We start from the raw sequence: 57,671 nt of genomic DNA on the forward strand, positions 1-57,671 counted from the left end.
AGGTGTTTGTAAAAATGTTTACCTACCCAGACGCAGTAGACTATTTGATCCCAACTCAAAAAATACCTGGACGAGCAGATGCTAACAAAAAATTCTCCTCAAACTGGGCACAAGATCTTCTTCCTGATAAAGCCATTAAAGTGATGCGTCAGTTCTTAGAAGAATCGCAAAGTGAAGACACAAACTTTTTCTTCCTTAATGCTGGAGGAGCACTGAATCAACCGTCTCCTAATGAAACGGCATTTTACTGGAGGAACGCGAAGTTCTATATGGAATGGAACGCGTCGTGAAAGGATCGATCTGACCAAGCAAGAAACCTCGCTTTGGTAGAAGAAACCCGTTTAAGACTAAAACCATTCGTAGAGGGTTCCTATGTCAACGTACCAGATCAGTTCATTCGAAATTTTGGACCAGCTTACTATGGAACGAACTTTGATCGACTCCAAAGAGTGAAAGCTAAATATGATCCACGAAACGTCTTTCAATTTCCGCAGAGTATTCCGCCGAAGTACAGATAGTGGTATTTTTTAAAAAATTGTATCTTAGCCAAATAAAAGCATCCCTCTGAGTAAAGTAGAGGGATGCTTTTTTATTTATTATGAGTAAAAAGTTTAATCATTTCCTCACCAAACTCTTCCGTTTTCTTCGGTCCAAACCCCTCGACTTTGAGAAGCTCTTTTACCGTTTTAGGCTGCTTAATAAGAAGCTCATCTAAACACTTGTTTGTGAAGATGTAATAGGGCTTTACATTTAATTCTTGAGATTTCATAGTACGGAATGCAGTTAGGGAGTTTTTCAAAATCTTATTGTTTATCACATTAGGGTCCTCATTTTGTGATAGAGAACCGGCATTGTTCGCTTTTTGTGCTGAATTACTCAGTTTTATGATAGCTAGTATACCCTCTCCGTAATCTTCAACTTTCTTAGGACCAAACCCTTCAACTTTAAGCAGTTGCTGAGCTGTCATTGGTTTCTTTTGTAGGAGATCATCTAGTGCTTTGTTTGTGAAAATGAAGTACGGTTTAATAGAGAGTTCTTTTGAGCGCTGCGATCAAAAATTGATCAGGGCTGCTTTAAGGTTTTCATTCGTAAGTACAGAAACTTTTTTAGGTAGAGGTTTACTTTGGCTCGGCTTTTTCGTAGTTTCTTTTTGCTTTTGGACAATGTACTGTTCGAAGGTGAATTTTTGCTCTACGTTATTTTGAAGGATGACTTGAGCAATGTCATGAAGAGACTGATCTAGCATCTTAACGGGTGATTTCTTACTTAATTCATCTTTAATAAAAGGCTTGATCTGATCATGTCTAATCACTCTAGATTGTATGGTTGATGGAGCGTTCGGAGACACATCTATAATCGTTTTAGGATTAGCAAATGTAACCGCACTTCGAATTGGGCACTTCGTGATGACGCCTTTTGAGATAAGAAACTTTTCTAGGATATTCATATGTCGTTCGACTTGGTTAATAGGGCTGTACATGCCTTCTTTGTTAACAACTCGATTGCTTTTAGTAATAATACGCTGAAACTCGCCCTTGTCAGTAATACGGATATTTCCAAACAACTTTTTAACTTCAAGGATTAAAATGAACTTGTGGGTAACGATGATAAAATCAAATTGAGCTTTATAGTTTTCAAACTCTAAGTGAATGTCATGGAGGACAAGGAGGGGCAGCATGGAATTTTGAAGTTCGAACATCACGTTTTTTTCTCCGGCGTGTCCGATTGAAAAGAGTTTTAGGTGATCGTCAATTTTCTTGATGTCCAGGTTTGGCTTATTGCTTTCTTTTAAATCTAATAATTGTTTTTGTTGATGAGAGATCTCTTCAATATCTTTATAGATGATAGGTTCATTCAATTCCCTATGATCTGTTAAGATATTGAATACATTTTTAATAAAAGACATTTCTCCTACCTCCAACGTTCTATTGAGTTTTAAATATGTAATAATTTGTAATTACTAGATTATTATAGCAAAATAATAGGTTTGAAAGAGAGAACTAAACAAAGTTTATAAGAGAAACAAAAACAAGCCCTTAATCAAACGTTTGATTAAGGGCTTGTTTTGTTATGTTCTATCGTTAATTAGAAGGCTCTCGTTACAACCCAACCGAAATATACTTAACCTCCAAATACTCCTCGATTCCATGATGCCCACCTTCGCGTCCAAGTCCGCTTTGCTTAAACCCTCCAAACGGAGCTTGTGGGGTGGAAGGTGCACCGTCATTTAACCCGACGATTCCGTATTCTAGCTGCTCACTGATCCGAATGCCTCTCGATAAGTTCTCTGTAAATAAGTAAGCGGCAAGTCCATAGATCGAGTTGTTTGCACGTTCGATCGCTTCTTCTTCTGTTTTAAACGTAGCGATGGGTGCGAGAGGGCCGAACGTTTCATCTCGCATGCAAAGCATGTCGTCGGTTGCGTCTCTTATTACCGTTGGTTCATAGAACAACCCTTCTTTCATTCCGCCGCCTGTCACAAGTGAGGCTCCTTTTGAAAGAGCGTCATCGATATGGCTCTGGACTTTTTCAACTGCATGCTCATCGATCAATGGGCCGATGGCAACGTCTTCTTCGAATCCATTCCCGGTTTTGAGCTCTTTCACTTTCTCTTTAAGAAGTTCAGTAAAAAGCCCTGCGATGGATTCTTGGACATACACTCTGTTCGTGCAGACGCACGTTTGGCCTGCGTTTCGAAATTTTGAAGCGATGACGCCTTCAACTGCTTTGTCGAGGTCACAGTCTTCCATGACGATCGCTGGAGCGTGGCCTCCTAATTCAAGCGAAACCTTCTTCACCGTTTCAGCAGAACCTTTCATGAGTAGCTTACCGACTTCCGTTGAACCGGTGAACGTTAATTTTCTTACTCGTTCATCAGATAACCAGGCTTCTCCGATGGATTTGGCGTCTCCTGTCACAACGTTGATCACACCTTTTGGAATACCTGCTTCTTCAGCTAGTGCGGCTAGTTTCAGTGCGGTGATCGGCGTTTGTTCCGCTGGCTTGATGACGACTGTACAACCTGTTGCGAGAGCTGGTGCGATTTTTCGTGTGATCATTGCGGCTGGAAAGTTCCACGGCGTAATGACTGCCACGACTCCAACCGGCTGCTTGTTTACAAAAAGTCGTTTGTTTTGTTGCATTGCGGGAAGCTGTTCTCCATATACTCGTTTTCCTTCTTCTGCATACCAGGAGATAAAGCCATTCGCATAATCGATTTCACCACGTGCTTCTTTCAGAGGCTTTCCTTGTTCTAACGTCATCGAGCGTGCGAGGTCTTCTTTATGATCGTTGATAAGCTGATGCCATTTTGTGAGATAAGCGCTTCTTTCAAAAGCGGACAGCTGAGACCAGGGGCGAAAGGCTTCAGATGCGGCGTCTACGGCCATCGAAGCTTCCGTTTTCCCTCCGTTCGGTATCGTTCCAATAATTTCTGAAGTAGCAGGATCGGTAATGTCGATCGTTGGTAAATCTGCACCTATTTCTTCGTCATTGATTCTCATATAGTAATGTTTCATGATAATCCTCCTGCTTACGAGATTTTCTTTTCGCTATCGTTTTCAAGGTCTTTCGTGAAGATTTCATCGTTCTCTCCTTTAAAGAAGTTCTTTCCATAGATCAAGAACGTAAGGAGGATACCGACTGCGAACGCCCATGTTGCGCCTTTCGTAGCGAGAACAGCTCCGATAATTCCGGCAATTCCTAGATCACGGTTACTGCGTGATTCGAGGATTCCAACTTTTACACTTACATAACCTTGTATTAAAAGTGTTAATGCCAATGCAATGCCGAGAATAGGCTGTACGAGACTTACGATCGGAAGGAGGAGTAGACCTGTGTTCGTCCCCCAGCGGAAAGAACCGGATCCTCCAAAGATCGAGTTCATCGCTTTCTTTCCTTCTTTAAATCGTTCGATGACGACAACCTGCATCGCCGCCCATAGTGGACCTGCCATCGTTACATCCGGTCCAAGAATACTCATGATCGAGTTACGACCGCCGAAGATCAAGTGAGCTCGGTTCGGGTTGTAATCGATTTTTTCATCTCGGCGATAATCTTCTGCTTCCTCAACCAGCGCTTTACTTTGCAGGACATCACCGAAGAGAACGATATACGCTGCAAGTACGGTTGGGATTGCAGTCACAAACAGCATAAGTGGCGGGAATCCTAACCCGAAGATCGTGTATTCACTCCAAAGTGTTCCGAAATCAGGGTTGATCAGCCCCCATTCGATGGTTGGCCATGGTGCTTCTCCGAAAAGTGGACCGATAATAACGGCTAAAATGATGATTGGAAAAATACCGAGCTTCCCGATTAAGCCCCATAGGGAACTTTGAGTTTTAAGGCGGTTAAAGTGTTTTGAAAAAATGATATAAAATGCGATCCCTACAGCAATTGAAATCGTCCAAGGGAACGATTCAAACCGACCGCCGACTTCGAATACTGAGATGACGGCTGCAAATCCAGCACCTAGTATGATGCCTGATTTAATCGCGGGCGGAACGAAGGTAACAACTTTTCTAGCAAGACCTGTAGACCCGAGAAGGATCGAGAACAAACCTAGCGTCAGCTGAAAGGCGACGAGTGCGTGAACACGTTCAGCTCCTTCAGGGAACGTTGAAACGTACGCCATGATCAGCGGGATGGCTGGAGTGATCCAGCCTGGCACAACAGGGTCTCCAAGGAGATGGTGCGTTAAATACAGTAGTCCGTTCAATAGAACAACTGCTAATGCAACTTCAAACGGCATTCCTAATAGCTCGATCATCAAAGGAATCGCAGCTAAATCGACCGCACACATGAGAAGCCCTTGTACATAATCGGGCCACTCGAATTTGTAGTGAATGAAAGGAAGCCTTAATTTAAAAGGCCCCATCGGGATGTATGGTGATTCTTCACCGTCTTTACGATTTTTCCACATGATAAATCCCCCTTATTTGGTATTGCATCAATAAGCAGAGCGATAAATTTCTTCAATGTCATCTTTGCTAAGCTGGCGAGGGTTATTTTTGAGTAAACGCTCCACTTTGCTTGCGTCTTCTGCCATCGCCATAATCGCATCTTCTGGAATATCGAATGAACGTAGTCCTGTCGGGATATTGACGGAAGAGCAGAGGCGTTTCATCGCATCGACTGCCTTCGTTGCAGCATCCGAATCAGATAGGTGTTCAACTTTTTCACCTAAAGCGGTCGCGATGTCTCTGAATCGCTCGACGCACGCAAGCTTGTTCCATTCCATCACGTACGGTAAAAGGAGAGCGTTACTCACACCGTGAGCAATGTGATAGCGGCCGCCTAGCGGATAAGCGAGCGCATGAACCGCTCCGACACCTGCATTTCCAAATGCCATTCCGGCCATCAAGCTCGCCGTTGCCATCTGTTCCCGTGCTTCCACGTTGTCTGCTTTTGCGTAAGCCTTTGGCAAGTTGGTCGAAATCATCTTCATCGCCTGTATCGCGAGAGCATCTGTGATCGGCGATGCGTGCACCGATAAATAGGCTTCAATCGCATGAACGAGGGCATCGATGCCGCTTGCGGCAGTAACGGACTTTGGCATGCTTACCGTCATCTCGGGCGCTACGATCGCGACATCAGGGAGTAGATGATCACTTACGATCCCTTTCTTCAGCTGTGCCTCCGAGTCAGAAAGGATGGAGATGTTCGTTACTTCTGAGCCTGTCCCAGCTGTAGTAGGTAGTGCGATAATCGGAGCCCCTTTCTCAGGAACGAGATCAGTCCCAAATAACTGGGACAATGGTCCATTGTAACCGGAATAAGCAGAAACACTTTTTGCGATATCGATCGCGCTGCCACCGCCGATCGCGATCAAGGCATCGTGGTTTCCTTCTGTAAATCGTTTCGTGCATTCTTCTACGATCGTGAGTTCAGGATCAGGTTTTACGCCTGTAAAAACTCCATACCGTACGTCTTCTAGGAGAGGAGTGATTTGATCCACCATTCCTATCTTTTGTAGGATCTCATCTGTAACGATAAGCGGGTTATATATGTGTAAGCGCTTAATTTCTTCCGTAAGTTTTTCTGTTGCCCCTTTTCCTGTAATTAGTTTGTTAGCGATTTTGAACGTTGAAATAGACAAACGACATTCTCCTTTCGAGCATTTGCCTATAACTGTTGCAATTCCCATGCCAACTTTCCTTCATCCTTATAAGAAAGCGTTTTACAGTGTTTCTGTTCGCAATATTGTTAAAAACTATATGTGATATGAGTGAAATGCTAATCAAAAAAGGAGCATTGATTTAAAAACTAATCAACGCTCCCATTTCTTCATTTTTTGAACGATGGTCGATTGACTCACCTCGAGTACTTCCGCTGCTTTCCTCGTCGTTTTGTATTTTTTCATCGCTCTTGTAATCAAATCACGTTCCACTCGTTCGAGTGCTTCTTTTAGTGGAATGATGTCATCTTGTTCGGTTTTTAAGGGATCGGTCTTAAAGTGTAGTAGCTCACCAGGTAAGTCTGCCAGCTGAATCTTAGGTTGAGGGCTCAAGATGACTAACCGCTCGATGACGTTTTTGAGTTCACGGATGTTTCCTGGCCACTCGTATTCGTGCAGCGCATCGAGTGCTTCGATGCTAAATGATCGCTCTGTGTCGTGTTCAGTATTAAACAGGTCGATGAAATGCTGAGCGAGCGGAATGATTTCTTCACGTCGAGCACGTAGGGGAGGGATCTCTAGTGGTACGACGCTCAAGCGATAGTAGAGGTCCTCGCGAAACTGCCCTATAGCGACTAACTTCTTTAAGTTCTTATGAGAAGCCGCAATGATGCGTACGTTCACCTGTTTTAATTTAGAAGAACCGATCGGAATGAATGCTTGATCCTCGATAACTTTCAATAGTTTTATTTGAACTTCGAGAGGAAGATCGCCGATTTCGTCTAAAAACAATGTGCCGTTGTCAGCGACTTCTAACAGCCCCTTTTTGCCTTTCGTTAGCGCACCAGTAAACGCTCCACCCTCGTAACCGAACAATTCAGCTTCAATAAGGTTCGAGGGAAATGCGCCACAGTTTAATTCTAAAAAGCTTCCGGTCGAGCGCTTCGAATGCTCATGTATGTATTTCGCGATCATCGTTTTTCCGACGCCAGTCTCTCCTTGTAGAAGGATTTTCGTATCCGTTTTCGCTGCACGATTGATGAGGGAAAACAGTTCGTTCATCGTTTCACCGAAGAAGAGAGAAGACTGATCAGGCTGCTTCAGCGTTTGTTTCGTGTTTTGTCTAAGGTTTTTCAAATCTTGAAGTTCATCAATTTGAAGTTTTAATTTTAGTAGCTCCGTGATATCTCTCACGCTATTGACGATGTATAAGATCTCCTCATCGGGCGTGAAGATCGGCGTGCCAGAGACGATGATCTTTCTACCGTTCGAGAGCGTTTGCATGAGCGTTATCGGCTTCTTATTTTTGAGAACCTGAAGGGAAGCTGATTTTGAAATGTATCCTGCTTTCACGAGGTCTTCCATATGGTAGCCGAGAACTTGTTCTTCCTCTAGACCTGTGATTCGTTCGTACGATTTGTTTACTTTCACAGGAATGCCGTCACCATTTGTGATGAAAACCCCATCGTATAGGGAGTTGATGATGTCTGTGAACACTGGATCTTCAAGGAGCGCACTGTACTCATTCTGACTGATGGTGTGTTCGTGCATAGGGAGGTGGCGATCTGCAATCGTTCGTAAAATCTGTCCGATCGACGTACTAACATCGTCTTCTTGCAGGGCGCGCACCAGCTCCTCAACTTCTATATGCCCAAGCGATGCGCCGTTTTCATCGACTACTTCCAACGCATGAACGTCTTCGTTCGAAAATAGCTCGATTGCTTTTTCTATTTTATCAGTTGCGTGGATTTGCATGGCTGTGACCTCCGGGAGAGTGTGGTTGATGATAGTTTATCATGAGTATGTGCGTTTTGAGCAAAATCAATAAAGGACCTCTATAGTAGAGGCCCTTAGTTCCTTATGAACGGAGGATATTTTGAACGTTCGTCAGCTGAATGTCGTTTGCTTGTAACGCATGTCGGATGCTTTTTGCTAATTGAACAGCTCCTGGTGTATCACCGTGAATACAAACCGTTTCAGCTGTGACATCTGCTTCTTTTCCGTCGTGAGTCTTTACTTTCCCGTCCCTTACCATACGCACGACGCGATTTGCCAACTCGTCGTAATTGCCAATTTCGGAACCTTTTCTCGTCATGATGATGGATCCCGTTTCGGTATGTTCGCGATCGGAAAACGTTTCTTTTGCGACGCGTACCCCTACCTTATCGGCGAGGTCCACGACGCTAGAGTTGTTAAGCGCGAACGTAATGATTTTTTCATCGACTTCTGCAATCGCTTCGAGGACAGCTCTTCCAATCTTTTCATCCTCCATCGCCATCATATAAAGGGCACCATGAGGTTTGCAGTGTGAAAGTGGTTGATCGAACCGACGCGCAAACTCTCGAAGCGCACCCATTTGATATGTGATGTAATCTTTAATTTCAGAAGACGTACAGGTCATTTTCCTCCGCCCAAATCCGAGCAGATCTGGAAGAGCGGGATGTGCACCGATCGCAACGTTATGTGCTTTTGCGAGCTCGATCGATCTTCGCATCGTACTCGGATCACCTGCATGATACCCACATGCGATGTTAGCGGAAGTGATGTACGGCATCATTTCTTCATCGTTTCCGAGTTCGTAGATGCCATAGCTTTCTCCCATATCGCAATTAAGATCAACTTTCATTCGCGTTTCATCCTTTCCAAACTATGAAGTTTATTCAAGTTCACCGATTACTTGCCCAGCTTCAACGATTTCTCCATCTTCTACGCTGAAGTTCTTGATGACGCCATCTTCTTCGGCTTGAACTTCTTGGTAGCTCTTCATCACTTCGATGAGGCCGATCACATCTCCTGATTTTATGCTTGAGCCTTCTTTAACGAATTCTTCTTTTTCTGGCGATGGTCTACGATAAAAAATACCTGGAAGGGGAGAAGAAATTGTTTTCATACTTAATAACTCCTTTGCACGTTTTGTTTTGTGATCGATTGTTCGATTTCTTCAAGCTGCTGCTTCGTATCTTTTCTTGCCTGCAATGACTCTTCTAATGAAACGGAGACAAACTTGATCGTTTCGTTTGTTTTGGCCTGAGCGATTCGATTGAGGTCGGTACTGATAATGGTAGCGACCGTTGCATAGCCACCACCTGTCACGGCATCGTTAAGAAGCGCGATGGGTTCAACTCCGTCAGGGATCTGAATCGAACCGATCGGATAACCGAGATCAACCACGTTCGAAGGATTGCTGCCGGCTCCAAAAGGCTGTTCACGTGGAACGAAATTAAGACGTTCTCCTTTCAATCGATACCCAACTCGATTTGCTTCTGGCGTGACCGTCCATTCTAAATCGAAAAACTTCCTTTTGCTTTCTTCAGTAAGGCGATAATCACAAAGTCCTGGGATCACTCGAATTTCATGATGTTTTGAGAAGATGGGGAGGTACTTTTCAGAAATCGTGGTTCCAGGCTGAACACTGTAGGCCACGTCTTTTCCAATCAATAACACATCCTCTTTTTGAAGCGCTCGCCCTTCATAGCCACCTATCCCGCATAGCGTATAGGTAGACTTTGAGCCCATCACTTCCTGAACATCGATTCCACCGGCGACAGCCATGTAGGCTCTCGCGCCTTCCTTAACAAAATCGAACGTTAGTTCATCACCTGCATTAAGCTCAAGCGTCTCCCACATTGGAACGGGTTCGCCATTTACTTTTGGAGGTAGGTTGGCGCCAGTTAAGGCGATTTTTGCAGAAGTATGAAATTCAAGATGTGGGCCCATATAAGTAATTTCCAGTGCAGCAGCACCTTTTTGATTTCCAACTAATAAGTTTGCTACAGCGTACGAGAATTGATCGACAGCTCCTGAAGGAGGCATACCCGTTTCATAAAAACCGATTCTACCTTCGTCCTGAACAGTTGTCTGCAATCCAGGTTTCAACACGTTAATCATTGTACAACCTCCCAATGACTTTTTTGGAAAATGCATGAGGGTCTTTCAGTACATCTTCTGGTGTAAACTGAAACTCTTTCTTGCGGTATTGAAAGGTGCCGTTTTCCACTTCTTCACGGATCGAATCGTATTCTTCACGCGTAACGTCCCTGTACCTAAAGATATCGCCTTGACGAGGGAAGACCATCGAGTCTTTAAAATCCGCGAGCTTTTGTTCTCTGTCGAATACAGGCGTTGCTGATACACCGAACATCTGATAGCCACCTGCCCCTTGAACCGGATAGATGACGGAAAATCCACCGCCGAATCCAAAGCAGCGTTCAGGAGTGAAGGTTCTCGGTCGAACGTATTTCGGTACTTCGATTTGTTCTTCTCTTGGTACGATCTGAAAGCAAAAGGGGAGTCCGGGAACAAAGCCAATCATTGAAACGAGAAAGGGAGAACCAGTAATGGCTTTTATAAAGTCATCTTTCGAATCAAACCCATTGATTCGAGCAGCGTATTCAATATCTGTGGAATTTGGATCTTGGTGGCGATCACGGAATTGCATGACAGCTTCATGCGTCCATGGATCTTCAAAGAGGATGGGGATGTCAACAAGACGAGAGTTGATTTCAATACTATTCATATCATCAGCGGTGTCTTCAAGCTTTTTTAGTTCGTCGATTAAATCGTCCGGATGAAGGAGGTCAGGATTAAATCGGACCATATAAGAAGCGTTAGATGGGCAAATATCAAGTATTCCAGGTATGTCTTGTTTCTTAAGCTTTTTCGTAATTGCCATCGCTTGAAAATTTACTTCAAGAGACATGTGTTCACTGAGTTCGACAAAGATAAATTCATCTCCGCCGTAGCTATAACGAGATTTCGTTTCCTGCACGAGCAGTCACCTCACTCTAGTATTTTTCAACCTGTCTAGTCATGGCAAATCGTATCGGCATGAACCGTAAGCGTTTCCAAACACTGTCATATACCCTCTTTAGAGCATAATTAAAACGCTTGTAATTCGGTTTGGGGACTCGATTGAATGGATAATTCTAGTAAATCACTATGCAAGCTAGCACTATTGTGTTCTGTAATTGTATACAATTCGTCTGACGTTAGTTGCCATTTTAACGTAAATAGCTTCTAATTTCCAGTAGTTATCAGAAAAAATAGAAAAATTAGTCGATTAGATGTATTGGTAAGACTATATTTATAGGTGGATTAAGGGGTTGTTTAGTTTATTTTAACAGAATTTGTAGTTTGAATTATTTGAAAACTTAAAAGAGATTGTATACAATTTTAATTAGCATAAATTGGTTTTGGAGCAGAAGCAATTAAATTTGAGGAGGCAAATGTATGACGTTTGATGTAAAAGAAGCAACGATCAATTCGATTCACGCAGCTATGAAGTCTGGTGACGTAACGTGCCGAGGTCTCGTTGAAAGTTATTTAGAACGTATTGACGCCTACGACAAAAATGGCCCTGAAATCAATTCTATTATCAATGTAAATGCAAAAGCCTTAGAAGAAGCTGATGAACTAGATCGTTATTTCAAGCAAACGGGAGAATTTAAAGGAACGCTACATGGCATTCCAATCCTCGTGAAAGATCAGGTCGAAACGAAGGAAATTACCACGACGTTTGGTTCGGAAGTCTTCAAAGACTATGTGCCAAAAGAGGATGCGACTGCGATCAAGCTGCTTCGTGAAGCAGGTGCAATTATCCTTGCAAAAACGCTTCTGCCTGACTTTGCAACATCATGGTTTGCTTTTTCGTCAGCAGGTGGCGAAACGAAAAATCCATATGATCTAACGCGAGACCCAGGTGGTTCGAGCAGTGGTAGTGCTGCTAGTGTGGCTTCAAATTTCGGCACGGTTGCGATCGGAGAAGACACTGGAGGATCGATCAGGCTACCGGCATCCTTCAATAATGTTTTTGGTATAAGAGTGACGACTGGCTTGATCAGTCGAAACGGAATGTCACCATTGGTCCATTTCCAGGATACAGCAGGTCCGATGACAAGAACGGTGAAAGACGCTGCTATTTTACTAGATACATTAGTCGGATACGATGAAACGGATGCTTTTACAGTCGCTTCCCTTTACGCAAAGGACAAAGGGAACTATGCTAAGAACCTTGATAGTAAGGCGATGCAAGGTGCTCGAATAGGCGTGCTTCGTGATGCCTTTGGATCTGATGATGACCCCGAATCGTCTCAAGTGAATGAAGTTGTTAACAAAGCCATCGATGCGATGAAGGAAGCTGGTGCGACTGTAATCGATTCTGTTACGATACCTAGACTTCAGGAATTTAATGAAGAAACGGCACTTTATTTAACGCAGTCAAAGCATGACATCGATCGATTTATCCAAGAAAGGTCGAAAGAGACGATCGATGGTATTTATGAAAATCAGCACTACCATCCTCTATTAGATCTCTTCGAAGGAATCGTAGGCGGACCGAAAAATCCTGAAGAAGATCCAAACTATTATAAACAGCTCAAAGCGCAGGGTTTATTTAAAAGGGAAATCGAGAATGTGATGGCAAAACATGAACTAGATGCGATCGTCTTCCCTGATGTTCAAATTATCCCTCCGACAAAAGAAGAGCTTCATAGCGAAAAATGGACGGTATTAACGTTTCCTACAAATACGTTGATCTCATCGCAAACAGGACTACCTTCTATCTCCATGCCAGGAGGCTTCACAAAAGATGGACTGCCTGTTGGTGTGCAGATCCTTGGTAAATCGTTTGATGAATCAACCTTATTGAACATCGCTTATTCTTATGAGCAGCATGCGAAGCCACGTAAAGCTCCTAATTTTGAAGAGAAAAAAGTTAAACAATAGAGTAGGAAAAAAGAGACTAGTGCTGCTAGTCTCTTTTTAATGGAAGTTAGAGGTGAATGTGAAAATATTCCTGAAGTTATATTTATGAAGGATATTGAAGAATTTGTAAGAAAAAACCCTGCTATATATAGGTAATAGTCTCTAAACAGAAACACTCCTTTCTCCCTAGTTCGGTTAAACTTATGAAAACATACTACATAATTGATTCAATATGAGGGGGATAATCGTATGAAAAAATTAATAGTGAACGCTTTTCTTGTAACAGGTTTGCTATTAGGAGGCTTCTTAATCGATTTCACTGGGGGCAGCAGTAGTGGAGAACCGATAGAGCTTAGCGGTACATCGCCTTTAAGCGATAAGGATCTTCCACCACAACATACGCCGGGTGGAGGTGATGGAAACTAAGATTGATAGAGCGGAATAATTGAGGGGATTCGTTCGGCGTGGTTTATACAATCCAGTAGAGAAAAGCGAGTTGCATGGGGGCGACTCGTTTTTTTTATTTTTCGTAAAGATGTTTACTGGAATATATATACAGTTGTTGGGTGTAAAAGTATACTTAAGAAGAATTAAGACTGCTGTAAAAATAGACGGGTAGAAAAGGTGACGATATGGCGAGGGTTGCAAAAAGGGAGACGATTCTTCAGCAGACGAGAGAAGAGTCACTCTTTATGAAGAGAAGGTTAGAAGGCGAGATTGATCGGATTAAGCGAGAGAATAAAAAGGACATCCTCTTTTTATCGATCCTATGGATGTTTGCACTTGGAATCGCATTGTTTTTTATTTTCCCGATAGGATTTATTCTAGGATGGTTCGTAGGTCGTGAACTGCTCTTGCGAAAGTTGTGTGGAGATAGAAGACATCAGCTTAAAGATTTGGGGAAACATATCAAGCTGCAGCCTGGTGAAGAAGGGGAAAGCAAGGTGTCTGACGTGATAGAGGGGTGGTTACCTGACTCATTTACATTGATGAATGATCTTGTCATACCGAATGGTCGAAATGGAACTCAAATCGATCACGTCTTAATCGGCCCAGAGAAAATCTATTGTATCGAAACCAAAGACATTACTGGTAGATTCTATCCTCATCGAGAAGGATGGCTCTGGTATCCATACAACAGTAGAGGGAAGGTCATAAAGAAAACGATCGTAAAAAGTCCACAGGGGCAATCGATCTATCATGCGAACCATCTCAGGAAGTATTTGAGACGTAATGGCTATTATTTTCAAGTCGAACCGGTCGTTATTATGACAAATTCACGGGGTGTTTGGATGGGGAAACAGGATGCTAAGTGTCCAATCTTTCGGATTCAAGACTTTGTTCATTACGTGAAGAAGGAGAACAAGGGGAAGATTACAAGGGAGAAGAGCGAGGAGCTTGCTTCACTACTGCTGGAGTGTGATCGGGATTATTCTGACGGGTTCTATGCGGCGATAAGGTGACGAGTGACAGGTACCACCCGGATTAGCTCACATAATGTCGAAGCAGGTATTCGTGCTTTGTTTAATAGTCTAAATAAACCCGAAAAGTAATACGCTCGTCTATGCTAATATGAATGGTGAGAGATTGATTATTACATATCACTACTAATAGTAAAAGGGGCGTTATGAATGCTAATCCAAAGCACGAAAAAGTTACTTGATGAACTGAAAGTTACGCCTTCAATACCACATGAAGAAAACCCGCTATTTTCATGGCATGCTAACATCATTAAGCTAGGACGAAAGAAGACACTTGTGTTAGTAAATGATGCGAATCGGTATGTGATTGTTCTGTACGGTGTGAAGGCAACTAATATGAAGAAAATTGATAGATTGATTCCAGAAGCTATCGAGAAAGTTTTTCGTGCAGAGGGCATTAAAGATGAAATCATCGCACGTTACGTGGAGAACTTGGGTGAGATGTCCATCACCAAAACGAAGGATAGAAAGTCTGTAGCAAGGTTAAATAAAGCCTGCGAGAATGTAACTTACTTCGAGGATAGTATTAGAGATGAAGAAATGATTCAAGAAAATTTGAGCATGAGGATTAGCAGTATGCTGGTAGGAGATGGAAAGAACAGTTATGTGATCCCAAACGAGGAATTATACAAAGATTTAGAGGAACTAACAGGCCAAACCATCTTCCATTCTGAGGCTGTTGAAATGAAAGTTACCTTACAACTAGATAATTATTCTGTATGGAGGAAGCTGACGGTTCCAGCAAACACTACTTTTCCTACATTTCACTCCATCCTCCAAGATGCTTTTGGTTGGCAGGATTGTCATCTTCACGAGTTTAATATTTATCCTCTCTATGATGACAACAAAGTCATTCCAATCAGTATGGACAAGCCTGTGTTGCAATTAGTGTGTGATGAAGAAGCATTTGAATATCAAGAAGACGTCCCGTTGAAGATGGAAACTGGTGTAAAGTTGTCAGATGTTCTTCCAGCAAAGATTGAATACAACTATGACTTTGGTGATGGCTGGGAGCATGTGATTGAAGTTGAAAGAGTTGTTGATGATTATAGATTCAACTATCCAATCTGCACTGATGGTGAAGGAAACGCTCCTCCTGAAGATGTTGGCGGTGAAGGTGGCTATGATGAGTTTCTTAAGATCATTCATGATAAAAATCATCCAGACCATGACTATATGGTTAACTGGGGTAAGATGCAGGGATATAAGAACTTTGATTTGAGAGAGATAAATTGGCGGTTGAAGGATGGTTGAAGTAGTGACGGAGTGACAGGTACCACTCGGTATTTGTCGAAGGAATCTTACGCTGTAGAAATGAAGAATAAAATAAAGAATGAGGCTGGGACAAAACTAAAATATATGAAGGGAATCGCAAATATTGAATGTGAAAGAGTAAGACCTTAGCGTAGCCAACATACGTAGACTCCTGCGGGAACAGCACGAGTCCGAAGGCCCCGCAGGAAAGCGTTTTTTGCTTTCTGAGGAGACTGAGGCCGTGCCCGCGGAAAGCGAAGTATGTTGGCGAAGCGGCGGTTTCCTATCTGTAAATTACAAAAGACCCGAACTGATTCAAATGAATTGTTCGGGTCTTTCTCGTGGTTATATGCTTATGTCCCAGCCTCATTCGACATGAAACGGGTGGTGACAGGCACCCTCACTAAAATGTTTTGTTTTGCTCTGTACTCACTTCTTTATAAACACCTTTCCTCATCCTCATAAAGAAATACAATCCGACGATGGCCCAGCCGGCAAACATGATCCATTCGTATGGCCAGATGAGAGACGCTGGCATACCTGGTAAGTAGAGTGTGATGAAACCGAAGCTAAGGATGAGTGCAAGGTAACCGTAAACCGGAGATTTTGCAGCCCGGAAAGGACGCTCCATGTTCGGCTCTCTTTTACGAAGGACAATGAATGATAGTGCGACAAGGAAATATGCAACAACGATTCCAAGACCGCCAGCATCGACGATCCAGACGAGCGCAGATCGTCCTAATAGCGGTGCTAGCATAGACAAGATTCCGATGAACAACACGGCGTTTGAAGGCGTATTGAACTTTGGATGCAGTCGTCCAAACCATGCTGGGAGCATACCGGACTTTGCCATCGCGTAAAGAACACGACTTCCTCCGATGACGAACGAGTTCCAGCTCGTGATGATCCCAGCTACACCACCAATGATTAAGATCTGAGCAAATAGATCTGATCCGAATAAGCTTGCGATTGCGTCTGCTGAGGCAAGTTCTGTGACGGCCAGCTGCTCTTGATTAAGACCGAGTCCAACCCCAAGCGCAATCGCGAGGTAGAACAAGATCGCACCTACTACGGAAACGACAAGGAACATACCGATCTGGCGTTGTGGCAAGTTCGCTTCTTCAGCAACCTGAGGAATGACATCGAATCCTACGAATAAAAATGGGACCATGACGAGCACGGTCATGATACCACCGGCTCCTCCAACGAAAGCGGGAGCGAGGTTCGATGGATCCCCGTGGATACCTGACCCGAATATTAAAAGAAGTCCGACGCCAATGATGACGATCGTGAAAAATGTCTGCATGGCAGCTGCTTGCTTAAGTCCTATGTAATTGATCGCGGTGATGATGAGCGCCCCGCCTGAGCCGATCAATACCCAGTTTAGATGAACATCCCATCCTGCAACGGTCCATAAGTAACCAGACTGGTAATCAGGGATGAGGTAGTCGATTACGGTCGGTAACGCAACGGCTTCAAACGTTGCGACTGACACGTACCCGAGTGTGATTGCCCATGACGCGATGAAAGACATATTTTCGCCGAGTGCTCTATGCACATATTCATGCTCTCCACCAGCCTTTGGCATGGCGGAGGCGAGTTCAGCGTAGTTCAGTCCCACACAGACGACTAGAAATCCCCCGATCACGAATGCTAAAACGGCCCCGAACGAGCCAGCGGATGTAATCCAAGTACCAGATAACACGACCCATCCCCAACCGAGCATCGCACCTAGTGCGAGGAAGAGGAGGTCGAACCTCGATAGAACTTTCTTTAACTGTTGTCCTTCTTGCATGCTTGAAACCTCCTATCCTTCTGAAGTGACTAACGTGCTATTCCAAACCGTTCGAACTGCGTCTGAAATGATGGACAAGCCTTCGTCAAGCTCCTCATCTGTAATAACGAGCGGCATGAGGAAGCGGATGACGTTGCCATAGACGCCTGCTCCAAGTACGAGAAGTCCTTGCTGTTGAGCGGTAGAAATCATTTGAGCGGCTAAGCTTTTAGCAGGTGTTTTCTTTTCTAAGTCGCTCACGATTTCAACTGCAACCATCGCTCCGATTCCGCGGATATCGCCGATACAATTTACTTCTTGAGACAATTGGTGGAAGGCATCTTTTACTTTTTGACCGACTTCGTTTGCGCGATCGTTCAGTTTCTCTTCTTCAATCACATCGATCGCAGCGAGAGCAGCGCGACATGCTAATGGGTTTCCGCTGTATGTTCCACCTAGCTCACCACCGTTCGCAGCATCCATCACGTCTTGTCGGCCGATCACGCCACTAATCGGCATGCCTGCACCAAGTGACTTCGATACGGTGATGAGATCAGGAGTAATATCAAAATGCTCAGATGCGAAGTAGGTACCTGTTCTTGCAAAGCCTGTTTGAATTTCGTCCGCTATAAAAAGAATGCCGTGCTCAGCGCATATTTCTCTAACAGCCTTAACAAAGGCTTTGTCAGGTACGATGAACCCGCCTTCCCCTTGAATAGGCTCCATCACAACTGCTGCGATCGTTTCTGGAGCGACGTCTCTTATTAGAAAGTCTTTGAACTGTTCAATCATATGTGCACTATATTCTTCTTCTGTCATAGTCGCAGGCCGGCGATATGTGTAAGGGAAAGGAGCTTTGTACACTTCTGGAGCAAATGGTCCGAAGCCGAATTTGTATGGTTTAACTTTGCTCGTCATCGACATCGTCATAAGCGTTCGACCATGGAAAGCGTTCGCAAATGTGACGATCGCCTGGCGACCAGTGTACTTTCTAGCGATTTTCACTGCGTTTTCTACAGCTTCAGCTCCGCTGTTTTGGAGAAGAACTTTTTTATCGTGCGCGCCAGGTGCGAGTTCAGCTAACTTTTCAGCTAGGGCGATGTATGGCTCGTACATCATGACGTTAAAACCAGTGTGGATGTACTTTTCTACTTGATCATGAAGCGCATCCTTCACTTTTGGATGGCAGTGGCCAACGTTGATCGTACCGATGGCCCCAGCAAAATCGATGAACGTATTGCCATCGACGTCCGTAACTTTTGCCCCATGTGCTTCTCTAGCAAAAGTTGGAACGCCGTAACTAACCGCGTCAGGAACGATTTTTTTCCTGCGTTCTAATAAGTCACTAGCTTTTGGCCCTGGAAGAGGGGTATTGATCGATGCATGTCTCATAGAAAATCTCTCCTTAGCTAAAAATAGATTTGCGTTCAGACAAGTCGTCGAGTGTTGAAAGTAAGTGAGTTTCAATCTCATCGCACATCTTGTCTACATCTCGGTTTCGAAAAGCTTCTAAGATCGCATGATGTTCAGGGATAGACTTCGCTTCTTCAGTTGGTATGGTATAAAATTCGTCTTTCAAGATCAGGTAGCAATCGGACCATTGGTTTAAACGCTCGATTTCCTGAAGTAGAAACGTGTTGTTTGAGAGTTTAGCAGGGAAGGCGTGAATGAGGGAGTTGATGGTTAGAAATGCCTCAAAATCCTTTGATTCATATGCCTCAAGCTCACGCTTCAATAACTTCTCCATCTCAACAACGTCTTCATCTGTCATGTTTTCGATTGCTAGCTCAGCAGCATACCGTTCGATGACGACGCGCAGGCGAAACACATCCTCGAGCTCTTTGTCAGAAGGGTTGCACACGAATGCCCCTCGATGAGGGATCAGCGTGAGAAGGCCTTCACTCTCGAGGCGTTTAAAGGCAGAGCGAATTGGAGTCCGACTCATTTTCAATTCCTGGCTTAGCCATTCCTCTGTTACGCGCTGGTCTGGGTTTAACTTCTTGAGCATGATTGCTCGCTTTACTTTCTCGTACGCAAGTTCTTCGTTTCGTTTTTTTTTCATTTTTATTGATTCCTCTCGATTGTGTTCATGTATTGTATACAATTTCTTCGCTGTTATTTGCCATGATAACCCAATTCATTCTAAATTTCTAGTATTTTCAGAAAATAAAGAATGCGGTGCCTGTGATTTAACCCCCTAAATATGGACACAGGCAAATTCCGAAATTTCAACTCGCATTTTTATAGCTTTTATAGAAATCTGATGGTGAAGCGAATCCAAGTTTTTGTTGGATTCGCTTTGTGTTGTAATAACGAATATAGGATAGGCTGTTTCTTCGAAACGTGCCACCATCAATACTGGGATAGAAGCACGGGAATTCCACCTTAAGCTGAGAGAAAAAGCTCTCTATAACGGCATTATCCCAACAGTTTGCTTTACGGGACATACTTGGTGTGAAGCCCATTGTTTTACTTAACTGATTGTAGCGTAGAGAGCGATAAACACTGCCTTGATCACTATGAAGAAGAACACCAGATAAGCTTTTGAGTTTTCGTTTCTTTTGTGCTTCTTTTAATGTTGCCTCAATTAGATCCTGGTTCGGACTATCACTTAATTGGAAAGCAATCACTTCGCGATTAAATAGGTCCATCATCGTTGAGATGTACCATTTCTTATTTTCTATGACCACTTCTGTCATATCCGTTACCCACTTTTGGTTGGGATGCAACGCTTCAAACTGGCGGTTTAATAGGTTCTCATAAACGTAGCCACCTGCCAATACCTTCACTTGTTTGGTCGCTTTCTTTTGACGGACTGTAGCCTTAAGATTTGCTTCACGCATTAAACGAGCTACTTTCTTGTGGTTTACGATTCTAGCCTTCTTTCCTGTTTTCATATGCTTGGCAATGCGCTTGGCCCCATACGTACCGCGCCGAATGGCATAAATCCGTCTAATACGAGTGAGAAGCGTTTTATCTGAATCGTTGGCGACCTTTTTCGGTCGCTTCAAAGAAGCATAGTAACCACTACGCGATACGTTTAGTACTTGGCAAAGCAATCGAACAGGATAATTGGCTGAATCCTTCCTCAAGTAGGAAATCGCTGCGTACTTATTGCTTACTCGTTCTCTTTGAGAAAGGCCTGGAACTTTTTTAGGATTTCATTCTCCAACTCTTTTTCTTTCAATTTCTTCTCTAGTTCTTTAATCCGTTTGGCGTCAGCTAAACTACCCTGACCTTCCACTTTAGATCGTATCGTTCTGGAGGAATCCTTAAGTCCTTCGTCTCCCCATTTTTTATAGCGATGGAGCCAGTTATAAATTGAATCTGGGTTGAAACCAATCTCTTCTGCCACAACTCTGACAGGTTTATTTTCTTTTAGAACTTGATCAACAGCTCTTTTTCTTAATTCGAATGTAGAATGTGGTTTTCTCGCCATCAATTCTTTCCCCCTTAAACTCACTTGTGTCGTATCTTTATGATACCTCATGTGTCCACAATAAGGGGGTCGATCACTGTCACCACCCGGTTTTTGTCGAACCATATTATGGTAGTATGTACCTAAATCATCGTTCGACAGTACCTTACATGGATTGTGGTGCTATTCACCTATATAATGAGTCTATGTTACATAATCTGGGAGAAGAGGCGGGGATGAGCGAGTGAAGAAAACACTATCATGGCTATTATTTGGGATTCTAGTATTCAGCGGATTTACCTGGACAGACGCGTCTGCAGCAAATGGCACGTCTGAGTTAAAAGAAGAGATATCCAAAGTAAAACAGGACAAAAGTACTTCTTTCTCTAAGGAAGAGAAAGAAAAGATTGAAGCTCATCTTAAACAAAAGCTTTCAAAAGATCCAACGAGTGTTAAAACGCTAGGTGACTATTTAGAGAATGAGCCGAATGATGAGTTTAATGAAGCGAACATCCTTCATATGGAAGACGTTGTATACGGTACATTTGATTGGGAAGACGTAGATTTCTATCAAATCCAAGTCAATAATCCTATAGAGCTCGTTGTAGTTGGCTCTTCACAACCGAGCGTAGACTTAGGATACCTCGTAGCTGATGCTTATGGAGATTGGCTCGAACCAGATCTGTATGAGGTTTACGACGACGGCACTCAGGTGCAGATTTATACGATTCCTGAAGGAACGTACTATATAGGAGCAATCGATCTAAACGGTGGAGGAACAGACGGTATGTATGCTCTTTCTGCCTTTAACACCGAGTATATCGAGCGACTTTCTGGTAAAGACCGCTATGAAACGGCGATTGAAATCGCTGAGTACGGCTGGCCATATGGAACAGATAACGTTGTTCTTGCCACTGGCTCAACGTTTCCAGACGCGCTAGCAGGTGCGCCTCTTGCATTTCAATTAGATGCACCAATTCTACTAACGCCGAAAGCAAAGCTTGATAGTCGAGTGCGAGAATTAATACGAGATTTCGATGTGAAGAAGGTTACGATTTTAGGAGGAACAGGTGCCGTTTCAGCGGATGTTGAAAACGACTTGCGAAATAAGATGGGGCTTGAGGTCGAGCGTTTAAAAGGCAAAGATCGCTATGAGACGGCAGCAGCGATCGCAGATGAGTTACTACCAACAAAACAAGCAGTCGTTGCCTACGGAGGCAACTTCCCAGATGCCCTTTCCATCGCGCCGTATGCGGCGATGTATGGTCTTCCAATATTCTTAACGGATAAAAACGAGCTTTCAAAAGCGACGAAGGATGCGATGGCCTCCTATACAAAAACGTACGTGATCGGCGGGACGGGTGCGATCAGTGAGAAGGTGAAAAACCAATTGCCTTCGCCGACTCGCTTAAAAGGCAAAGACCGTTATGAAACGTCGATCTCCATTACGAAAGAGCTGAACATGCCGACGGTGGGTGTATTCCTCGCGACTGGAGAAGGATTCGCGGATGCTCTTACAGGATCCGTTCTTGCCGCAAACTACGGAGAGCCAACGATCTTGACGATGAAAAATCGTTTGCCATCTGGGACGAAGGCCTTCTTTAAAGAAGAGAACACTACTTTTTACACGATCTTAGGCGGAAGTGGAGCAGTTGGACCCGGTGTTGAGGAGGATATTTTGGGGTTTGAATAAAGTATGTGATTTATCTACAAATCTCTAAATATTTAGGACTCACTATCAATTCAAAGGGTAGTGAGTCTTTTTATGTGAAAATCTCTTGTTGCTTTAACCCTCGATTCACGACTAGTATAGATATAATAGAGATGTCTTATAAGTAGTGAGGTAAAATGAAAACCTTTTCAAAGAAATTAAAAACTTACGCGTATGATGCGATCAATCGTAGTATTTTAAAAAAATCGGTCCTCATTTTTATCCTTATTCTCGTACTACCCACCCTTCTTATATACCAATTGATCATTGGATTTGCAGAAGAGATGATACAAGAAAACATCATTAATAAAAATATTGCTGATACAGAAAACATCGTTAAACGGGTAGATAATGAAATTTCAAGTGTCGTTTTACAATTGCACCTTATAGCAGGTAACAGGGAAGAAACAAATATTGATTTAAATCGCATGTATCAGAGATCAAGGCAGGCTATTTCACAAAGTTCGATTCTTCATTCCATTTACTTTGTTAATCAAGAGAGTCGTGTACAATTCGAAGCGCCCTTTGTACCTGAGCATGAGAATGTATCATATCGTTATCCGATGTTTAATGAAATACAGTGGACAAAAAACTATGCCCTCTCAAACGTGATTGATAATTATAACGGAGAAGACGTCGTATCTGTAGGGATACCAGTTCAAAATAAAGATAACTCATTCCAGGGAGCTCTGATAGCAGAAATAAGTCAGGAATACCTATCAGAAATCCTTAAGAGTGTCAGTATGGAAGAAGGACATTTTGGTTTATTAATCGATTCAGACGGTGTAGTAGTAGCATCATCTGATGAGAGTTTGATAGGCTCTGTCATATCGGATGAATTACCTTCATCTATTATATTCCAGAATGTTTCTGGAATATCTTCCCCCGAATATGACGGAGAAAGAAGCGTTGTCGCTTATCAAACACTTAGAGATGGTTGGGGAGTCGTACTAGGGCTTCCGGAAGCTGTTGCTTTTGCTCCGGTCAAAAAGCTATCTTTTGTCCTTACTCTCTCGTTGCTTAGTATTCTGTTTCTTTCATTCTTCTTTATTGTAGCTGGAATAAAAAACATTGTTTATCCAATTATTAGACTTACCAATTATGCAAAAGAATACAACAAAGCGATGTTTTATCAGGAAGACCCGACACCTCAAAGTCTGAGAAAAGATGAAGTGGGTGAATTGACAGAAACCATCATTTCAGTAGGGAATAGCAATTATGAAAAGCAAAAAATGCTTGAAGAAAACAAGCGATATCTGAACGATATGATTGAAGGGATTCCGTATGGAATAATCACGATTAACAGTGTTGGAACAGTTACTCATATCAATAAGCAGTTTGAGCAGTTAGTCGGTTTTCAGCGCTCAGAGATTGTGGGACGGAAGCTCTCTCAGTTACCGATCAAAGAGAATGATGAAGATTTTATGTTGTTAAAAGCACTTACTTCCAGTGAACCGAGCATTGAGTGTGAGAGTTATATTATCGATGCAAATGCTAAACGTCACATCGTTAAAATTGGAACGTCTCGATTTTATAATGAAAGAAATGAAATCATTGGTAGTATTGCAGTCCTTCAAGATATTTCACATGTGAAATTGTTAGAGGCTCGCTTAAAACAAAATGATAAACTTTCACTCATCGGACAAATTACAACTGGCATCGCACATGAAATAAAGAATCCACTGGCGATCTTGTCAGGTTCAGCTGAAATGCTGAAAGAGGAAGTAGAGGAAGCTGCCAGTACTGAAGAGATCAAGGAGCTATCTTCTGATATTGATCAAGTTGTAAAACGGATGAAGAAGCTTGTGAATAATTTTTTGAATTTTGCCAAAGTTAAAGACGATCAAGCTCAACCGTTAGAAGTCTATCAGGTGATTGATGAAGTACTTCATCTCGTTCGTTTTAAAATGAAGGAAATGCAGGTAGACGTTGTTAGAAATTATGAATCGGAGGGATCTATGAAAGGTTACTATGATCCTCTGATTCAAGCATTCTTAAATATTATATTAAATGCAATTGATGCTATGGAAAAGGGAGGAACCCTTACTATTTCTATCACTAAGGAAGAAACGTCCATTCACGTTATCCTTGCAGATACTGGCTCTGGGATTCAATCAAGTGATCTCGAATGGTTGTTTGATCCGTTTTTCTCCACAAAGGAGAATGGAAATGGCCTTGGCTTAACCATTGCTAGAGATATCATTAGAGAAAATCATGGCGAATTATTTGTCGAAAGCATTGAAGGGGAAGGGACATCCATTCATTGTGTGTTTCATCTCTAGAGATAAAGGGGGACATCTAACGTGAATCTTTCTGTATTAATTGTGGATGATGAAGTGCAACTAGCAAAATTAATAGGGAAAAAATTAAAGAAATCTGGCTTATCTCCTATTCTTGCTCATGATGGAGAGCGTGCTCTTGAAACATTCAAGAAATCAAACGTAGCCATTGTCATTTTAGACTATATGCTTCCTGATACAACGGGACTACAGGTGTTAGAAGAGATGAAGAAAGTAAAACCAGAAGTACCGGTTGTAATGATGACAGCATTTGGAAATGTTGAGAGTGCGGTTGGCGCAATGAAATTAGGTGCATCAGACTATCTGAATAAACCGATGGAACTTGAGGAACTAAAAGAGTTGGTAATAAAAATATTAGATCCAGAAGAGGGAGTATCACCTTCAGATGGTGAGAATACCTTTTCTTTTCAAAGTAAAGAAATGAAGAGTATTATGACGTTTCTGAACCAGGTGAAAGAAACTGACGCAAGCATTCTTATCCTTGGTGAAAGTGGTGTAGGAAAGACTGTTCTCGCAAACTGGATTCACAAAAATAGTAATCGAAGTTCAGGACCATTTCTCTCCATTAACTGTGCTGCTATTCCTGAACATTTGCTTGAGAGTGAACTATTTGGTTACCAGAAAGGAGCATTCACCGGTGCTGTAAGCACTAAGGTTGGTAAGTTTGCAGCTGCAGATGGAGGTACAATTTTTCTGGACGAAATTGGTGAAATTACTCCTGGCATGCAGGCTAAGCTGTTGCACATTATTGAAGATAAGAAAGTAATGCAGTTAGGGAGCAATGATTACAAAACGGTCGACGTAAGAATTATTACTGCTACTAATCAAAATCTAAAAAAGTCAGTAGTTGAAGGCTCTTTTCGAGAAGACCTCTATTACCGCTTAAATCTTATTGAAGTCGAAATTCCTCCATTACGAGAGCGAGTTGAAGACATCCCCTTCTTAATTGAAAATGCTATGGAACGCTTGAATACAAAATACAATAAGAAGATTTCTATTTCAGAAGAGAGTGTGGAACTCCTCAGGCATCACTCATGGCCGGGAAATATACGCGAATTATTAAACACAATCGAGAGAATTCATATCATCAAGAGGTCAGGTACCATCATCCCTGAAGACTTAGCCCATGCATCCCTACTGTCCGCATCGGCAGAAAACAAATCAGAAACAATTGAGTTCAGTGGAAAGCTATCCGATGTTTTAGAAGGTATTGAAGAGAGAATGATTCGTCAGGCGCTTGAAGAAACGAAGGGGAATCAAACAAAAGCAGCTGAGCAGCTGGGAATTTCAAGGCACACCTTAATTTATAAAATAAAGAAAATAGGAATGGTCTAATGAGAGGTGTAGTAATAGTTATTCTTTTTGTTTTCTTGATTTCATGTCAAACAGATCCTTCCGTTACGGTAGAGTCACTATCAGAAAAACCTATTATTACATTGGGATCAAAGGCTTTTACAGAACAATATTTATTAATGAAAATGTCAGCTCTAATTCTTCGTGAAGAAGGCTTTGAAGTCGAAGAAAAAAGGTTTCTCGATAGTCCTTCAATTCGGAATGGAATCGAAAACAATGTGATTGACCTTTATTGGGAATATACGAATACTGCGAAAATTATCTATCACAAAGAAGATGCGGGATATGATCCGATAGAGGCGTATCGTGACGTGAAAGAAGAAGACGCCAAAAAAGATTTAATCTGGCTTGAGAAAAGTGACTTTAACAGTTCATGGGGACTTGTCGTGAAGAAGTCATTTGCTGATAGCAATAATTTAAAGTCTGTCAGTGATCTTGTCCACTATATAAAGAATGACGAGTCTTCTACTTTAAAACTTGCGACAAATGAAGAGTACTTAAGGCGAGAAGATGGATTAGGTCACCTTGAAAAAGTATACGATTTTAAAATTGATGAGAACCAACTTCTTGCCGTTGATTCAGAATTACTGAGCCTCGCCGTTAAAGAATCAAGGGTTGAGCTTGCTGTTGGTATGATTACGGATAGTCGCATTCAAGATTATCGCCTCGTTATATTAGAAGACAATCGGAAGGCATTTCCACCTTATGATGCTGCTCCGGTCGTCCTTAAGGAAACACTCGAAAAGTACCCTGTTATTGCTACAAAACTCAATGCGCTATCAAGTATTATTACAAATGAAAAGATGGTTAACTTAAACTATCAGGTCGACGTCCTGCATAAAGACGTCGGAAAAGTAGCGAAGGAATTTCTTGTAGAAAATCATCTTATACCTGCCTCTAATTAACGCTGTTCAATTGAATAGCGTTTTTTTGTATAGAAATTACTACAGTGTAGAAAAATTCCACAGTTTGATTGTGGATTTTTTCTACACTATTTTATTATTCACTTCAAAAAATGCTGTTTATAAGGGGGGGGAAAGTTGGCACGGTACTTGCAGTATAACTAGCTGAAAGCGGAATAAGGAGGATTTAAATGAAAATTACGTCTATTGAGATTAAGCACTATTTACTTCCGTTAACTCCACCATTTAAGGCAGCATGGGACCCGGCACCGCGTAAAAAGTTTGCATCGACTGTCGTTACTGTTCATACAGACGAGGGGGTTTCTGGAGTAGGATCTGGAGACCTAATGATGGGGTTCGAGGGCCATGAGCATCTTTTTATCGGTCAAGACCCGTTTGCGATTGAACGACATTCGCAAGTGATCGCGAACATCGACTTTCACTATGGCCGCTGCTGGCCGCTTGATATAGCATTGTGGGATTTGTTGGGTAAAGCGGCGGGTGTGCCGACGTATAAGCTTCTTGGTGGAAAACGTGACCGACTGTTAGCTTATGCGTCTACAGGAGAGATCGTAACCCCGGAAGTACGTGCAGAAAGAGCGGTGCAGTTTATTGAGCAAGGCTTCAAAGCGATGAAAATCCGCTTTCACCACAAGGATGTGAAAGATGATATCAAGGTTGTGGAGGAAGTGAGAAAAGCAGTCGGAGACCGCCTGGAAATAATGGTCGATGCAAACCAGGGGTGGAAGATGCCATGGGATGTTGAACGAACATGGGATTTAAAGAAAGCCTACGAAGTAGCGAAAGAATTGGAAGCGCTTAACTGTTTCTGGCTTGAAGAACCATTGCCTTGTGATCAATTCGAAAATATGGCGAAGCTTCGGGAAATGGTTGGCATCCGGATTGCCGGTGGTGAAATGAATCGCAGCCATCACGACTTCAGAGAAATGAACAAGGTAGGTTCACTCGATGTCTACCAGCCAGATGTGGCTCTTTCAGGAGGCATAACACAGGTGAAGAAAGTTGCTGAACTGGTGCAAGGAAGTGGCGCATGGTTCAGTCCACATACTTGGACAAATGGAATCGGCTTGCTGGCGAACCTTCATCTTGCAGCAGCGGTAGGGAATTGTCCTTACCTTGAATTCCCTTACGATCCACCTGCATGGTCAAACGCTCGTCGTGATTTTATTCAGAAGGAGCATCTGATGATCGATGAAGAGGGCTACCTGGTCATCCCAGATAAACCAGGACTAGGCTTTGATCTAGATGAAGAAATGCTGCAAAAATATGAGTTCAATCGGTTTTATGTTGGTGAAACCGTTTAACAGAAAGGTTGAGAAATGAAATGAGAGCAAAAACACAGTTGAATGTGAAAACTGAACTTTTTATTAACGGAGAGTGGCTGGGGACTGAACACACAGAAACGGTCACAAATCCAGCAACAGGTGAAGACATTGCGGTTGTGTCGTATGGAGGAGAAAAGGAAGCGACGCTTGCAGTCGAAGCAGCTACACATGCATTCAAATCTTGGTCTAAAAAATCTGCAGATGAACGAGCAGCAATCCTTAGAAAAATGTATGACTTAATTGTAAGAGATGCCGATCGTCTAGCGGAAATAATGACGTTGGAGCAAGGGAAACCTTTTGAAGAAGCAAAAGGAGAGGTGCTGTGGGGAGCTGACTTCATACTCTGGTATGCAGAAGAAGCGCGAAGGGTGTACGGAGAAATTATTCCCTCTTCTGGTGAAAGTCAAAAACTTCTCGTCCAGCGACAGCCAATCGGAGTGGTTGCAGCGATAACGCCGTGGAATTTTCCATCTTCTATGATCACACGAAAGCTTGGTCCGGCTTTAGCTGCAGGGTGTACCGTCGTCATGAAGCCAGCACCTGAAACGCCACTTTCTGCAATTGCATTATTTGAGTTATTTGAAGAGGCCGGCTTGCCGCCAGGTGTTGCCAACCTTGTGCTTGGAGATGCACAGGAAATAGGTGAAGTATTTTTAAACAGCGCTGAAGTTCGCAAAATTAGTTTTACAGGTTCAACAGATGTTGGGAAGTACTTGATGGAGCGTTCTGCAAAAACGGTTAAGAAGGTTGCTTTAGAGCTAGGCGGGCATGCGCCATACATTGTGTTTGATGATGCGAACATCAATGCAGCAGTAGAAGGACTGCTCATGAATAAGTTTCAAAACAATGGTCAGACGTGTATATGCGCAAATCGAATTTTCGTGCAAAACGCTGTGGTCGACGAATTTACTGAAAAGCTGATCGAAGGGATGAAAAACCTGAAAGTTGGCGATGGAATGGTACCGGGAAGTCAGGTAGGTCCATTAATTCACGAAAAAGCGCTCGACAAGGTGAGGGATCACGTTCAAGATGCCACTTCAAAAGGCGCTGTGGTAAAAGCAGGAGGTAACGTTTTAACGGGTGGTGAGTATGACAAAGGGTGTTATTTTGAGCCTACCGTTTTGGGTAACGTGACGAGTGACATGAACATTTTCCAGGAAGAGACGTTCGGACCAGTTGCACCCATCATTTCATTTACTTCTGACGAAGAGGTCATTAAGATGGCCAACGATACGCTGTTTGGACTTGCAGCGTATCTTTACACGAATAATCTTTCAAGAACAATGCGCATTTCAAACGAGCTCGAATACGGAATGGTCGGAATCAACGCACCGTCTCTCGGCTATGTTCAGGCTCCGTTTGGTGGGGTGAAGCAAAGCGGGATTGGAAGAGAAGGGGGTCATCATGGAATCGATGATTTCTTAGAATATAAGTTTTTGAACCTGAATTTCTAATATGACTGGATTACGAGGAGAAGAAGATGCCATTGGGTCGGTTTGGATTAAACGTGAGAAGTTGTTTGGTATTCAAACATATCGAAGTGTGGAAAACCTGAGCTTTTCAGGAAGGTCACTAGCTGATTACCCCGTTTATCTAAAGGCGCTAGTCAAGGTGAAAAAAGCAGCAGCATTAGCAAACGGTGAAGCTGGGCTCCTATCAGGAGAAATTAAGGAAGCGGTTCTCATTGCTTGTGACATGATCATTAACGACGACTATCGTGAACATTTTCCTATCGATACGCTGTCTGGTGGAGGAAGCATCGCTACAAACATGAATGTGAATGAAGTTCTTTCAAATCTTGCCAACTTGAGTTTAGGAAGAGAAACTGGAATCTATTGTCCTGTTCATCCGGGAGATCACGTGAACGCATCACAGTCTACAGCGGATGTTTGTCATACCGCGATTCGGATCGCAATTCTTGAAGAAATGGAAGTTCTAATTAGTAAGGTGGTTCATTTAAAAGATGCGACAGCTAAGAAAGCAGAAGACTGGAAGTCTGTATCGTCTTTATCGAGAACGTGCTTGCAAGATGGTATGGCGGTCAATCTGGGTGATTCTCTATCTGGTGTGGTAACGATGCTAACTAGGCGAATCCGTTCTTTGAATGAAAGAAAGGAATCCATGTACGCTGTTAATCTTGGTGGAACAGTGATCGGATCAGGTTCTGGTGCGAGAGTTGAGTATCGCCAAACGGTTATGGAGTATTTGAGACAAACAACCGCTCTTCCGATGAGACGCAAAGAAAATTTGTATGACGCTGCTCAACATATCGATGATCTTGGAGATCTTGCGAGTGAGCTAAAGCAGCTTGCGAATGGTCTGATCAAGTTTGCGAAAGACCTTAGGCTACGTTCATCAGGACCTGAAGGAGGTTTTGGAGAAATTACCTTGCCGGCCGTTCAAGCAGGATCGTCCTTCTTCCCAGGAAAAATCAACCCTGTCGTTCCTGAAACCTTAATCCAGTGTTGTTTTCAAGTACTCGGTAGTGAGCGAATTGTTCAAGCAGCACTCGAGCATGGAGAGCTTGATCTGAATGTCTTTGAAGGCGCTGCTGGCATGGCGATCTTAGATGCTTTATCCATGCTGAATGAGGCGATCCCAAAATTTACAGGTCTATGCATCGAAGGTATGACGGTGAATGAACAGCGTTGTCGAGATCTATCGAATTCGACCATTCCTTTAGTTGTGGAGTTGAAAGAGAGCTACGGATATCACACTGTCTCAACTCTTTTACAAAGAAAAGGAGTCGCAGGGTTACAGCAATTAAAACGAGATGGAGGAGAAAACAAATGAAAGAAGTTAAAAGTAAATTTGAAGGAATCAAGCAACCAAAACTTGACTGGGCAAAAGAGTGGCTGAAAAAACCAAAGAAGCTATACATCAACGGTGAATGGGTAGCGAGTACAGGTGGTGAAACAATTGATTCGATTAACCCGGCAAACGGACGCGTATCTGGTTCAATCTATAGTGCAACGAAAGAAGATGTTGATCAAGCGGTAGCTGCTGCGCGTGAAGCGTTCGACAATGGTCCCTGGAAAGATGTATCTCGTAAAGAAAGAGCGAAAATTCTTCGTGAAATTAGTGATTTGATTAAGGAGCATCAAGATGAGCTCGCGACGCTTGAATCTCTTGATAACGGAAAGTTATATAGTGAATCTTACAACGATGACGTGCAAGAAGCCTCTGACCTTTTTCAATACTACGCTGGTTGGACAGATAAATATTACGGTGAGAACAATCCGGTTGAAGGAAATTTTTTAAGCTATACCACACGTGACCCGATTGGCGTATGCGGGCAAATCGTTCCATTCAATTTCCCGATTGGAATGGCCGTTTGGAAGCTTTCTCCTGCGCTTGCAATGGGCAACACGGTCGTGCTGAAACCATCCAGTTCAACATCTTATTCAGCTATCCGTCTTGTTGAAATCATTCATGAAGCAAAGCTTTTACCACCAGGTGTTCTTAACTTAATTCTAGGGAAAGGTTCAATCGGTTCTTACATTAGTACGCATATGAATGTCGATAAAATTTCATTTACAGGCAGCACTGAGGTTGGAAAGAAACTCGTTCATGATTCTGCTGATTCTAACTTAAAACCTGTCACTCTCGAACTTGGTGGAAAGTCACCCAATATTATATTCGCTGATGCTCCGAATTTAGAAGGTGCGATTGAGCGTTCATTCTACGGCCTTTTTACTCACAAAGGTGAAAAATGCTCGGCTCCAACGAGGTTGTTTGTGGAACGACCGGTTTATGAGGAAGTAGTAGAAAAAATAAGTCGGTTTGCAAACGCTTACAAGTGTGGGGATCCATTTGATCCAGAAAGTGATCAGGGACCACAAGTATCTGAAGCTCACATGTCTTCAATTCTCACCTATATTGAGAGCGGTAAAGAGGAAGGTGCGCGTCTCGTCGCTGGTGGGGAACGTGATGTTGACGGTGACAAAGCGAACGGTTTCTATATCAAACCAACGATTTTCGCAGATGTCTCTAACAAAATGAAGATCGCACAGGAAGAGATTTTCGGTCCCGTTCTATGCATTATTCCGTTCGACTCTGAAGAAGAAGTCATCGGTATGGCGAACGATACGATTTATGGTCTTGCTGCTGGTCTATGGTCGAATGATGTGTCTCGAGCTCACAGAGTAGCAAAAAAGCTTGAAGCTGGAATGGTCTTTATTAACAAATATGGTTGTTACGATTTTGCAAGTCCTTTCGGGGGATGGAAGCAGAGTGGATGGGGGAAAGAATATGCCGTGCATTCTCTCCAATCCTACACAAAAACAAAAGCAATTTGGGTTGCTTATTAAACATTAGGAGGAACGATGATGAAGATGAAGGCAGCTGTTATGGCGGGGATCGGTATGCCACTTGTGGTTCAAGAAGTAGAACTTGCTTCTCCAAAAGCGAACGAGGTGCTTGTGAAAATTGCGGCAACAGGCGTATGTCATAGTGATTTGAATGCACTTAACGATCATACGACACCTTTTCCAACTATTCTAGGTCACGAAGGTTCCGGTGTCGTTGTAGAAGTTGGTCCAAATGTAAGAACGGTGAAACCAGGTGATAAGGTTGCACTGAGTTGGGTTCCTTACTGTGGAACATGTGAGTTCTGTGTGACGGGTTCGATTCACCTCTGCGAATCAGCATTTGGTCCAATGTTTAATGGCACGCTTCTAGATGGCACATCAAGACTTAGCAAGGATGGTTTACCGATTTTCCACAATTCTCTCCTTTCTACGTTTGCGGAGTATGCCGTTGTACCTGATATGTCTTGCGTTAAGCTTCCAGATGCTATGCCTCTTGCTCAGGCTTCTCTAATTGGCTGTGGTGTAGCGACTGGTTATGGAGCGGTAGTTAACTCCGCAAAGGTGACGCCAGGATCAACAGTTGCCATCTTTGGAATCGGTGGTGTCGGTGTGAATGCGATCCAGGGCGCTAAGATCGCTGGCGCTTCAAAAATCATCGCGTGTGACATGAAAGAGGCTAACCTAGAGATCGCCAAGCAGTTCGGAGCGACCCACACTGTTAATGTGAGTGGCGGAGATGCTCCAGAAGTCATTAAGGCTTTAACAAACGGTTATGGTGTTCATTATGCAATTGATTGTTCCGGGCATACAAATGCAACGGGGAATGCGTGGAATGCGACAAGAAAAGGCGGAACTATTGTCGTTGTTGGTGCATTCCACCCAGAGATGCAGCTTAATCTGCCAGCTAGTGGGTTTCACCGTGTTGGAAAAGTCATCAAGGGAAGCTTTTACGGAGATACACAGCCTTATCGAGACTTTCCAAAGATTGCAGAGCTATACCTGGATGGAAAGTTTAAGTTAGATGAGCTCATTATTAATCGTGTACAGCTTGATGATATTAATCAGGCTTTCGATTCTTTCCATGATTGTACTTGTATCAATGTTGGGCGTTCCGTTATTGAATTTGAAAAAGAAGCAGTGCTTAGCTCTTCTGATCTAGAAACTGAATACAATATTTGATTGGAATGCTGAGAAATACAGCATTCTCCAACAGGAGGAAAGTAGATGAATCAGGCTTTTACTTACCAACCACGAACGGCAATCGCAAGTGGAATTGGACGTTCATGTTTACTTGCAGAGGATATCATCCGTTTGACAGGTGAAAAGAAAGTTGTCCTTGTAACGGACCCTGGCATTATTAATGCTGGGGTTGCAGATCAAGTGATGACAACACTTAAAGAAAATCAAATCGACATTCATGTTTTTAGCAATGTAAAAAGTGATCCAACCGCTTCATCAATCGATGAAGCAGCTGAATTAATTCGTTCATCAAACACAAAATGTGTTGTCGGTCTTGGTGGTGGATCAGCCATGGATGTGGCGAAAATGGCATCATTGGTTGCCGGGGGCATCAAACAAGCTAACCACTATGCATTGATGGCAAATTCGTTTCCTGAGAAGAAAGTAACCGCCATCATGATTCCAACAACCTCAGGAACTGGTGCAGATGTAACGAGCACTGTTGTGTTCTCCGATGACAAAAAGCGAAAAGTATGGGCGTGGGATATAGACATGGCTCCTGAGCTTTCCATTCTTGACGCGGAGCTTTCGGTAGGACTGCCAGGATTCCTAACAGCAGCAACAACCTTGGATGCTCTTGTTCATGCGATTGAAGCTTATGCAGGAAAAAGGAGTAACCCACTGATTGAGGGGTACAGCTTACAATCGATCAGACTGATTAGTAAGAATCTCGAAACGGCGATGAAAGAACCTCATAACCTTGAGGCGAGAGGTGCCCTCGCACTTGGCGCGACGCTAGCGGGTCTGTCCATTGAACAGGGTGGAACCGGGCTGGCACATTGTATTGGCCATGCTCTTGGGACGATCGGAAATATCCATCATGGAAGAGCTGTCACTATAGCTCTTCGGAAAATATACAGCTGGAACATCAAGGGTGCTATTGAAGCTCATGCGAATATTGCAAGGGCAATGGGGATTGAAGGGAAAGGCTTATCTCAATCAGAGCTAGCGCTCGCTGGTGAAAGAGAGTTTAGCCGGTTGGTTCATGCATGCAGCTTAGATGTAACGCTGATGAATAATGGATTCTCATCCTTGGATGTCGATGCATTTGTAGCGGCGATGCTATCAGAAGAAAATAAACCGATGCTTATGAACAACTGTCGTTTTCCAGCAGAAACAGATGTAAGAATGTTTGCAGAAGGTTTGCTAAATCCAATATCGATTAGCATGTGATAGGTAACGCAGGAAAAATTGGGAGGGGTATTGTTATGAAAGGGTTTAAACATCCTGTTTTTTGGCCACCGTTTCTATTAGTACTTGCTGCTGCAGTTCTAAGTTTTACAAATAAAGAGTCATTCATTGCTACTGCTACAAAAATGAACGACTGGGTCATCGCAAATCTTGGCTGGTTATTTAGCATAGCTGGTTTGCTAATGGTAGTAGGTTGTATTGCTGTCTATTTTTCACCACTAGGAAACACTCGCATAGGCGGAGATCAAGCAAAGCCGATGTTAAAACCTCTAACATGGTTTTCTATCACGCTTACAACAACCATTGCTGCAGGTTTAACATTCTGGGGAATTGTAGAACCACTTTATCATGTTTCTGCACCACCAGAGTCATTGGGTATAGATCCGAATAGTCCCGAAGCAGCTGTTTTCTCATTGTCAACAATGTACCTACATTGGACAATTACACCATATGCCATTTACTGCTTACCTGCCATTGTTTTCGCATTTGCTTATTATAATATGAAGAAGCCTTTCAGTCTTAGTTCTACGCTAGCTCCTTTGTTTGGTGATAAGCTAACAGGTAAGTCTGCAAATGTAATCGATGCGCTCTGTCTTTACACGCTCGCACTAGGTATGGCTTCTTCTATGGGAACAAGTCTTCTGAATCTTGCTGGAGGCGTTAACTACATTAGCGGTGTCGCTAGTTCACCGACTTTATGGGCAGCAATTGCTGTTGCTTTAATGGTTACGTTTATCATCTCGGCTTCTACAGGCTTGATGAAAGGGATTCGAGTTCTATCTAATATCAATATGAGACTGTTCATCGGAATCATTGCATTCATGTTTATTGTAGGGCCGACAACTTATCTATTAAACCTAGGTACTGAATCAGCAGGAAACTATTTCACAGAATTCTTTAACAAGAGTTTGTTCACTGGAGCTTCTGCAGGTGACCAATGGCCACAATGGTGGACAACATTTTATTGGGCTAGCTGGTTCTCCTGGGCAGCGATCACAGCACTATTCCTTGGTCGAATTTCTTTTGGATATAAAGTAAAGCACATGATCATCGTGAATTTCATTCTTCCAGCATTCTTTGGAGGTCTGTGGATGACAATTTTCAGCGGAACTGCAATCGGCATGGAAATGAACGGTGGCGGTTTAGCGACTATTTTAAATACTGTCGGACCTGAGGCTGCACTTTATGCAGTATTTGATGCTCTACCATTCGCTGCAATCATCATTCCTATCTATGTCTTCATCGTATTTATTTCATTTGTTACAGCTGCGGATTCAAACCTTGCGGCGATGGGAGGAATCTCTTCAACTGGAATTACACCAAAAAGTCCTGAACCAAGCATTCTAATCAAGGTTGTTTGGGGAGTTACAATTAGTGTAGTAGCTTGGGTAATGATAAGCTTTGCTAAGATCGATGGGATAAAAATGCTAGCTAACCTTGGTGGCGTTCCTGCTCTGATTCTATCGCTGTTCGTATTAGGATCATTGATGAAAATCATTAGAAATCCAAAGAAATTTGAAAAGTTTGAGAGCGTCGAAGAAGAACGTATAAACGTCGATGCAGATTCAAAAGATAAAGCAGTTTAAATTGTGCAGAGGAAACCTTTTCCTCTGTGCTTTTTCTTTTCCAATAAAATTAAGGTTTTCCATTTCATATCTGTCATTTTCACAAAATTAAATAACAGAAAGATTACTTTTCTATGAAAAATAACGCTAAAAGCTAGATAGTAGGCGAACATTCGTTATAATAATAGCGTTATGTCGAATGATGTAGTATTTTGGATTCTGGCGTAACGCTACTATTTTCAACAGGACGTGACACCTATGAAGAAAAATAAATCAGGTTATATAAATGAGATACATTTTTTACGTGCGATTGCCTGTCTATTTGTTTTAGCTGTTCATGTGACCGGCATCTACTATTCAAAGCACGGCAATACGTTTACTGAATATACGGAGTTTTTTAACCAGATCGGTCGTTTTGGGACACCGATATTTGCTGTCATCAGTGGATTTTTGCTTTTCCTTCAAGTAAAGAAAAAGGGTTTTGATGCGAAGCGATTCTACCATTCTCGCATGGTAAAAATCGGCATGCCATTCTTAATTTGGAGTGTCGTATACCTTGCGCTGATGAAGTTCGTACTGCAAGTCGATATCTTTACTGACTGGAAGCGGTTTGTCGTTGATTTCGCGATGGGAAACTCGTTTTATCATCTTTACTTCATGTCAGTCGTTTTTCAGTTTTACTTGATCTTTCCATTGTTACAGCTTATTCGTACGAAGCTCGGTTGGTGGATTGCGCTCGTACTCGCAATTTTTGCTAACTATTACTTTGTCTACCTCTATTCACCTGAGAATGTCACAGTGGTAAGTCAGTTGATGGAACAACGAGCGATGCTGACGAAGTGGATCTTCTTCTTCGTATTTGGAGGATTTTTAGCTTATAACTGGGATTCGATCCAGAAATTCGGTAAGAAGCTGAACTGGTTTGGATTTATTGGCTTTGCTGCTTTGATCGTGCTGGCCGTTTACGAATACAAAGCAAAAGGTTCAATCGGGAACAATCGATGGACCAACATGATCAACATTCCGGTCATGACGGTAATGGTCATCGGCATGTACCAAGTTGTGAAGAAAGTAGGTTGGATCGAAAAGTTCTTTGCGATGCTTGGAAATTTATCGATGGGAATTTACCTGGTTCATCCACTCGTAATCTTTATGTATTCAAGAACGCTCCCTGAGAGCGTATGGACGACTGAAACAGCACCGCTCATGTTTGCGGTTATTCTTGCAACGTCAATTGGCTTTATCAAAGTTCTCCAGCTGTTCCCGCTAAATCACTATGTGATCACGGTACCGGCGAAGAAGAAACCTGTTTACAAAGAAAGAGAACCAAAGCCAGAGATGACATTAAGCGTAAGGTGACAGGTACCACCCGATATTTGTTACAAGCTGTCGAACAATTATATAGACCTAAGGAAGAGCCCTTCGTGAGGGCTCTTTTTTGTTTACATACTTGTTGATGGTAAGGTTTTACTAATTTTAGAATTCGCCTGTGATGATAGTTTTATTACAAATATTACGGGAACGGGGACTATGGGGTGATTAAATATGCTTACACACAAATTTGGCGTAAGCTTACTATGGGGAATTGGACTTATGGCACTAGTTCTATCGTTCCCTAAAATGGCTGAAGCGGTGGAGATCGATCGAATCTCTGGAAGCGATCGAATCGAAACGGCTGTTGAGGTATCAAAGAAAGGTTGGCCTGATGGTAGTGACACGGTGGTTTTATCAAGAGCAAATGACTTCCCTGATGCCCTCGCCGGAACACCTCTTGCTTATCAAGAAAATGCACCGATTTTACTGACACAATCTACGAAGCTATCAAACGCGACTAAGAAAGAAATTCAGCGGTTAAATCCGACCAACATAATCATACTCGGAGGCCCTGGAGCAGTCTCTCATGACGTGGAAGCATACATAGAAGATGAAATGAATTTAAAAGTGGAGCGGATTTCAGGAAGCGATCGGTTTGAGACGGCAGCGTTGATCGCTGACCGAATGGAGGCAAGTGAAAGAGCGGCCGTTGTGAGTGGTGAGAATTTTCCAGATGCGTTATCGATCGCACCGTATGCAGCATACAGAGGTTATCCAATTTTACTCACGTTAGAAGATAGCATTCCAACTGTTACAGAAACTCGCATTGAATCAAATGAACGAAATTATGTAATCGGAGGCACTGGAGTTATCCCGAATGACGTAGAGGAGGATATCCCAAATTCGATGCGAATTGCTGGGAGTGATCGTTATGAAACTTCCCGTGCTGTTGCGGACGCATTCCCACAGGGCAGTGCAGATGAAGTCTATTTAGCAACTGGTATGGATTTTGCAGATGCATTAGCGGGTTCCGTTTTAGCGGCAAAAACAGATGACTCTCTCCTGTTGATCGAAAAAAACTACGTACCGAATCCTGCGAAGCTTTATATAGCTGATAAAGGATTAACGAAGTTTACGGTCCTTGGGGGCTATGGCGCGATCGATGAATACGTCGATACGGAAGTTTCGTTACCGATCCAACTGTTGTTAGTGAACAAGCAGCGTGATTTGCCATCAACGTATGTTCCTGCAGAGTTAGAGGAACCGAACGTTCCGTTTCCGTTCGATTATGAACACAATAAGCGGAAGATGAACACAATTGCTGTTGCTCACTTGGAAGCATTGTTTGATGGAGCAGAGAGAGCAGGACTCGACCTCTATGCACAATCAGGCTATCGCTCGTATGAACGACAAAAGCGAATCTATGAAAGAAATGTTGAGGAACATGGAGAAGAGTATGCGAATCGAGTAAGTGCAAAGCCTGGTCATAGCGAGCACCAAACCGGTCTAGCAATGGATGTGACGAGTCCAGATGTAGATTATAGATTGGTCGAAGAATTCGCATACACCGATGAAGGGAAATGGGTCGATGCGCATGCACATGAATATGGGTTCATCATCCGTTACCCTGAAGGAGAAGAGCATGTGACAGGCTACAAGTATGAGCCTTGGCACTTACGTTATGTAGGAAAGAACATCGCGACGTATATGAAAAATAATGACCGTGTGCTTGAGGAGTATTTGCGGTAGCCCGTTTTGTAGAGGGTAGAGAAAATAAGACCTGTATGATAAACACCGATCATCGTTAGGATGATCGGTGTTTTTTCGACATTATCCGGGTGGTGCCTGTGAAGTGTAATGCCGTGTGCTTAGTATGCTGCGAATCACTAATGTTGTCTTTTCTAACTCTTCTTTCGTCGTGTGCCTCCCAAAACTGATTCGAACGAGTTCTCTTGCTTCGTCATCGGTACGTCCGATCGCTTTTAATGTTTTGGAAGGGTTTTGCTGACCGATCGAACATGCTGAGCCTGTGGAGACGGCGATTCCTTTTTGATTCAGTTCATTCATCACGTACTGTCCTTCGATTCCTTTCAGCCGCAGTCCTACGATATGAGGAAGCCCTTTATCATCTCCACCTTCGATGACCACATCTGCTCCGTTCAACTCACTCAGTAAAAAGTCTCTTAACGTCTTACTTTGTTGATGAGCGAGCTCCATATTTGTAGTCGATTCTTCTACTGCTGCTGTAAAGGAGAAAATCCCTGGTACATCCACTGTACCCGGTCGAAATCCTTTTTCATGGACGGTTCCGGGTAAGCTTGCTTGCCATGACTGTGACGGATCGATGTAGCATGCTCCTACACCTTTAGGTCCGTATAGTTTATGTGAAGATATGGAGAGAGCGGTAAGGTGCATCTCTTTGACATCGACAGGTAGTTTGCCAAACGTTTGGACCGCATCCGTATGAAACGGGATTCCTCTTTCCATGAGTTCCTTTCCGATTTCTTCGATTGGCTGAAGCGTTCCGATCTCGCTGTTTCCGTGAGCGATCGATACTAAAATCGTATCGTCTCGAATCGCTTCGATCAGGTCATTCAACTTGAACCTACCGTTGTCATCATACGATAGATACGTGACGTCGAATCCATCTTTTTCGAGCTGTTGAAATGTATGGAGGATGGAAGAGTGTTCAGCCTTCGCAGTGATCATGTGACCTGAGGTATGCTTTTTAGCTAGCCCTCGTATCGCTAGAATGTTTGATTCCGTGCCTCCAGAAGTAAAGTACACGCCTGAAGGGTGCCCGTTGATCGATTGAGCGATGGTTTGTCTCGCTACTTCTAGGAGCTGAGCAGCAGAAGTTCCTTCATCGTGCAGGCTTTGTGAATTCGCAAAATACGTGCGTGCCACCTTCGTGTAAACCTCGATTGCGAGGTCAGACATCGGGGTAGTCGCTGCATAGTCCAAATAAATCATTTCGCTCTCCTCATAAAGTTCTGTCTTGTACTTTATTTAAATCTATGTAACTATTAGTGTCAAGACACATGTAAACTTTACAGAGGACAACATCAATTTAGGAGAAGGTAACATGGGTAACTTTTATACAGAAGTACTTGTTATTGGTAGTGGGGTGGCAGGCTTGTTGACTGCTGAGCTTCTCTCTGCGGATAAGAATGTGACGGTTATCACAAAGTCTAAGCTAGGACAAAGCAATTCCAGGCTTGCGCAAGGTGGCATCGCGGCGGTCACGTCGGATGATGATCGTTGGGGAGATCATTTTTTCGATACCATTCAAGCGGGTGTTTTTCATAATAATGAGGAGTTAACAGAGCTTTTAGTAAAAAAAGGCGGCGAGCGAATTCAAGATTTGATCGGCCTAGGTGTGACGTTTGACCGAAACCGTGATGGGTCTTACTCGAGATGCCTTGAAGGTGCACATCGTGTGCCTAGAATCCTGCATGCCGGCGGCGATGCGACTGGTAAAGAGCTCATAGGAACGCTTTTAAAAAGAGTAAAAGAGAGCTGTACGATCATCGAACATCATGCTGCGGTCGATCTCATCGTTGAAAACGGAGCCTGTTCAGGTGCCTGGTTTATGGATTGTGAAGGAAAACAGCTCACAGTAAAAGCGGATCACGTCATCCTTGCTACCGGCGGCGCGGGGCAGCTTTACCCCGTTACGTCAAACGATGCGTCGGTGACAGGTGACGGCATCGCGATGGCTTACCGAGCAGGAGCGCGCGTTTCTGACCTTGAGTTCATGCAGTTTCACCCAACGATGTATGCGGGTGATACCACCTATCTCATATCCGAAGCAGTAAGAGGCGAAGGGGGCGTTTTGGTTACGTCAAAAGGGGAGCGTTTGATGGAAGGAAAGCACGAACTTCTTGATCTCGCGCCAAGAGACGTCGTAGCTCGCGCCATCTATGAGGAGCAGACTCCGGTATACCTCGACATTTCCTCCGTACCTAACTTTGATCAACGTTTTCCAACGATCGCATCGTACCTGACACGAGACGATGCTTCATCAAAAAAAGTTCCTGTCCAGCCAGGAGCACATTTTTTGATGGGTGGGGTGGAAACGAATTGTTACGGAAGAACTACGGTCGAGAACCTTTTTGCGATTGGGGAAGTGGCGAACACTGGTGTTCACGGTGCGAATCGACTCGCGAGTAACTCCCTTCTTGAAGCGGTCGTCTTTGCGAATGAGGCGGCGACTTGGATACGAAATCATAAGCCTGTTCGGCTGAATTTAGATACCGGTTTTCAACCTCTTCACATACCACGGTCCCTGCCAGAGCCCTGCATGTTGCGGAACTTAATGAATGTTCACGTGGGTATTACGAGGCATGAAGCTGGGCTCTCATCAGCGATCGCTGCGTTTGAATTCTATCTAACTAGCAGAAAGAAGCCTGCCTCGAGTATTGAGGAGATCACGACGTTCAATATGATCCAAACAAGCTGGCTGATGGCGACATCAGCATATACGCGGACTGAAAGTCGTGGGGGACATTTTCGTTCTGATTTTCCACTACCAATACAGCATTTCCAGCAAAAAAGGATAACCAGGGGGATCTTTGAAGATGAATGGATTACTACTGAGAAAAAATCTCGAGCAATTTTTTAATGAAGATATCGGTGTAGGAGACCTATCGAGTGAGCTGTTATTCAATTCAACGGAACAAGGTGTTGCAGAGTTCATAGCGAAGGAAGATGGCGTATTTTGTGGTCAAGGTGTGATCGAGCTAGGCTTTCACATGTTAGACGGAAGTTGTTCTATTGAGCTGTACGTGCAAGATGGGGAACGCGTACAAAGTGGAGATGTGATTGCACGGGTTAAGGGTCAGGTAAAAGCGATTCTCACGGGTGAACGCGTCATACTGAACTTGATTCAGCGGATGAGTGGAATAGCAACGATGACGAGTCATGCCGTTTACTTGCTCAGTGATTCACCTACCCGCGTCTGTGATACTCGGAAAACGACGCCAGGGCTGCGGATGCTCGAGAAATATGCCGTTCGCTGTGGCGGAGGGGTGAATCATCGTATCACGCTTGATGGCGGAGTCATGTTGAAAGATAACCATATTGCACAGTGCGGAAGTATTCAACTCGCCGTTGAAGCAGTGCGAAAAAAGGTCGGTCATATGACGAAGATCGAAGTGGAGACGAGTACCGAAGAAGAGGTTAGGGAAGCAGTTGAGGCGAACGCAGACATCATCATGTTTGATAACTGTTCACCAGCTGAAGCGACTTTTTATAATCGACTCGTGCCAAAGTCGATCGTGACAGAAGTGTCGGGCGGGATTACGCTCGATAACCTTATCGATTATAAGGATTGTGGTGTCGATATGATCTCACTCGGTTGTCTCACGCACTCTGTTAAAAGTCTAGATATTAGTCTTCGAATGAAGGGGGAAAAGGAATGAGTATACTCGATGCATTAACGAAGCCGGTTGGCATTCCAGAGAGGTATCACACGTTATCAGAAGAAGAGATGGTTCAGCGCGTGAGTGAAATTAAGAAGGAGCTCGGCGACCGTCTTTATTTGCCTGCTCATCACTATCAAAAAGATGAGGTCGTTCAATTTTCGGATGACACGGGTGATTCGTTGCAGCTTGCTCAGCTAGCCGCGAAAAACAAGAAAGCAGAGACGATCGTCTTTTGCGGGGTCCACTTTATGGCGGAGACGGCAGATATTTTAACAGAGGAACATCAAACGGTCATCCTTCCAGACATGAGGGCAGGCTGTTCGATGGCAGATATGGCAGACATCCATCAGACCGAGCGCGCATGGAAAATGTTGACGGAGTCATTCGGTGAGACCATCCTTCCGTTAACGTACGTGAATTCGACCGCAGCGATCAAGTCGTTTGTTGGGGAGAACGGCGGAGCGACTGTAACGTCATCAAATGCCACGGCTATGGTCGAGTGGGCGTTCACGCAAAAAGAGCGCATTCTCTTTTTGCCAGACCAGCATTTAGGACGAAATACAGCGTACGACCTTGGCATTCCACTAGAAGCGATGGCGGTGTGGGATCCGATATCAGCTCGTCTTGAGTACGACGGAGATTACGAGAATGTGAAGGTGATTCTATGGAAAGGGCATTGTTCTGTTCATGAAAAGTTCACGCTCGATAATATTGCACAAGTTCGAGATGACATGCCAGGTGTGAACGTCATCGTTCACCCTGAGTGCACGTTTGAAGTCGTGCAGAAATCTGATTTTGCAGGATCTACAAAGATGATCATAGAAACGATTGAGCGGGCACCATCAGGCTCGTCATGGGCAATCGGTACAGAGATGAATCTCGTGAATCGTATTATTCAGGACCATCCTGATAAAAACATCGTGTCACTGAATCCGAATATGTGCCCATGTCTTACGATGAATCGCATCGACCTACCTCACCTTCTCTGGTCTCTTGAAGAAGTTCTCGCAGGTAGGAAAACAAACCAAATTTCAGTGGATGAAAAGACAGCGAAGTTTGCAAAGGATGCATTGAACCGCATGTTAGAACGCGCGTAGCCCCTTTGCATACAGTAGTAGGGATGAGGTGTGCCTCACCATGATTTCGGAAAGGAGTGGGCGCATTGGTAAGTGATACGGACTTACTTAACGTTATTCATACCTCAGTGAATGCTGGAAAAGCGATGATGAAGGTTTATGGAAGCAGTGATTTTCAAATTGAGAAAAAGAGCGATGCATCGCCTTTAACGGTCGCTGACAAGTTGTCGCATGACACAATCGTAAAGGGATTGAACGCGCTTATCGTAGATTACCCGATTCTAAGTGAAGAAGGAAGTCATCTAGGGTACGATGAGCGAAAGAAATGGGAACGTTTCTGGCTTGTCGACCCGCTCGATGGCACGAAGGAGTTTATTAAACGAAACGGAGAATTCACAGTAAACATTGCTCTTATTCATAGGGGGAAACCTGTTTTTGGAGTCGTTTATGTACCAGTGATTGACACACTATATGTTGGAGATGTAGACAGAGGGTCTTATAAGATCGAGAAGGTTTCCGAGGGGAGCTATTCTTCCTATAAGTCTTTGATCGAAAGTGATAGTGGTCACCGTCTTCCTTTACACGTACGAAAGGAAGGGATGATCACAGCAGTAGCGAGCCGGTCTCATCCATCACCTGAAACGAAGGAGTTCCTCGATGGTTTGAAGGAGAAGTATGGAAAAGTGGCTGTCGCATCAGCAGGAAGTTCATTGAAGCTTTGTCTCGTTGCTGAAGGAGCGGCGGATGTCTATCCACGCTTCGCTCCAACAATGGAGTGGGATACCGCAGCAGGTCATGCCGTTGTTCAGGGTGCAGGTGGCAAAGTGGTTCATTCGACAAATTCGACAGGTGACAGGCACTTTTCGACAGGTGACAGGCACCTGGAATATAACAAGATGGACTTAACGAACCCCTGGTTTATTGTCTGGAGGCAGGGATTGGGGTAGTTGCCTCTACACGAAAGATTAACTGAAGCTTTGTTCTAACACTTAGAAGGTGAACTTCCACATTAGGAAGTTCATCTTTTATTTGGATATATTTGTTAACGGACAAGGAGTTTCTCTCTCAGTTTCGAAATAGGTATACAGGTTGCAGTAATTATACTTGGAGGGATCACGAAATGATTGAATTTGAAAAGCCAGATGTAGAACAATTTTTTCAAACGCTAGGCATTCAGACATTTGATGTTAGTCCAGATGAAAAGCAGATGGTCTTCAGTACAAACTTAAATGGAACGTTTAATTTATGGGCGATGGATCTTCCACACACTTTTCCTTACCCGATATCATTTGAGAACCAGGGCTGTCAGGAGGTCTTTTATGATAAAAGCGGATCTTTTATCGTGGCAGTAATGGATCGAGACGGTGATGAGAACGGACAGATCTATGCGATTCCTACATATGGTGGAAAGGTGAAAGCTCTAAGAGAAGCAGAAGGGCATCGCCATGATATGCCGTTTCTATCCGACGATAGCAAGCGCCTTTATTATACGTCGAACAAAGAGAACGAAACCTTCTTGAAAGCTTACTCTTATAACCTTGAAACAGGGGAAGAAGATACGGTTCTAGAGGGAAAGGAAGCCATGGTGTTTCTTTTCGATAAAAGTCCCGAAGAGAAAAGCTTTCTCTATGGAGAATTTTATACGAATACATACTCACTTCCTTACGTGAAGCGTGACGATGAACACATTCTATTAACGCCTGACAAAGACACCGAGCATACCTTTGATGGTGCAGTTTTCACTTCAGAAACCGTTGTGTATTTGATAACGAACTATGGCGAAGATTTTTCCTATCTTGCGAAGTTCGACCTAGAGTCGAGAGCCTTTGAAAGAGTGCTTCAGCTAGAGAGTGAAAGTTTTACGGACATCGTATTTGACCGTAAGAGTCACACACTCTACCTCACGAGCGAAAAAGGTGTTCAAGATTATTTTTATCAGTATCAGATTGATTCTGGAAAACTCGAGAAAATCGAAACGCCTGTAAACGTGATTGAGAAGGTGATCGTTGGTGGTAAAGGGGGCGTCTATGTTCAGGGGAGCTCTCCTACAGTTCCGTCTAATATTTATAAAAAAACAGACCGAGGGTGGACGAACCTTACGAACTACACCGTACCCGGTGTAGCCAAAGAAGATATGGTCGAACCAAACGTCGTCACGTACTCGTCATTTGATGGACTTGAGATCGAAGCACAGTATTTTAAAGCAAAAGAAGAAAGTAGTAACGGTCATGTGATCTTTTGGCCGCATGGAGGTCCTCAAGTTGCTGAACGAGCGTCTTTCCGTTCACTGTTTCAATTCCTGCTTCACAGAGGGTATAGTATTTTTGCGCCGAACTTCCGTGGGTCAACTGGGTACGGGCTCTCTTTTAAACGAATGGTAGAAGGGGATTGGGGAAATGGTCCTCGTCTTGATAATGTTCACGGAATCGAATGGTTAGTCAATGAAGGCCATGTGGACCGGGATAAGATTCTATTGATGGGCGGTAGCTACGGCGGCTACATGGCGCTTCTTTTACACGGTAGACACCCAGAGTATTTTAAAGCAGTCGTCGATATTTTTGGTCCGAGTAATTTGTTCAGTTTCCTTGATACAGTGCCTGAGCACTGGAAACCAGCGACGAAGAAGCTAGTCGGTGACCCGATCACAGACAAAGAGGAGCTGATCGAAGCATCCCCTCATACGTATCTTTCTACGATGACGAAACCGATGCTCGTGATTCAGGGAGCGATGGACCCACGGATTGTAAAAGCGGAATCCGATCAAATCGTCGAGGCGTTAAAGCAAAAAGGTAGAAAGGTAGATTACCTCGTTTTAGATGATGAAGGACACGGATTCTCGAAAAAAGAAAATGAGATGAGGGTTTATCGGAAAGTGTTAACGTTTTTTGATGAATGCATTTCAACACGTTAGGAAGGAAGAACGACATGCTAAGTTTGGAACAAATGAAAAAACGGATTACGGAGTTAGACGGATCAGACGCAAGGAGTGCGCTCATGATCACGTACGCTAACCTGCAGATGGTCAAGGCGGGGGACGGTAAGTTTACGAGTGAAGAATGTGTTGACCAGCTGTTGAATTTTTTTAATAGTATTCCAGAAACTGAGGATAAGTCGTGAGAGGACATAGGCAAGCCGCATTAAATGATTACTAGATCTCCAAGCGTTACAATAGGTGTATCACCAAAAAAGGAGATCATTATGAAGCACATCATACGCATCATTGCACTTGTCTTATTTGCACTCTTTTTCATATTCGCAGGTGTTGCTCACTTTTCTCAAGGGGAAGGGTTTGCCGCCATGCTGCCAGAGTGGGTGCCGTTTCGCTTAGGAATCATCTATGTAACGGGGATCATTGAAATTCTTCTTGCGGTTCTCCTTCTGCTGCCTGCTACACGAAAGCAAGCACGTTTTTGGACAGCGGTTTATCTGGTGGCGATTTTTCCAGCGAATATTTATGCGGCCATCGCTGGGATACCAGCTCCAGGTCAGGAAGAAGCGAACGAGACACTGCTGTGGATCAGACTTCTCTTTCAACCGCTTTTAATCTGGTGGGTCCTTTGGGCTGCGGCTCCGAAAAAATCATAGCACAAAGAAAAAGAGCTTATAGGCGAATGCCTTATAAGCTCTTTCTGCTTATTTTACGACGATTTCTTTTGAGCTCTTCGCAGGTACCGTGATTTCAACTTCAATGCGCTGCTTGTCTCCAGATGCAGTGTTTTGCGTTACAGTTCCTTCAGAAACGCTGTAGTCTCCTTTTACTAAATAAAATGGAACCGTTACTGTCATTTCTTTATCAAGACGATTGGTAATCGTCGCTGTTTGATTGGATGCATGTCCATCATTGCTATTTTTATAGCTGGATTCAAGAGACATCACACCGCTCTCCGTATCACCATTCTCGTAAACGGGTACAGAGTGATGAGGATTCTGGTAGTTATAATTCACAACGTCGCCATCTTTTACTTCAAGCGGACGGAAGCCGACGTATGGCTTACCGCTAAGCTCGAGAGAAGTTGATGTTGTATAAAGGATGCCGTCTTCTTTCGTAACGTTATCGATGTGAGTATGACCATGTAAGCTAATATCCACGTTGTGCTGCTTCATCACCTCGATCAGTTCATGGGCGTTTTCGCCGTGCCACTGCTGATCATATTGAATGCCTAGCTTTTCTCCAAGTACTAGTGTTTCTAACGACTGAGGGTTGTGCTTCGCGTCATATTGCTCCCAGTACTTTTGTACATCTGGATCTTCTTTTGGCCAAATGTCACGGTCTCGCCATAGCGGATTATGGTGAGAGAACAGCCCTCTAATTTGGTTTGGCTGTGCGGTTTGAGCATTTTTCTCAAGATCTTGCTTTACCCAATCGAGCTGCTTCTCACGAATTTGTCCGCCCCAAGTTGGAACCGACACCGTTCCGTGTCCTTGACGGTCAAACTTGTGCCAGTCGAATGAGTTGTATCCGATGAAGTGAGCGTAAGGACCGTAATCGAATGAGAAGTATTGAGGTCCAAAATACTGTTCCCAATATTTCGCTCCGTCTGCTAGTGTCGCATCTTGCGCGTAGTAATCGTGATTACCTGGAACAAGGTACACTGGGACTTCCAGCTGTTGAAGCATGCGGTACGTTTCTTCATATTCATAGATGTATTCTTGCGGGTTCATCTGCCCATACATCAAATCTCCCGTCACGACTACGAAATCTGGATTCTTCAGATTCACTTCTTTAATCGCTTTTTGAAGGTAAAGCCAGCGATCCTCTTCCTTAGGGCTCCACATGCCAGCTTCCTTCGTTCGACCAGGGTCTACTGTGGAAACATCATCTTGGTTACCTAGATTACGAGGCGAACCGATATGTGTGTCTGTCAGGTGTAAAAACTCAAAGTCTTTATCAAACTCATCGACAACGTTGACTGAATGGGGCTGCTCATCGGAATGACGCTGACCATTCGCTGTATATTCAACCTGTAAATCATAGAGCTCTTCGGGTATGTCTTCAGGAATCGTAACAGTCACATCATAGATTTTCTCACTATCCTTCCAATGTGATTTCCCGATCGAGATATCTTTCACTGGTAGGTTATGCGTTTCTGTTATCGCTGAATTACTGTTTGGTTTTAGGATAACATCCCAACTAGCTGCTTCTTTCCCGTGGGTATCGATCTGCATCGTTAAGACCTGACCCTTTTTCTTTATTGCGGGTGTAGCGAAAAGGGGATAGATGATATCGTTGATCTTTTTATCAACCGATACGTTCGGTGCAAGGTCGGTAAAATTCGTCGTGTTGCCAATCCCTCCGTCACGCTTTCCGACTGTATCTATTGAACTTTCTGCTGCTGATAAAGCAGAAAATGGTGCGATCAATACTAGCATCATGATGATTGCAAAAACTGCTTTTAGCTTGTGCATCTAATGTATTGCCTCCTTTTATGAAGTCAGCCTTATTGTAACGAATATGTGTAAATCCTGTGTTAACAAGCGATTACAAAACGCCTATTAAAATGTAAATCCTTCTGAATTTTTGTTAAACAAACGTTTGATTGAACCAATTTATGGATGAATAGGGTGAATTGAGGGGATGAAGGTTATCCTGTAAAATAGCTAGAAAGAAAGAAGAAGAAAAGGTGTATGTCATGAAATCAGTTATTGTCATCGGAGCAGGTATTGTTGGAGCATCTACGGCCTATCACCTCGCTAAAAAAGGGTTTGCCGTTACCGTGATCGACCGAAACGATCGTGGACAGGCAACGGAAGCTGCGGCAGGTATCGTCTGTCCTTGGCTTACGAATCGAAAGAACGGGACGTTTTATAGACTTGTGGAAGCGGGGGCGAGGTATTATCCGCATTTGATCGAAGCGCTAAAAAATGATGGTGAGAGTGAAACAGGCTATAAGCGTGTTGGAGCGATCAATATTTATTCTGGTGAAACGAAGTTAGAGAAAAAATTGAATATGGCGCTCGAGAGGCGAAAAGATACGCCAGAGATGGGCGAGGTAAGGGAACTATCGAAAGGAGAAACGAAGGCGATGTTTCCGCCGCTGTCTGATCGGTTTGGAGCGGTGTATGTCGGAGGAGCGGCAAGAATCCATGGGGCTGCGCTCAGGGATGCTCTTATTCGTGCGGCAGAAAAAAATGGTGCACGCTTGATAGGAGGAGACGCTTCACTGAAATGGGAAGGTTCACAGATCAAAGGTGTCTTTGTGAATCATGAAGAGCATCTAGCAGACGAAGTCATCGTAACCGGTGGAGCGTGGGCAAAAGAATTGATCGAGCCACTCGGGATGACATTTCATGTTTCACCTCAGAAGGCTCAGATCGTTCATTTACAGCTGCCAGGAACAGAGACCGGTGACTGGCCGATCGTGATGCCGCCGTTCGTTCAATATTTCTTACCTTTTGAAGATGGAAAGATCGTTGTTGGTGCAACGCAGGAAGATGAAGCTGGGTTTGATGGTCGTGTGACGATGGGCGGAATCAACCATATTATTGAGCGAGCACTGAAAGTTGCCCCAGGATTAGAAATGAGTACGTATGTCGAAACGAAAGTTGGCTTCCGTCCGTTTACACCTGGAAACCTTCCTGTCGCGGGTGCCGTACCTTATGTGAACGGGCTCTACATTGTAAATGGACTCGGCGCATCCGGCTTGACGAGCGGACCATTTCTCGGAGCCGAACTAGCTCGATTGATCGCTAAGGAAGAAACAGAGCTCGACTTAAGAGAGTATGATCCGGGGAGGGCATTCGAATAGGACGGTGCCTGTCACCACCCGGTTTGGCTCGATTGGTGTCGAAGGATTTCGTTCACTTTGGAGAACAAAATTAGCTGCGTTAAATGTTGGTATACCTTCTAGTGTTCAAATGTACAATATAACGAACGGTTTTATAACTGTTCATCTAACGCTGCATTGGTAGTTCTTTATGCTCACTTATCCCGTTCTACACTACATATAAAGCCTTCAATACTAGTGTTAAATAGGAATTTACGTAGAAAATAGTAAACTAGTAAATAGTTCGTATTGTGTTCTTTATAAAAAACGTTATAATATGAGTAAGAACTTTTTAAAGAACAGTCATGTTAGGTAACAAAAATTATACATGATGGAGGTAGTGATGGAAGAAACGATCAATCTCAAAGAAGTCCTAGGTGTGTTGAAGAAGCGGATCTTTATGATCATTTCACTCGTTATTTTATCTGCAGTCGTAAGTGCGGTTCTATCACTCTATTTTTTGACTCCTACCTATGAAGCTTCTACTCAAATTCTCGTGCATCAATCGAACAAGGATACGCAAGTCGATGGCAATCAGCTTCAAACGGATTTGGATCTGATCAATACGTATAACGTTATCATCAAAAGTCCTCTTATTCTAAACGAAGTCATAAAGAAAATGAATCTAGATTTAACTCCTCAGGAACTCAATGCTCAAATCGAAGTAGCGAATGCAGAAGAATCTCAAGTTGTAGAAATTTTTGTACAAGACAGTGAGCGAGACAAAGCGATGCAGATCGCGAACGAGATCGTTAGTGTTTTTCAGGCTGAAATCAGCACGATCATGAACGTTAATAACGTAAGTGTGCTATCGAGTGCTCAAGAGAGTACGAGTTTAGAGCCAATCAGTCCTCAACCGGTAATCAATGTCGGGATCGCACTCGTCCTTGGTTTAGCATTTTCCATCGCTCTCGCATTTTTCTTAGAGTATATGGATAATTCGATTAAAACGGATAAGGATATCGATGAAGTACTTGGCGTTCCGACTCTTGGAATCATCAACTACAATGAACCGAAAAAACTGATGCAGGTACAGAGTAATGTGAAAAAAGTGAAGTCAGGAGGGAATGCAATTGGGTCATAAAGAACATGAGTCTGTTCTGATCAGCCGAACTCTTGGGAGGGTCGCCTACCAGTCGAAGCACTTACCGATCTCAGAAGGCTTTCGTACCCTAAGAACAAACATTCAGTTCTCAACAGGTCGGAAGCAAGTGAAAACGCTAGTGATTACCTCCTCACAATCTGGTGATGGCAAAACAACGACCTCTTCAAACCTCGCGATCGTCATGGCGCAACAAGGAAAAAAGGTGCTGTTGATCGATGCGGATATGAGGAAGCCGAGCTTGCACTCGATCTATCACTTGCCAAATCGTAAAGGATTGTCGACCGTTCTTTCAGGGCAACAGCAGCTTGAAGATATGATTATTCCGACCGACATTCCTAGGTTAGATTTACTAACGAGTGGACCGGTTCCCCCAAACCCTTCAGAACTATTAGGCTTTGAAGAGATGGAGGTTCTTATCAACCAGGCGAGGGACCTATATGACTTTGTTATCATCGATACACCTCCATTACTGGTCGTATCTGATGCTCAGATCTTGTTGAATTTATGCGAGATGTCCCTTTTAGTTTTAAAAAGTGGTAAAACAACAAAAGTCGATGCGAAGAAAGCCATTCACTTAATGGAAAAAGCGGAGGCTAAATTTCTTGGAGTTTCGTTAAATCAAAACAAAGAGAAGAAAGTAAAAGATGCGTATTATTATAATGAAGAAGTGGCGCGGTGATATGCAGCATTGTTCTTAAAAAAGAACGGAAAGGAGTACGCGTATGAACGTCGTTTTACTTTCTGGCGGATCTGGTCAACGCCTATGGCCCCTTTCGAACGATTCAAGGTCAAAACAATTTTTAAAAATATTATCTAATGAAGGTGGAAATCAGTCGATGGCACAACGAGTGTGGGGACAGCTGAAAAAAGCTCAGCTTTCGTCATCAACACTGATTTCAACGAGCAAATCACAGGTAGATATGATCATTGATCAGATCGGTCGTGATGTTCCACTCGTAATAGAACCTGAACGTAGAGATACATTTCCTGCAATCGCTCTCGCCGCAGCTTACTTATACTCTGTGAAAAGTGTCCCTCTTGAAGAGGTAGTGACTGTATTGCCAGTCGATCCTTATGTAGACGATGCGTTCTTTCAGACGATCAAAGAGCTAGAGCATACTGTCACAAACTCGAAAGCAAACTTAGCTCTCATTGGAGCATTACCTACGCATCCTTCCGAAAAGTACGGTTATATCGTGCCTGATCAACATGATTCCTCACCGTATATGAACGTAAAACAATTTATCGAAAAGCCTAAAGAAGAAGTTGCACAATCGATCATCAAGGAGAACGGTCTTTGGAACTGTGGCGTTTTCGCTTTTAAGTTAGACTATATTATTTCGTACCTTCAACAAAATAGATTTCCGATTCAATATGATGAGCTGTTAAAAAGCTATCATCTTCTACCGAAGAAAAGCTTCGATTACGAAATTGTAGAGAAGGAACCGGACATTGTTGTACTTCCTTATAAAGGGTTTTGGAAAGACCTTGGCACATGGAACACGCTAACGGAAGAAATGAAAACACATCAGATCGGTCCCGGAAAAGCATGTGAACGATCAATAAATACGCACATCATCAATGAATTAGACATACCAGTTGCTGTGCTCGGTATATCGAACACTGTGGTTGTAGCAAGCCATGATGGCATTCTTGTCACGGAGAAGGAAGCAAGTCCGACGATTAAATCCGTGCTGAGCAGTATCGAGAAACAAGCCAGGTATAAGGAGCATAGCTGGGGATGGTGGAAAGAACTCGATCGCTCCTATGCAGATGACGAAGTGCTTACTAGAAAAGTAGTCGTGAAGGGAGGGAAACATCTCACATTCGAAACTGGTCATGATCGCACCGTCACTTGGAATGTAACGAAAGGAACAGGTAGTATCCAACTCCAAGATTCCACACAAATCATCCAACCAGGAGTCGTTTTTTCCCTTAAAGCTGGAGAATCCATTACGGTACGGACAAAAGAAGAAGTCGAGATCATCGAAATTCAAAGAGGGTCAAAGCACGCGCTCAAAAAGCTTACTTATTCAAATGAGAAATGGGAAGAAGTCGAGAAGGCAATTTCACTCTAACGAAAATGATGGCTTGAAAGGGGATTTGCTGAGAAGATATTGGACCGTCTCATCCAAACCTGTTGCCTGTTTGTTCTTTATTAAGAATCATTTGCGGGGGAACCATAATTCTAGTTATTTGTGAGGGGGAAAGAGAAAGTAAAGGAGGTCTTTTCTTTGCAGGGCAGCAAAATACGGGTAAGTCCTAGTAGAAAACTTCACGTACCTTCACCTTCTATCTACACTGCAGAAGAAAAGCGTTATCTGATCTACAAGAGGCTCATCGATCTTTTTTTAGCAGTTGTAGGTCTCATTTTGTTAAGCCCATTATTCCTTATCGTCGCTTTCTTAATTAAAGGGGAAGACCCGAAAGGAAGTATTTTGTTCAAGCAAATTAGAGTTGGAGAAAATGGTAAAACCTTTTACATGTACAAATTCCGTTCCATGGTCGCAAATGCAGAAGATCGATTGTATGAACTGCTCGATTACAACGAAGCAGAAGGTGCTCTATTCAAAATGAAAGAAGATCCGAGAGTAACGAAGATCGGACGTTTCATTCGAAAGACGAGTATCGATGAATTTCCTCAGCTATGGAACGTGCTGAAGGGTGAAATGAGTATTGTCGGTCCAAGGCCACCGCTTGAGCGTGAGATCGTGGAATATACCGAGCATGATTTGCAACGCTTAACGGTAATCCCAGGGTGTACGGGGTTATGGCAGGTGAGTGGTAGGAGCAGTCTAGGTTTTTCTGAGATGGTCGCTCTAGATCTCAAGTACATTAAGACGAGGTCTCTCGGTATCGATTTTAAAATCATTTGCAAAACGTTTATGGTCCTTTTTCGGTCTGATAATGCTTACTAGGGAGTGCTATTATGCTTAGGGACTCGATTTTATTATCAGGCTATCGCATGGCAAAATCACTTGTCGCTCTCTTCACCATGATGATTCTTGCTAGAATTCTTTCCGTCAGTGAAATGGGGATTTATCAGCAAATTTTGTTGATTGCGATCATGGTTGGAGCGTTAGTACCATTTGAAATGCAAACCACATTCACCTATTTCTACAACAAGACGAATGACGCTGAAGAGAAAGCGCGTGTCCTTTCCAATACGTTCATCACGCTCTTAGCACTAGGTTTGTGCACATTGCTTTCCTTCATGCTGATATTCCACAATGGTTTCATCCTTGAAGATAGCTATTTAAGAAAGTATGCGCTTTGGTTAGGATTATGGTGTTTTGCTACAATTCTAGGAAGCTATCTAGAGAACTTATTTCTTTCGGTAGGTAGAGTAAAAGTATTCAGCATCTTTACACTCAGCTACTACTTTATTTATCTCCTATTGGTCGTGTATGTCGCCTATAAAACGAAAGATCTTTACTTGATCGTCATGACGATCGGGACAATGGAGATCGCTCGTGTGATTCTTCTCCACCTTACGTTTTTATCACTTGAAAACGTTCAGTTCTCATTCGATATGGGCCTGATCAAGCGTCAATTTCAATATACCTTCTCATTAGGGTCCGTAACAGCGCTCGATGTGATCATGCAATCAACAGATAAGATTATCGTGAGTCTGTTTTTCGCCGTTGAAACGTTTGCCATCTTCTCAATTGCGGCAAAAGAAGTTCCGTTCATGGCGATCATTACGGTGTCGGTCATCACGGCGATGCTTCCAAGGCTAAGCGGAATCTATAATGTCGATCGTGATCAAGACCGTGCGATGAACCTTTGGTCATCAACGAGTCGTTCACTTGCTGTCATCATCTTTCCGCTGTTCTGGATCTTACTTTTTTATCATCAGCAGTTCATCGAGATCATCTATTCAGACGTGTATTTAAGCGCATCGCTTATTTTCGTGATCTATCTGCTGAAATTCCCACTGCGGTTTACCGTTTTTTATACGCTCCTACAAATCTCGGGAAACGAAAAACTGCTCCTTCACAACACGATCATCACCGTTGTTCTCAATATCGCATTAAGTTTCCTGTTTCTATTCTTCTTCGGTTATCTTGGCGTTGCTGCTGCAACAGTATTGGCGGCTTATATCGGGGTGTACCTTCAACAAAGGGATGTCTCGAAAATATTTAACATTAAAAAACGCGATTTACTTCCCTACAAGCAGATTTTACTGACATTCATCAATTCAGGAATCATCGCCCTTGGCGTGTACATGATGACGATGATGCTCATTCCGATGCATCGATTCGTATCCTTTATTATAGGCGGAGTTTTCATCATGATTCTCTCTTTAGTCCTTTCTGCTTTTAGAAGAGAGGTCGATCTTTCTCGCTTCGTTAAGTCGAAAAGGATCTTGTTCAATAAAGGAGAGAAGCGTCGTGATGACAAACAGAAAATCATATGAGGTGATAACATGAAAGGAATCATTCTTGCCGGCGGAACTGGTTCACGGTTGTATCCTTTAACAAAAGTCACGAACAAGCACCTGCTGCCTGTAGGGAAGTATCCGATGATCTATCACTCGATTTACAAACTGAAAGAAGCTGATATTAAGGATATCTTGATTGTGACAGGACGTGAACACATGGGTGATGTGGTGAATCTACTCGGTAGTGGGCATGAATTTGATGTGACGTTCACATACAAAGTCCAGGATAATGCGGGAGGAATTGCTGAAGCGCTGGGACTTGCAAAACCGTTTGTAGGTAGTGAAAAAATGGTCGTTATTCTTGGGGATAACATTTTCTCTGATGATCTTTCTACTTATATCCGAAACTATGATCTTCAACCTAGTGGCGCAAAAATTTTAATCAAGGAGGTAGATGATCCACAGCGGTTTGGTGTACCTGAATTGATGAAAGATCGCATCCTTTCGATCGAAGAGAAACCAGCGATTCCAAAATCGACCTACGCAGTGACAGGTATCTATATGTACGATCCTTACGTATTCGATGTCATCGATGGCTTGAGACCTTCCGATCGAGGTGAATTGGAGATCACAGACGTGAACAATGCCTACATCAGAAAAGGAAACTTAACGTTCGATATTCTTTCAGGGAACTGGACGGACGCCGGTACTCATAAGTCGTATGCGCTTGCGAATCGATTGACTGAGGAAGTAGATTTTAGCACGTTATTCCAAAAAGAAGCGCTTCTCATGAAGTAGAAACGAAGGGGGTCAGGTGATGAAGGTAATCGATACGAAACTTAGCGGTGTGAAAATCATTGAACCCGATGTTTTTGGAGATGATCGTGGGTATTTTCTAGAAAGCTATAATCAAGAAACGTTCCTTGAACATGGGCTGGATT

Annotated in this window: 48 protein-coding genes and 3 pseudogenes (2 of these 51 running past the window's edge); 33 read left to right on the forward strand and 18 right to left on the reverse strand. The window is 43.3% G+C overall.

All coding sequences use genetic code 11. From position 1 onward, the window contains the following. Positions 1 to 518 (forward strand): annotated as a pseudogene (locus ACXAEY_RS02290) (FAD-binding oxidoreductase) (it extends 832 nt beyond the left edge of the window). A 71-nt stretch (positions 519 to 589) separates the two neighbouring features. Here ACXAEY_RS02290 and ACXAEY_RS02295 read toward each other — a convergent pair. The 11 genes and pseudogenes from ACXAEY_RS02295 to ACXAEY_RS02345 all read right to left on the reverse strand — a co-directional run bounded on the left by ACXAEY_RS02295 (position 590) and on the right by ACXAEY_RS02345 (position 10,883). Beyond that, the gene (locus ACXAEY_RS02295) at positions 590 to 817 is read right to left on the reverse strand and encodes an HRDC domain-containing protein (RefSeq protein WP_474814708.1); all 228 of its coding nucleotides are present in this window, start codon (positions 815 to 817) and stop codon (positions 590 to 592) included. A 78-nt stretch (positions 818 to 895) separates the two neighbouring features. Then, positions 896 to 1,033 (reverse strand): annotated as a pseudogene (locus tag ACXAEY_RS02300) (HRDC domain-containing protein); the annotation flags it as partial. 18 nt (positions 1,034 to 1,051) lie between these two features. Further along, complete coding sequence (locus ACXAEY_RS02305; protein WP_474810195.1) at positions 1,052 to 1,906, reverse strand: nuclease-related domain-containing protein; 855 nt, start codon at positions 1,904 to 1,906, stop codon at positions 1,052 to 1,054. Positions 1,907 to 2,099: 193 nt separating this feature from the next. Further along, a complete protein-coding gene (locus tag ACXAEY_RS02310; RefSeq protein ID WP_474810197.1) occupies positions 2,100 to 3,518 on the reverse strand; it encodes an NAD-dependent succinate-semialdehyde dehydrogenase in 1,419 nt (472 codons plus the stop codon). Positions 3,519 to 3,532: 14 nt separating this feature from the next. Further along, positions 3,533 to 4,924, reverse strand: a complete 1,392-nt coding sequence (locus ACXAEY_RS02315) for a hypothetical protein (RefSeq protein ID WP_474814709.1) — start codon at positions 4,922 to 4,924, stop codon at positions 3,533 to 3,535. A gap of 24 nt (positions 4,925 to 4,948) precedes the next feature. Then, positions 4,949 to 6,097 (reverse strand): iron-containing alcohol dehydrogenase, encoded by a 1,149-nt coding sequence (locus ACXAEY_RS02320; protein WP_474810199.1) that lies wholly within the window; start codon positions 6,095 to 6,097, stop codon positions 4,949 to 4,951. Between the two features lie 171 nt (positions 6,098 to 6,268). Then, positions 6,269 to 7,870: a sigma 54-interacting transcriptional regulator gene (locus ACXAEY_RS02325; RefSeq protein WP_474810201.1), complete on the reverse strand. Its 1,602-nt coding sequence runs from the start codon at positions 7,868 to 7,870 to the stop codon at positions 6,269 to 6,271. A 103-nt stretch (positions 7,871 to 7,973) separates the two neighbouring features. Continuing rightward, complete coding sequence (locus ACXAEY_RS02330) at positions 7,974 to 8,741, reverse strand: LamB/YcsF family protein (protein ID WP_474810203.1); 768 nt, start codon at positions 8,739 to 8,741, stop codon at positions 7,974 to 7,976. Positions 8,742 to 8,771: 30 nt separating this feature from the next. After that, entirely contained in the window at positions 8,772 to 9,005 is a 234-nt protein-coding gene (locus ACXAEY_RS02335) for an acetyl-CoA carboxylase (protein WP_474810205.1), read from the reverse strand. A 2-nt stretch (positions 9,006 to 9,007) separates the two neighbouring features. Then, positions 9,008 to 10,003 (reverse strand): 5-oxoprolinase subunit C family protein, encoded by a 996-nt coding sequence (locus ACXAEY_RS02340; protein ID WP_474810207.1) that lies wholly within the window; start codon positions 10,001 to 10,003, stop codon positions 9,008 to 9,010. Further along, on the reverse strand, positions 9,996 to 10,883 hold the full coding sequence (locus tag ACXAEY_RS02345; RefSeq protein WP_474810209.1) for a 5-oxoprolinase subunit B family protein: 888 nt from the start codon (positions 10,881 to 10,883) through the stop codon (positions 9,996 to 9,998). Before ACXAEY_RS02345 ends, ACXAEY_RS02340 begins: the two co-directional genes overlap by 8 nt. A 461-nt stretch (positions 10,884 to 11,344) precedes the next feature. On the opposite strand from ACXAEY_RS02345, the gene ACXAEY_RS02350 reads away from it, so the two are divergent. The 4 genes from ACXAEY_RS02350 to ACXAEY_RS02365 all read left to right on the forward strand — a co-directional run bounded on the left by ACXAEY_RS02350 (position 11,345) and on the right by ACXAEY_RS02365 (position 15,552). Next, entirely contained in the window at positions 11,345 to 12,838 is a 1,494-nt protein-coding gene (locus tag ACXAEY_RS02350) for an amidase (protein ID WP_474810211.1), read from the forward strand. 228 nt (positions 12,839 to 13,066) lie between these two features. Continuing rightward, on the forward strand, positions 13,067 to 13,243 hold the full coding sequence (locus tag ACXAEY_RS02355) for a hypothetical protein (protein ID WP_270180261.1): 177 nt from the start codon (positions 13,067 to 13,069) through the stop codon (positions 13,241 to 13,243). Between the two features lie 206 nt (positions 13,244 to 13,449). After that, positions 13,450 to 14,280: a nuclease-related domain-containing protein gene (locus ACXAEY_RS02360; RefSeq protein ID WP_474810213.1), complete on the forward strand. Its 831-nt coding sequence runs from the start codon at positions 13,450 to 13,452 to the stop codon at positions 14,278 to 14,280. A gap of 168 nt (positions 14,281 to 14,448) precedes the next feature. Then, positions 14,449 to 15,552: a plasmid pRiA4b ORF-3 family protein gene (locus ACXAEY_RS02365; RefSeq protein ID WP_474810214.1), complete on the forward strand. Its 1,104-nt coding sequence runs from the start codon at positions 14,449 to 14,451 to the stop codon at positions 15,550 to 15,552. A 403-nt stretch (positions 15,553 to 15,955) separates the two neighbouring features. On the opposite strand, the gene ACXAEY_RS02370 is transcribed toward ACXAEY_RS02365, so the two are convergent. The 5 genes and pseudogenes from ACXAEY_RS02370 to ACXAEY_RS02390 form a co-directional block, all read right to left on the reverse strand. After that, on the reverse strand, positions 15,956 to 17,347 hold the full coding sequence (locus tag ACXAEY_RS02370; protein ID WP_474810216.1) for an APC family permease: 1,392 nt from the start codon (positions 17,345 to 17,347) through the stop codon (positions 15,956 to 15,958). A gap of 12 nt (positions 17,348 to 17,359) precedes the next feature. Then, positions 17,360 to 18,718: a 4-aminobutyrate--2-oxoglutarate transaminase gene (gabT, locus tag ACXAEY_RS02375; protein ID WP_474810217.1), complete on the reverse strand. Its 1,359-nt coding sequence runs from the start codon at positions 18,716 to 18,718 to the stop codon at positions 17,360 to 17,362. A gap of 13 nt (positions 18,719 to 18,731) precedes the next feature. Continuing rightward, the gene (locus ACXAEY_RS02380) at positions 18,732 to 19,388 is read right to left on the reverse strand and encodes a GntR family transcriptional regulator (protein ID WP_270180257.1); all 657 of its coding nucleotides are present in this window, start codon (positions 19,386 to 19,388) and stop codon (positions 18,732 to 18,734) included. Between the two features lie 166 nt (positions 19,389 to 19,554). Then, positions 19,555 to 20,433: pseudogene (locus ACXAEY_RS02385) on the reverse strand (IS3 family transposase); the annotation flags it as partial. 11 nt (positions 20,434 to 20,444) lie between these two features. Next, the gene (locus ACXAEY_RS02390) at positions 20,445 to 20,765 is read right to left on the reverse strand and encodes a transposase (RefSeq protein ID WP_474810219.1); all 321 of its coding nucleotides are present in this window, start codon (positions 20,763 to 20,765) and stop codon (positions 20,445 to 20,447) included. Between the two features lie 223 nt (positions 20,766 to 20,988). Between ACXAEY_RS02390 and ACXAEY_RS02395 the strand changes: the two genes are divergently transcribed. The 13 genes from ACXAEY_RS02395 (at position 20,989) to ACXAEY_RS02455 (ending at position 39,724) form a co-directional block, all read left to right on the forward strand. After that, complete coding sequence (locus ACXAEY_RS02395) at positions 20,989 to 22,437, forward strand: cell wall-binding repeat-containing protein (RefSeq protein WP_474810220.1); 1,449 nt, start codon at positions 20,989 to 20,991, stop codon at positions 22,435 to 22,437. Between the two features lie 155 nt (positions 22,438 to 22,592). After that, a complete protein-coding gene (locus ACXAEY_RS02400) occupies positions 22,593 to 24,737 on the forward strand; it encodes a sensor histidine kinase (RefSeq protein ID WP_474810222.1) in 2,145 nt (714 codons plus the stop codon). A gap of 21 nt (positions 24,738 to 24,758) precedes the next feature. After that, positions 24,759 to 26,090: a sigma-54-dependent transcriptional regulator gene (locus ACXAEY_RS02405; protein WP_474810224.1), complete on the forward strand. Its 1,332-nt coding sequence runs from the start codon at positions 24,759 to 24,761 to the stop codon at positions 26,088 to 26,090. Next, positions 26,090 to 27,013 (forward strand): ABC transporter substrate-binding protein, encoded by a 924-nt coding sequence (locus ACXAEY_RS02410; RefSeq protein WP_474810225.1) that lies wholly within the window; start codon positions 26,090 to 26,092, stop codon positions 27,011 to 27,013. The genes ACXAEY_RS02405 and ACXAEY_RS02410 overlap by 1 nt, the downstream gene beginning before the upstream one ends. A gap of 188 nt (positions 27,014 to 27,201) precedes the next feature. Then, the gene (locus ACXAEY_RS02415) at positions 27,202 to 28,335 is read left to right on the forward strand and encodes a mandelate racemase/muconate lactonizing enzyme family protein (protein ID WP_474810227.1); all 1,134 of its coding nucleotides are present in this window, start codon (positions 27,202 to 27,204) and stop codon (positions 28,333 to 28,335) included. Positions 28,336 to 28,355: 20 nt separating this feature from the next. Then, positions 28,356 to 29,810 (forward strand): NAD-dependent succinate-semialdehyde dehydrogenase, encoded by a 1,455-nt coding sequence (locus ACXAEY_RS02420; RefSeq protein WP_474810228.1) that lies wholly within the window; start codon positions 28,356 to 28,358, stop codon positions 29,808 to 29,810. 1 nt (position 29,811) lies between these two features. Continuing rightward, on the forward strand, positions 29,812 to 31,149 hold the full coding sequence (locus tag ACXAEY_RS02425) for a lyase family protein (RefSeq protein ID WP_474810229.1): 1,338 nt from the start codon (positions 29,812 to 29,814) through the stop codon (positions 31,147 to 31,149). Beyond that, positions 31,146 to 32,666: an aldehyde dehydrogenase family protein gene (locus tag ACXAEY_RS02430; protein WP_474810230.1), complete on the forward strand. Its 1,521-nt coding sequence runs from the start codon at positions 31,146 to 31,148 to the stop codon at positions 32,664 to 32,666. Before ACXAEY_RS02425 ends, ACXAEY_RS02430 begins: the two co-directional genes overlap by 4 nt. Positions 32,667 to 32,684: 18 nt before the next feature. Beyond that, positions 32,685 to 33,845 (forward strand): Zn-dependent alcohol dehydrogenase, encoded by a 1,161-nt coding sequence (locus tag ACXAEY_RS02435; RefSeq protein WP_474810231.1) that lies wholly within the window; start codon positions 32,685 to 32,687, stop codon positions 33,843 to 33,845. Between the two features lie 45 nt (positions 33,846 to 33,890). Continuing rightward, positions 33,891 to 35,078: an iron-containing alcohol dehydrogenase gene (locus tag ACXAEY_RS02440; protein WP_474810233.1), complete on the forward strand. Its 1,188-nt coding sequence runs from the start codon at positions 33,891 to 33,893 to the stop codon at positions 35,076 to 35,078. A gap of 35 nt (positions 35,079 to 35,113) precedes the next feature. Beyond that, on the forward strand, positions 35,114 to 36,682 hold the full coding sequence (locus tag ACXAEY_RS02445) for a BCCT family transporter (protein ID WP_474810235.1): 1,569 nt from the start codon (positions 35,114 to 35,116) through the stop codon (positions 36,680 to 36,682). A 237-nt stretch (positions 36,683 to 36,919) separates the two neighbouring features. Then, on the forward strand, positions 36,920 to 38,020 hold the full coding sequence (locus ACXAEY_RS02450; protein ID WP_474810237.1) for an acyltransferase: 1,101 nt from the start codon (positions 36,920 to 36,922) through the stop codon (positions 38,018 to 38,020). A 186-nt stretch (positions 38,021 to 38,206) separates the two neighbouring features. Continuing rightward, a complete protein-coding gene (locus ACXAEY_RS02455) occupies positions 38,207 to 39,724 on the forward strand; it encodes a cell wall-binding repeat-containing protein (RefSeq protein WP_474810239.1) in 1,518 nt (505 codons plus the stop codon). 81 nt (positions 39,725 to 39,805) lie between these two features. On the opposite strand, the gene ACXAEY_RS02460 is transcribed toward ACXAEY_RS02455, so the two are convergent. Further along, a complete protein-coding gene (locus tag ACXAEY_RS02460; RefSeq protein WP_474810240.1) occupies positions 39,806 to 40,948 on the reverse strand; it encodes an IscS subfamily cysteine desulfurase in 1,143 nt (380 codons plus the stop codon). 112 nt (positions 40,949 to 41,060) lie between these two features. Between ACXAEY_RS02460 and nadB the strand changes: the two genes are divergently transcribed. The 7 genes from nadB (at position 41,061) to ACXAEY_RS02495 (ending at position 48,062) form a co-directional block, all read left to right on the forward strand. After that, positions 41,061 to 42,599: an L-aspartate oxidase gene (nadB, locus tag ACXAEY_RS02465; RefSeq protein WP_474810242.1), complete on the forward strand. Its 1,539-nt coding sequence runs from the start codon at positions 41,061 to 41,063 to the stop codon at positions 42,597 to 42,599. Next, positions 42,556 to 43,398, forward strand: a complete 843-nt coding sequence (gene nadC / locus ACXAEY_RS02470) for a carboxylating nicotinate-nucleotide diphosphorylase (RefSeq protein WP_474810244.1) — start codon at positions 42,556 to 42,558, stop codon at positions 43,396 to 43,398. Before nadB ends, nadC begins: the two co-directional genes overlap by 44 nt. Continuing rightward, complete coding sequence (gene nadA / locus ACXAEY_RS02475; protein ID WP_474810246.1) at positions 43,395 to 44,498, forward strand: quinolinate synthase NadA; 1,104 nt, start codon at positions 43,395 to 43,397, stop codon at positions 44,496 to 44,498. Before nadC ends, nadA begins: the two co-directional genes overlap by 4 nt. A gap of 65 nt (positions 44,499 to 44,563) precedes the next feature. Beyond that, complete coding sequence (cysQ, locus tag ACXAEY_RS02480; protein ID WP_474810248.1) at positions 44,564 to 45,424, forward strand: 3'(2'),5'-bisphosphate nucleotidase CysQ; 861 nt, start codon at positions 44,564 to 44,566, stop codon at positions 45,422 to 45,424. Between the two features lie 173 nt (positions 45,425 to 45,597). After that, on the forward strand, positions 45,598 to 47,388 hold the full coding sequence (locus ACXAEY_RS02485; RefSeq protein ID WP_474810250.1) for a S9 family peptidase: 1,791 nt from the start codon (positions 45,598 to 45,600) through the stop codon (positions 47,386 to 47,388). Between the two features lie 14 nt (positions 47,389 to 47,402). After that, positions 47,403 to 47,594 carry a hypothetical protein gene (locus ACXAEY_RS02490; RefSeq protein WP_474810252.1) on the forward strand — a complete coding sequence of 64 codons (192 nt, stop codon included), beginning with the start codon at positions 47,403 to 47,405 and terminating at the stop codon, positions 47,592 to 47,594. Positions 47,595 to 47,618: 24 nt separating this feature from the next. Next, a complete protein-coding gene (locus ACXAEY_RS02495) occupies positions 47,619 to 48,062 on the forward strand; it encodes a DoxX family protein (protein ID WP_474810253.1) in 444 nt (147 codons plus the stop codon). A 48-nt stretch (positions 48,063 to 48,110) separates the two neighbouring features. On the opposite strand, the gene ACXAEY_RS02500 is transcribed toward ACXAEY_RS02495, so the two are convergent. Next, positions 48,111 to 49,883, reverse strand: a complete 1,773-nt coding sequence (locus ACXAEY_RS02500) for a metallophosphoesterase family protein (RefSeq protein ID WP_474810255.1) — start codon at positions 49,881 to 49,883, stop codon at positions 48,111 to 48,113. Positions 49,884 to 50,107: 224 nt separating this feature from the next. Between ACXAEY_RS02500 and ACXAEY_RS02505 the strand changes: the two genes are divergently transcribed. From ACXAEY_RS02505 to rfbC, 8 genes are all read left to right on the forward strand, one after another. Further along, the gene (locus ACXAEY_RS02505) at positions 50,108 to 51,223 is read left to right on the forward strand and encodes an NAD(P)/FAD-dependent oxidoreductase (RefSeq protein WP_474810257.1); all 1,116 of its coding nucleotides are present in this window, start codon (positions 50,108 to 50,110) and stop codon (positions 51,221 to 51,223) included. A 361-nt stretch (positions 51,224 to 51,584) separates the two neighbouring features. Further along, positions 51,585 to 52,325 (forward strand): YveK family protein, encoded by a 741-nt coding sequence (locus ACXAEY_RS02510; protein ID WP_270180243.1) that lies wholly within the window; start codon positions 51,585 to 51,587, stop codon positions 52,323 to 52,325. After that, on the forward strand, positions 52,315 to 53,025 hold the full coding sequence (locus tag ACXAEY_RS02515) for a CpsD/CapB family tyrosine-protein kinase (RefSeq protein ID WP_474810260.1): 711 nt from the start codon (positions 52,315 to 52,317) through the stop codon (positions 53,023 to 53,025). The genes ACXAEY_RS02510 and ACXAEY_RS02515 overlap by 11 nt, the downstream gene beginning before the upstream one ends. Before the next feature lie 43 nt (positions 53,026 to 53,068). Then, positions 53,069 to 54,424 carry a sugar phosphate nucleotidyltransferase gene (locus ACXAEY_RS02520; protein WP_474810262.1) on the forward strand — a complete coding sequence of 452 codons (1,356 nt, stop codon included), beginning with the start codon at positions 53,069 to 53,071 and terminating at the stop codon, positions 54,422 to 54,424. A gap of 156 nt (positions 54,425 to 54,580) precedes the next feature. Then, positions 54,581 to 55,264, forward strand: a complete 684-nt coding sequence (locus ACXAEY_RS02525; RefSeq protein WP_474810264.1) for a sugar transferase — start codon at positions 54,581 to 54,583, stop codon at positions 55,262 to 55,264. Between the two features lie 11 nt (positions 55,265 to 55,275). Continuing rightward, positions 55,276 to 56,766 carry an oligosaccharide flippase family protein gene (locus tag ACXAEY_RS02530; protein WP_474810266.1) on the forward strand — a complete coding sequence of 497 codons (1,491 nt, stop codon included), beginning with the start codon at positions 55,276 to 55,278 and terminating at the stop codon, positions 56,764 to 56,766. Between the two features lie 9 nt (positions 56,767 to 56,775). After that, positions 56,776 to 57,528: a sugar phosphate nucleotidyltransferase gene (locus ACXAEY_RS02535; protein WP_474810268.1), complete on the forward strand. Its 753-nt coding sequence runs from the start codon at positions 56,776 to 56,778 to the stop codon at positions 57,526 to 57,528. A 19-nt stretch (positions 57,529 to 57,547) separates the two neighbouring features. Beyond that, positions 57,548 to 57,671, forward strand: partial view of a dTDP-4-dehydrorhamnose 3,5-epimerase gene (gene rfbC, locus ACXAEY_RS02540; protein ID WP_270180238.1) — the 5' portion only. The gene runs 428 nt beyond the window's last position; only the first 124 of its 552 coding nucleotides appear in the window; its start codon is at positions 57,548 to 57,550; the stop codon falls past the right edge of the window.

Source organism: Anaerobacillus sp. ABA4_114 (assembly GCF_056159065.1).

Excerpts from the sequence above, each read along its gene's own strand:
- ACXAEY_RS02430 (WP_474810230.1), top strand. The coding sequence starts at position 31,146 with ATGAAAGAAGTTAAAAGTAAATTTGAAGGAATCAAGCAACCAAAACTT.
- ACXAEY_RS02435 (WP_474810231.1), top strand. The coding sequence starts at position 32,685 with ATGAAGATGAAGGCAGCTGTTATGGCGGGGATCGGTATGCCACTTGTG.
- ACXAEY_RS02410 (WP_474810225.1), top strand. The coding sequence starts at position 26,090 with ATGAGAGGTGTAGTAATAGTTATTCTTTTTGTTTTCTTGATTTCATGT.
- ACXAEY_RS02310 (WP_474810197.1), bottom strand. The coding sequence starts at position 3,518 with ATGAAACATTACTATATGAGAATCAATGACGAAGAAATAGGTGCAGAT.
- ACXAEY_RS02370 (WP_474810216.1), bottom strand. The coding sequence starts at position 17,347 with ATGCAAGAAGGACAACAGTTAAAGAAAGTTCTATCGAGGTTCGACCTC.
- ACXAEY_RS02500 (WP_474810255.1), bottom strand. The coding sequence starts at position 49,883 with ATGCACAAGCTAAAAGCAGTTTTTGCAATCATCATGATGCTAGTATTG.
- ACXAEY_RS02455 (WP_474810239.1), top strand. The coding sequence starts at position 38,207 with ATGCTTACACACAAATTTGGCGTAAGCTTACTATGGGGAATTGGACTT.
- ACXAEY_RS02325 (WP_474810201.1), bottom strand. The coding sequence starts at position 7,870 with ATGCAAATCCACGCAACTGATAAAATAGAAAAAGCAATCGAGCTATTT.
- ACXAEY_RS02390 (WP_474810219.1), bottom strand. The coding sequence starts at position 20,765 with ATGGCGAGAAAACCACATTCTACATTCGAATTAAGAAAAAGAGCTGTT.
- ACXAEY_RS02460 (WP_474810240.1), bottom strand. The coding sequence starts at position 40,948 with ATGATTTATTTGGACTATGCAGCGACTACCCCGATGTCTGACCTCGCA.
- ACXAEY_RS02505 (WP_474810257.1), top strand. The coding sequence starts at position 50,108 with ATGAAATCAGTTATTGTCATCGGAGCAGGTATTGTTGGAGCATCTACG.
- ACXAEY_RS02365 (WP_474810214.1), top strand. The coding sequence starts at position 14,449 with ATGCTAATCCAAAGCACGAAAAAGTTACTTGATGAACTGAAAGTTACG.
- ACXAEY_RS02335 (WP_474810205.1), bottom strand. The coding sequence starts at position 9,005 with ATGAAAACAATTTCTTCTCCCCTTCCAGGTATTTTTTATCGTAGACCA.
- ACXAEY_RS02485 (WP_474810250.1), top strand. The coding sequence starts at position 45,598 with ATGATTGAATTTGAAAAGCCAGATGTAGAACAATTTTTTCAAACGCTA.
- ACXAEY_RS02380 (WP_270180257.1), bottom strand. The coding sequence starts at position 19,388 with ATGAAAAAAAAACGAAACGAAGAACTTGCGTACGAGAAAGTAAAGCGA.
- ACXAEY_RS02305 (WP_474810195.1), bottom strand. The coding sequence starts at position 1,906 with ATGTCTTTTATTAAAAATGTATTCAATATCTTAACAGATCATAGGGAA.
- ACXAEY_RS02450 (WP_474810237.1), top strand. The coding sequence starts at position 36,920 with ATGAAGAAAAATAAATCAGGTTATATAAATGAGATACATTTTTTACGT.
- ACXAEY_RS02535 (WP_474810268.1), top strand. The coding sequence starts at position 56,776 with ATGAAAGGAATCATTCTTGCCGGCGGAACTGGTTCACGGTTGTATCCT.
- ACXAEY_RS02415 (WP_474810227.1), top strand. The coding sequence starts at position 27,202 with ATGAAAATTACGTCTATTGAGATTAAGCACTATTTACTTCCGTTAACT.
- ACXAEY_RS02400 (WP_474810222.1), top strand. The coding sequence starts at position 22,593 with ATGAAAACCTTTTCAAAGAAATTAAAAACTTACGCGTATGATGCGATC.
- ACXAEY_RS02420 (WP_474810228.1), top strand. The coding sequence starts at position 28,356 with ATGAGAGCAAAAACACAGTTGAATGTGAAAACTGAACTTTTTATTAAC.
- ACXAEY_RS02495 (WP_474810253.1), top strand. The coding sequence starts at position 47,619 with ATGATTACTAGATCTCCAAGCGTTACAATAGGTGTATCACCAAAAAAG.
- ACXAEY_RS02490 (WP_474810252.1), top strand. The coding sequence starts at position 47,403 with ATGCTAAGTTTGGAACAAATGAAAAAACGGATTACGGAGTTAGACGGA.
- nadC (WP_474810244.1), top strand. The coding sequence starts at position 42,556 with ATGAATGGATTACTACTGAGAAAAAATCTCGAGCAATTTTTTAATGAA.
- ACXAEY_RS02425 (WP_474810229.1), top strand. The coding sequence starts at position 29,812 with ATGACTGGATTACGAGGAGAAGAAGATGCCATTGGGTCGGTTTGGATT.
- ACXAEY_RS02445 (WP_474810235.1), top strand. The coding sequence starts at position 35,114 with ATGAAAGGGTTTAAACATCCTGTTTTTTGGCCACCGTTTCTATTAGTA.
- ACXAEY_RS02510 (WP_270180243.1), top strand. The coding sequence starts at position 51,585 with ATGGAAGAAACGATCAATCTCAAAGAAGTCCTAGGTGTGTTGAAGAAG.
- nadB (WP_474810242.1), top strand. The coding sequence starts at position 41,061 with ATGGGTAACTTTTATACAGAAGTACTTGTTATTGGTAGTGGGGTGGCA.
- nadA (WP_474810246.1), top strand. The coding sequence starts at position 43,395 with ATGAGTATACTCGATGCATTAACGAAGCCGGTTGGCATTCCAGAGAGG.
- gabT (WP_474810217.1), bottom strand. The coding sequence starts at position 18,718 with ATGAGACATGCATCGATCAATACCCCTCTTCCAGGGCCAAAAGCTAGT.
- ACXAEY_RS02330 (WP_474810203.1), bottom strand. The coding sequence starts at position 8,741 with ATGAAAGTTGATCTTAATTGCGATATGGGAGAAAGCTATGGCATCTAC.
- ACXAEY_RS02350 (WP_474810211.1), top strand. The coding sequence starts at position 11,345 with ATGACGTTTGATGTAAAAGAAGCAACGATCAATTCGATTCACGCAGCT.
- ACXAEY_RS02355 (WP_270180261.1), top strand. The coding sequence starts at position 13,067 with ATGAAAAAATTAATAGTGAACGCTTTTCTTGTAACAGGTTTGCTATTA.
- ACXAEY_RS02530 (WP_474810266.1), top strand. The coding sequence starts at position 55,276 with ATGCTTAGGGACTCGATTTTATTATCAGGCTATCGCATGGCAAAATCA.
- ACXAEY_RS02520 (WP_474810262.1), top strand. The coding sequence starts at position 53,069 with ATGAACGTCGTTTTACTTTCTGGCGGATCTGGTCAACGCCTATGGCCC.
- ACXAEY_RS02440 (WP_474810233.1), top strand. The coding sequence starts at position 33,891 with ATGAATCAGGCTTTTACTTACCAACCACGAACGGCAATCGCAAGTGGA.
- ACXAEY_RS02340 (WP_474810207.1), bottom strand. The coding sequence starts at position 10,003 with ATGATTAACGTGTTGAAACCTGGATTGCAGACAACTGTTCAGGACGAA.
- ACXAEY_RS02360 (WP_474810213.1), top strand. The coding sequence starts at position 13,450 with ATGGCGAGGGTTGCAAAAAGGGAGACGATTCTTCAGCAGACGAGAGAA.